Below are 56879 nucleotides of genomic sequence, written 5' to 3'. Positions count from 1 at the left end.
ATCCGACGACCTATATCATGGAAGGGATGCGTAGTGTGTTGACCCGTCCTGAAATCGATTGGTCAGTCTACTGGCAAGGTTTGATCGTCGCTGCTGTTCTTAGCATTGCGATGGTGATTTTTGCTGCGTTGAACGCACGTGGGGCATTGAAAAAATAGGATAGTCTTATCCAATTTAAGGGTATACAGTTGAGGATTCGACGATTGAAGAGGAGGGGTTCAATGAGGCGATATGCGCTGTCACTTCTATTATTAGTAGGTCTCTTGGCTACTGTTCTTGTCTTGTATCAAATGACGTTTGACATCACAACATCGATCCTTCATTTCTTATTGGTTCCCGTATTGATCATCATGACGCTCTTGAATGGAAGAAAAAATTTCTTGATATTGATCAGCTATGTTCTTATGATGGGTTTTCTCTATCTCATTTTATCGTGGTATAACGAAGCATCAAACGAGCAACAGTTGTCCTACATCGGACAACACCTCTTATCCTCAGTCGGTGTCTTTTTATACTGGTTGTTTTTACGGCAGTTACGGAGTGTGTTCGAAGAGAATGTATCGCTTCAAAAGCGGGTTGCTTTACTTGAAGGGTTCTCCGCGTCACCTCAATTGCTCTCTTACAGTGAATTTTTAGACCGAACGGATTTCTTGATTGCGGGAGCGAATCGTCGTCAAGAACAAAATATGTTGCTTCATCTTCAGATTCCATACGCTAGTTTAAACAAGAAAACAATCATGCAACAGTTAACTAATGCTGGACTAAAGGTATTTCGTGCTCATTATGACGTCATGTCGCAACGAAACCGTCAGGAATTCATCATCTTTCTACAAAATACCGATCATAGTGGTGCGGAGATTGCATGGCAACGTTATGAGGATGAACTCCGTCAACGCTTTACGGTACTTGATTTTCCGTTTCAGGTCGAAGTTCTTCCTGTACGTTCATCTGTGGAGGAGACGTTGAAGCAACGGAAGGTGGTGGATCAATGAATCTCGTTTTGAACATCATCATGGCGATTTTTTGGTTACTATTACTGTATTATTCTTATCTGACGATTGCCGGCATTCTCGATCGCTATGGAAAAAAACAGCCGGTCACTTTAACAGAGTATCCATCTGTCGCTATTCTGATCCCCGCACATAATGAAGGCATCGTCATGCGTCAAACACTCGAGGCGATGATGGGGATCGAATATCCAGGAAAACTCGATGTATTTTTACTCGATGATCAGTCGCAGGATGAGACGCAGGAGATTGCTCTGGAATTTACGACGATGTTCAGTCGAGTCCATTACATCCATGTTCCAAAAGGTGAACCAATCGGAAAATCACGTGTCCTGAACTATGGGCTATCGATCACGGATTCCGAGTACTTCTTAATTTTTGACGCGGACAATCAACCGAAAGCGGACACTGTGACACGACTTGTCGAACAAGCAGTGACCCAAAAGAATGCGTGTGGAGCGGTTGGAATCGTCAAGACGATCAATGCAACGACGAACCTGCTGACGCGGATGATTGCGATCGAATTTCAAGTGTTTCAGCTGATCATGCAAAGTGGTCGCTGGAAAGCATTCAAGACGGGATCGTTAGCAGGGACGAACATGTTGTTGAAACGGGATGTCATCGAAGAGTTAGGTGGATATGATCCGTATGCACTGGCAGAGGATGCGGAATTGACGATGCGGATCACGGCACTCGGTTACACACTTCCTGTCGTCTACGAGGCGGAGACATGGGAACAAGAGCCGGAAACGATGAAAGTATACATGAAGCAACGGACGCGTTGGATGCTCGGAAACATTTATCTATTAGAAAAATCACTTCGGACACGAGATTTTTGGAAAGGAAGCACGCTCGTTCATTCCTTGCAGCATATCATGACGTACCTCCTCTTCATCTTCTTGTTGTTAATCTCTGATATCGTCTTGATTCTCGGACTATTTGGTTATGCTTTCGATGAGGCGACGACGCCACTCATCATGTTTTGGTTCATGACGTATCTTGTCTATACGATCCAAATTTTAGCGGCGCAAGAACTCGAAGGAACTGCCACTCCGAAGAATGTCCTCGTTGGGTTGATCATGTATTTTACCTACGCCCAATTATTCGTCATTCTTTTATTCCGTGGAATGTATGCATATCTCAAAAGTAAGGTACGCAAAGAGGTCATCGTCTGGGATAAGACGAAGCGCGTCAAGATTGAGTCATGAAAAAAGGACTAGGGATTGGTCTACTCATCATTTTGTTAGCGGGGGAAGTTTGGTATTTCGTGCAAAAACAAGAGGATGATATCGTTCAACAAGTAGAAGGGGACTATATGCAAGACGGTATCATTCGTGCTTATGATCGTTCAGATGCCCAACGTCTGTCGGAGAGTCTGGGTCAGTATATGCAATATGTATTATTGATCGATGATGAAGAGCGATTCCAAGAACAAGTACAGATACTAAACAATCATTTTTTAGTTGAACGCGGATCAGATGTATACATCAAATGGGAGTTGGGTGAGAATACGGCAACGAATGCATGGATTGACGACATTCGTATATCGGAAACATTAATGAAAGCTGGCAAACAATTCAATGAACCGACCTATTCAAAGCTTGCGAGCCGAATCGAGACAACCTTACTCAAGCGGCAACGAATAAACGGTAAAATCGTTGACTTTTACGATTGGGATTTACAACAGGCGACGGATGTACTCCATTTGAATTATTTAGAACCACCAGCGCTGAAACGATTGAAATTACTCGATTTCGCAAAAGAAAGAGTGGCTCAAGCGAAACGAGAGGGACCGTTCACGGCAGAACTATACTATGTGAATCAAGATGAATCAAAGTGGGCAGATGACAAAGTCGTGAATATGATTGATCAAGTCTTGATTGAACGATTACGCGTAGGCGTGACCGGTGAATCAGACGCGTCTTTTCGATCGTTCATCTCTAAAGAATTGAAGAACAGGAAAATATACGCGCGTTACGACCGTTTAACAGCAACACCGACGATGAAAGACGAATCAAGCTCCGTCTATGCTTTACTCGTACCTCTTTTGAACGGCGAAGAGCGTTCTTTCATACTTAAGCGACTGCGTGAGATTGAGACGAAGAATGCTAAAGAGACGCACGTGTTTGACGTTCTGAATAAAGCAGTCATTTTAAAAGAATTTGAATAAAAAAAAAGCTGGAACGGAATTTTCCGTTTCCAGCTTTTAGTTTACTTGTGATTACTTGATGTCGCGTTTTTCTTCCTCTTCTTTCGACGATTTACTTTTTGCGTCGAACTCAGAACGTGTCATGACATCTTCGACATGCATATTGATTTCGACGACATCGAGTCCTGTCATATCATGGACTGATTTTTTGATTTTCGTTAAAGCATCTTGGAAGATCGACGGGATGTTTTTGCCGTACTCGACGATGACTTTTAAGCCGAGTGCGACTTGTCGTTCGCCGACTTCCGCGTCAATGCCTTTTGTGATATCTTCCGAGCTCCGGAAACGATCTGTCAATCCACTCATGAAGCCACCGCTCATTGAGAGGATACCTTTGACATCATTTGATGCGATACCGGCGATTTTTTTAATGACTTGATCTTCGAATGTGAGTTTGTTTTCGCGTACTACTTCGTTTTCGTTTTGTTTAGTGTTGATTTCGTTAGCCATGAGAAATCTCTCCTTTTAGTGTGAGTTAAGTGATTTTTATTTTCTGTATGCTATGCTCAATCCCGTTGAAAGAATCGAATCCAGCCCTCGACATCAAGCGCATTATCCCGCCACTGACCGATCAAGTAACCGATTGTTGCGAATACGATGATCAACAACGTCGGTCCAAAACCGATCGTCAAGAACAAGGTGGCGAGGATCAGTCCGACTAGCCCGCCGAGTAGACGGTAGCGATACGGACGAAGTGATTCGCTCGTTTTCATGATCTTGCTCCTCTCGTATCTTAGACGACGCGTTCAGACGTTTTTGTCTTCGTGTCACTGATCCGGACGCGTGTTTTTGTGACAGGTAGTTCGAGCAATGATTCGACCGCGTTCTTGGCGCGTTCTTGAATGTCTTTGCCGATTGTCGGCAAGCCTTCTTGACCAAAGACGGAACAGTCGACTTCTAACGCGACGGTTTCTTTTTTCGAGTGAATGTCTGCGTTGACGCGTGGCGAACGTACGCCGTTGATACCGCGAATCGACTCGAGTGCCGTTCGTTCGATCGTTTGCTTAGAGATCGTGATATTCCCGTCACCCGTTTGAATCAGGAGACGTTGTCCTTTTGAACGACTGAGTAGTCCAGTGAATAATAGAATGACAAATACGAATGCTAGGAAGCCACCAAGTGATAAAATCGTGTAGCTATACCATTGTTGATCTTGCCACTGTTCAATCAAAGGACTGAGTCGTGGAACATCATAGACGCCGAGTTCAAGAAGACCGACGCTGACTAAACCGAGAATGCCGATCAGGACGAGTAGGAAACGATTGAATCCGTTCAAGTTACACCTCTCCTTTCTGTCGTTAAATTGTTTTAACGTGATTGTTCTACACATGAAATATTATGTTTATGGTAAGAATATTCCCGCTCAAACGAACTCGAAACATGAAAATGCACTTAGAATGAAAAGACTATTTATTCTGAAAATTTATCTATTTATTAGAAAAATAGTAGATGAAATACAGCTTTATGCATTGAAATCAAGAATGTTACGACGTCTTAAGGGTTTAAGCGTTCGCGAAAAATATCTATCATGAATATTATTCAATGTCAATATAGAAAATCATCTCCATCAAAAAACTCCTCTCATGCGGTCATGAGAGGAGAGACAGACGTTTATTTTTCGATTTTCGGTACTTTTACGATGTAATAGACCGTACTTAAGATCAAGAAAGCGACTCCGATTAAGATCGAGACGCGTGTCTCATCGTTGAACAACATCCCGATGAGCACTGTCACCAGCGCGACGATTGATAGATAGTTCGTCACTGGCGCACCGGGCATCTTGAACGGATGTGAGGCTGTCCGTTCACTTTCGAGTTTACGATACCGGATATGACTGATTAAAATCGCGAACCACGGTACCATCCCTGGTAGTACCGAAGCACTGTAGACATACACGAAGATGTTCGTATCCTTCCCGAGAACGAGTGGCAAGGTGATATCAAGAATGACACCGAAGAAAATCCCAATTGAAATCGCGAAGACCGTGTAGAATGGAATGCCGCGTTTGTTGACCTTTAAGAAGAAGGACGGCACTTGTCCTTTTTCAGCCAATGCATAGATCATCCGGCTTGCGCTGAAGATCCCGGAGTTACAACCGGATAAAGCGGCCGTGATGACGACGAAGTTGATGATACCGGCAGCAATCGTGACACCGACCTTGGCGAATGTCGCAACGAACGGACTACCGAGATCCGACAACTCATTCCACGGATACACCGTGACGATGATGAAGATGGATCCGACGTAGAAAATCAAGATTCGCCAGACGACACCATTGATCGCCTTCGTGATGTTCTTCTCTGGATCTTTCGTTTCTCCAGCTGTCACGCCGATCAACTCAACACCGATATAAGAGGCGAAGACGATCGAGAGCGCAAAGAAGAAGCCGGTGAAACCATTTGTGAAGAATCCACCGTTCGCCCAAAGGTTCGAGAAGCCGACCGGGTTTCCGTCATTCCCTAAACCAAAGAAGATGATGCCAAGTCCGGCGACGATCATTAGAAGAATCGTTATGACCTTGATTGAGGCGAACCAAAATTCAAGCTCACCGAACATCTTGACGGAAGCAAGGTTCGCGAGCGTCAAGAGAATGATGACGACGACGCCTGGAATCCAAGTCGGTAGTTCCGGCCACCAGAAGCGTAAATATGTCCCGACAGCGATGACTTCACTCATCCCGACGACGACCCAGTTGAAGATATTACTGCTTGCTGTCAAGAAACCAGCTGCTGGATGGATATAGTCGTTTGCGAACTTTGCGTACGAACCACTGTGAGGATGGGTGTAGACCATCTCACCAAGTGCCCGCATGATGAAAAAGATAAAGACTCCTGCTAGCATGTACGCGAGTAAGACGGATGGTCCCGTCCAAGCAATTGTACTCGATGCTCCAAGGAAAAGACCGACCCCGATCGTTCCTCCGAGTGCAATCATTTGTACCTGTCGTGCTGTTAAATCTCGTTTCAAATTCGAACTCATCATTTCCCCCAAAAAAATTCTGTGACGTCATAATGTTCAGACAATTCGTCCGAATAACTATAACGCTGAGTATACTATCCTCAGATAGAACTCGCTAGTCTTTTTGAAAATTTGTGTTAGAGGTTTTCAAAAGTAAAAAGATTATGAAACAACTGTGTAATGGCTTTCATTTGCCTGCTAAGAGAGAGACAAGTCGCTGACCGAGTCTCCCGAAATATAGGTGTTCCGAGGTCGCTATTACGATCAAGTCATTACGCATTGTAAGGTCACCTGACAGGGTATTTCCCTGTTCTGTCATGAATCGAATCGAACGAACACTTTCAAAGAGCGTACCTTTCCGTTCGAGTAAATGTGCTTCATCAGAATTTGCGGCAAGCAGAAAATCGTCGTACCGAGCGAACTGAGAAAAGGCGATCGTAGGTGCCTCACAGACGAGATCTTCCTCTTGATCGATACGAATGAAACGGTAATCAGAGTAGTAGAAGAACCAGATTTCTTTTGATGAACAGACGTTTAAGGCGTAACAATCATCAATCGGGTATTGACGGTTTTTATATTTTACTTCGCCCGTATCGTCAAAAGCGACGAGACCAAAGGCACCATTTGAACTGGTTACGGCGTCAGCATAGACACCTTCGTCAAAATAACTGACCCAAATCCACCCTCGTTCATCGATTTGCATGTTTTGAATCCCATCATCTAAACAAAATTGATTGACTAGATTTCCCTGAACATCATAAATAAAGGCATTCGGCAACCACGTTCCGTCTACGTCATCATCGCAACGGGAAGCGACGAGTAACAAACGTCCATCCGGAAATCGATCGACGAGCGAAAAATCAATTTCGCTTTTTTTAACGATCGTCGTCTTACGCCAATCATCCTTCAATTGATGAATGGAAAGGACGTGTTCATTGCGTGCTTCGTCGAGGGTTTCTTCGACGATTAAAATATGTCCGTCGACGGTGATTCCGGTCGCGACAGGATGACCCGCCCGATAGGATGCAGTCAAACGACGTAACGGAAAATGAGCAAGTGGGGATGTGAGCATGGCAGGACCTCCTGTTTGTTTAAAAAAACAGTCCGTCGTCAGACAGACTGCTAGTTGTTCAAACTGTTCGTTGACGGCGTTTGTAGATGACATAGAAGATGATCAAGACGACGGCAGCGATTAGGACACCGTTCGTGTACGGTGCAGCCACTTCCTTGATCGAGCGCCAGTTCGTTCCGAGCGTTTCACCAAGATACAGGAACAAGATCGACCACGGAATGATCGCAAGCACCGTATAAAGAGAAAACTTCGTTTGATCCATCTTGGCAAGACCTGCCGGAATCGAGATGGCATGACGGACGACCGGGATGAAACGGGCTCCAAAGATGACGCCTTGTCCGTACTTTAAGAACCAACGCTCGGCTAGATCGAGATGATGTTCTGAAATCAAAACATACTTCCCGTATTTCAGGATAAGGGGACGACCGCCGTAGCGAGCGAACCAATATAAGAATAATTGCGAGAATAATCCACCGATGACGGCAGCGACGATAGCAAGCGGCCAGCCGATCGTTCCTTGGGAAATCATGAATCCACCGTAAGAGAGGACGATTTCACTCGGTATGATTTCAATCATCAACCCGAGGGCGATGCCGAAATATCCGAGATCGGCAAGCGAAAGTAAAATCTGGTTGACGACTTGAGATAACACGTTAGACAACTCCTTTGTATCAGTTCATTCCTTTATTTTAGAGAACCGAGGACGAAATGAAAAGGAAAAAAACGGAGACAATTTAAAAGACGGATCCGCGATGACAGCGAATCCGTCTTGTTTTTATAATACGACCGCAGCGATCGTACCGAAGATGAGTAATGGAATATTGTAGTGCAGGAACGTCGGAATGACCGTTTCTCGCATGTGATCATGCTGACCATCAGCATTCAAACCACTCGTTGGTCCGAGTGTCGAGTCAGACGCCGGGCTACCCGCGTCACCGAGCGCACCTGCTGTACCGATGATTGCAATCGTCGCTTCTAAGCTGAATCCGTACTGGATACAAAGTGGAACGAAGATGGCAGCAATGATTGGAACGGTTGAGAAACTTGAACCGATACCCATTGTAACGAGAAGACCAATCAAGAGCATGACGAAGGCAGCAACGAGTTGTGAATCGCCCATCAACGCTTTCGAGTTTTCGACGAGGGGCTCGATATCGCCCGTTTTACGTAAGACGTTCGAGAAGCCATTCGCTGAAATCATGACGAAACCGATGAATGACATCATGCGCATACCGCGTGTAATGACGTCATCTGCTTCACTGAAACGAACAAGACGAAGCAGCAAGAAGAGGATCAAACCAGTTGTTGCAGCGAGAATCATCGACTCCGTTTGCAGTTGGACGATCAATGTCGCGATGACGACGATACCACTTAAGACAAGCTTCGTTTTCGTGATGACTGGGATTTCATAATCGTCCGGTGCGATGTCACGCATCTCATATGTCCGTTCTTTACGATATGAGTATAGACCGATCAAGAGACCGACGACCATCCCGAGTGCTGGAATCGCCATCGCTTCGATGACGGAAGCTCCAGCAGTATCGAGACCATTTGCCTTCAAGTTCTTTAGTAGAATCTGATTGAGGTAAATATCTCCGAATCCGACTGGTAAGAACATGTATGGTGTCACAAGACCGAATGTCATGATGATCGCTATCCGACGTCGATCGATCTTCAACTGAGAGAAGAGACCAAGGAGCGGCGGAATGATGATCGGAATGAACGCGATGTGGATCGGCAACACGTTTTGTGAACTGATCGCAAGTAACAGAATCGCGAACAAAATGAATCCTTTTAATTTTTTGACGGAAGCGGCACTTGCGTTACCACGCGAACGCGCAATCAAAGAGTGAGCGAGTGCATCCGGTAAGCCTGTTTTCGAAAGAGCAACGGCAAATGCACCGAGCATCGCGTAGCTCAGGGCGATTTCTGCTCCGTCACCAAGACCACCGGAGAATGCTTTTGTCGTCGCAGTCAGGTCAAGACCACCGACGAGACCACCAGCAAACGAACTGATGACCATCGCGAGCACGATGTGGACGCGGAAGATCGCTAAAATAAATAGTAAAAAGACGGCAAACAATACGGCGTTTATCATTCAATAAAACCACACTTTCTTTTGTTATCACTGCACTATACTAAAGTATCTTACAGCCATGTTGGAATGCTGTCAAGAGTAAAAGTCTGACCTCGTAATCGAAAGATGAATGATACGCTTTTTTAGCTCTCCACAAGAAGTTACATTCTGTTATACCCCGAAGCATGAAGTGAGAAGCGTTTTGAACACTGAAAATGACTCATACGAAAAACGTGCCATCCTTCTCCGTTACGAGAAAATATGGCACGTTATTTTTAAATTAAGACGGAGTAGAATATCCGAATCTATTTGCGTTTCTTCTATAGAGAGTGATCAGCAATCGACGACGTCGAGCTTACCAGTACCCGGATCGATGACGAGTCCGTGGACGTTCGTCCCAGGTGGTAGTAATGGATGGTTCTTCACGAGGCTGACCGAGTGAGCGACGCTCTCTTGAACTGACGTGAAGCCACGCAACCATTGATTCAAATCAACACCTGATACTTCAAGCGTGTGAAGAATCTGTTGGTCGATTCCCCGATCCTTCATCTCGTTGATCATGTGGTTAGGATCAATCGTGCTCATGCCACAGTCGTGGTGACCGATGACGACGACTTCTTCAGCGCCAAGGGCATACAATGCGACGAGAATCGAGCGCATGACGGAACCGAATGGGTGCGAGAGGATAGCACCGGCATTTTTGATGATCTTCGCATCCCCGTTCTTAAGACCAAGTGCGTGTGGGAGGAGCTCCGTCAAGCGGGCATCCATACACGTCAGGATGACGACCTTTTTGTCTGGGAACTTATCCGAGACGAACTGCTCATACTGTTTTTCGGCGACGAATCGCTCGTTGAAGGCTAGCATTTCCTGTACAACTGACATTCAAGTGTCCTCCTTTAGTGGTAGCTCTTAATATGTACCCCATATCAGAATACAAGATGATGAAATGGCTATCAAGTCACGAAAATGCGAGTGTGACAAATCGCACACGTCTTCGTACATAGAGCAAAACGATGAAAAAGGAGAATCCGCAATAGATGTAAACGTTACCAAGGATGTGAGGGAATTCACAGGATGGTCATGCACAAAACAGGAAAAAGGGGTTATGATTGATTTGTGAAGGAAAGCACAAACTATTGAAAAACAGCTTGGCATTCCTGACATAATGGTTGGCAAATCAAACTCAGATTCGTTCCAAGACAGGGAGGAAACCACTCATGGCTGTGAAAGAAAAAACAAAATCGACGGTAACGCCGGTCGAACAAGCAATTGGACAAATTGTTGAAAAAGGACAACGTGCATTACAGGAGTTATTGACATTCGATCAAGAAAAAATTGATACGATCGTCCGTGATATGGCACTTGCCGGACTTGAACGGCACGTCGAACTCGCTCGTCTCGCAACAGAAGAGACAGGGCGCGGTGTCTTTGAAGATAAGATGATTAAAAATATATTTGCGACAGAATACATCTACAACAGTCTACGTCATGAAAAAACGGTCGGGATTCTGGAAGAAGATGTCCAAAACGGCATCACCTATATCGCTGAACCGGTCGGTGTCGTCTGTGGTGTCACACCAGTCACCAACCCAACGTCAACGACGATGTTCAAAGCATTGATTGCGATTAAGACACGTAACCCGATCATCTTCGCGTTCCACCCGTCGGCACAACGGTGTTCCGTCGAAGCGGCGAAAACACTTCGCGATGCAGCCATCAAAGCTGGGGCGCCGAAAGACTGCATTCAATGGGTCGAAGAACCATCACTTGAAGCAACGAAAGTCTTGATGAACCATGAAAACATCGCCATGGTCCTGGCAACAGGTGGTGCAGGAATGGTCAAATCAGCGTATTCAACAGGTAAACCGGCACTCGGTGTTGGACCAGGGAACGTTCCTTGTTACATTGAACAATCAGCAAAAGTCAAACGGGCAGTCAGCGATCTCGTTCTCTCAAAAACGTTTGATAACGGGATGATTTGTGCGTCTGAGCAAGCCGTCATCGTTGACCAAGAAATATATGCAACGGTCCGTGCAGAAATGGAAGCACTCGGTTGTTACTTCTGTACACCGGAAGAAAAACAACGCCTCGAATCACTCGTCATCAAAACCGATACATGTGCCGTCAACGCGGACATCGTCGGGAAACCTGCGACATGGATCGCAGAAAAAGCCGGCATCGACGTTCCGGAAACAACGGTCATGCTCGTCGCGGAACTCGAGCACGTCGGAGCAGCAGAACCACTGTCTCATGAAAAACTCAGTCCCGTCCTCGGTGCGTACCGCGTCGCTTCGACCGAAGAAGCGTTCACGATTGCCGAACAGATGCTTGAAATCGGCGGTCTCGGTCATACAGCCGTCATTCATACGACGAACGATGACTTGATGACAGCGTTCGGACTCCGCATGAAAGCCTGCCGGATCCTTGTCAACAGCCCATCTGCTCATGGCGGAATCGGTGATCTGTACAACGAGTTGACACCATCACTGACACTCGGTTGCGGATCATACGGGAAAAACTCTGTTTCTGAAAACGTGACAGCGAAGCACTTACTCAACGTCAAAAAGGTGGCGAGACGACGCGTGAACATGCAATGGTTCAAGGTCCCTGAAAAAATCTACTTCGAAAAGAACTCTGTTCAGTATTTGCGGTCGATGACTGACGTCTCACGTGTCATGATTGTCACTGATCCAACGATGATACAGTTCGGGTATGCCGATAAAGTAATTCAAAACTTACCACAGTCCGTCAGTTACCGGATCTTCGACCAAGTCGAACCAGATCCATCGGTGACGACTGTTCAGACAGGTGCTCAAGCGATGCGTGATTTCAAGCCTGACTTGATTATCGCCCTCGGTGGTGGTTCAGCGATGGATGCTGCAAAAGGAATGTGGCTCTTCTATGAACAACCGAACGAAACGTTCTCAAACTTACGTCAAAAATTCCTCGATATCCGCAAACGGGCATATCAATTCCCGACACTCGGTCGTCAAGCGAAGTTCGTCGCGATTCCAACGACTTCTGGTACGGGTTCAGAAGTAACACCGTTCACCGTCATCACGGATAAAGAAAAAAACGTCAAATACCCGATTGCTGACTATGCGTTGACACCAGACGTCGCAATCGTTGATCCAGAATTCGTCATGACCGTCCCAGCTTCAATCACTGCTGATACCGGAATGGATGTCTTGACGCATGCGACAGAAGCATACGTCTCGGTGCTTGCGAACGACTACACGGATGGACTGGCACTCAAAGCAATCAAGATGATCTTCGACTACTTGCCACGAGCATATGCTAACGGATCAGACGCCGAAGCACGCGAAAAAGTGCATAATGCATCAACGATGGCAGGGATGGCATTCGCGAACGCCTTCCTCGGCATCAACCACTCGATCGCACACAAAATCGGTGGCGAGTTCCACACGCCACACGGACGGACGAATGCGATCCTGATGCCACACGTCATTCGCTATAACGCGTCACGTCCAACAAAACTAGCAGCATTCCCGAAATATGAATCATTCGTTGCGGATGAGCGGTATGCCGACATCGCACGCTACCTCGGTCTTCCGGCAGCAACGACGGAACAAGGGGTCGAATCCCTCATCCAAGCCGTTGCCGATCTTGGACAACGTCTCAACATCAAGATGTCATTCAAGGCGCAAGGCATTCAAAAAGCAGACTTCGAGGCAAAACTCGATAAGATGGCAGTCGATGCCTTCGAGGATCAATGTACGACAGCGAATCCGAAGATGCCGCTTGTCGCTGAATTACGGACGATCATGGAACAAGCATACGAAGGCATCTAAATAGAGAAAAATACCATGGCACCTGATCGTTCAACCGGCTTCTCACTGTGAGAAGCCGGTTTTTGTTTTGGGAATCAGTGGAGACAGTCAGAGAAAAAGTGGGATATAATGGCTGTTGAATGAATTTGATGTTTTTGGTTTCGCTGTAGCAGGAATATTCAAACATCAGACATAAAAAGGAGGAAATGGGATGGAGTCAAGGCAAGAAAGGAAACAACGACGGTTTTCCGTCTGGGATGTCCTGTTTGGCGTCCTCATCGGTCTCATCTTTTTCGGTGTCATCTATGGTGTGATGGCATTTTTGACTTCACAAATCACCTCATCCTCAGACTATCAGGATCTCGTGACGCAGATGCAACAGGCGGACGTCTCCTGGAAAGATGCAGACATCACGGTGTCATTGATGCTTCTGTTCGTCGGTGGGCTATCGATCACGATGCCGAGCGCGGTCCGAGAAGGAATCATCAATCAGGTGCTCGATGCGAGTTCTGCCGGCGACGTCTTATCGTTGTTTGGGATTGACTTAAAGCAAGTTCTTGCACCACTTACGTTTGATGTCTCTTACGGCACGTTACTCTATTCCGTTTTTGGCATCGGTTTGATTGTCCTGTTATTTTTGGTGTTACGGATTAAGGCAAGTCGGCTCGGTTGGACGATTCGATCGATCAGTTTCTTCTTAACGGTCGGAATCATCTGGTTCGTCCTTGCCGGACGCGGAAACGACGTGCCATTCCTCTCGTTACAAGACGGCTATGCGATGAGTGGGATCCTACCGCTTCTCGTCGTCAGTTTGCTTGGTTGGATGGCGTTCTTCCCGCAAAAGTTATCCGGTTTGACAGCTGCCGGTCGTGCCAGCTTGCTGATTTTAATGCTCGCAAGTACACTTCAACTCGTCTTTACGGTACAGGACGAAGCGGAATATGACGGCGATTCCTCACTACGGACGGCACTCACCGTCGCGAGTCTGAACGCCGGAAGTGGCGGGATGTACGACTGGATCCACGGCGGTCAGGTCGTGTATCAAGCAGATGTCCTTGGAGCGAATGCGGAAATCCCGGTCTCGATGTTGAACGGGGAGACCTCAACGGATCAGCTCAATGACTCAATCCAAAAAGTCGTTGATGGAATCGACACAGACCGGGTGACAGAACAATTGTTGACATTACTCGGTGGAGAACGTCCGGATTTGTCAGCAACACAATTGAAGCTCGACCCTGTTGATTACGGCGTCGCGCGGCAGACGATCCAAGTAATTGATGCGGAATCGGCAGGAGCGACGCCACCGAATGTCTCGAGTGAGAGTGCGTACTGGGTGCTGTTGCTCGTAACGTTCGCGATCTACTTTGTCTGTAGTATCCGAAGCTTCAAGTCGATCATCGACCCATTCATTTTTGCGATCGCGATCGGTGTCATCAGCTTCATCGTCAGTCAAGCTTCATACGTTCAGTTCGCGATGAAATGGCGCAGTGACGTCTTATTCGAGTTCGCTCAACAGACGGCAGGTTGGACGGTACTCTACGCTGCAGGTCTTGCGTTACTTGCCGGAATTCTTGGTTATGTCGTCCGACGGAAACCAGAGAAAACGGTTTAAGGGACGTGGAGTGATGAAGCTCATGCACCATGAATCCAGACGACGAACGTTGCTGTAACTCATTCTTGCTTTCTACAGTCGAGAGATAAGCCATGGAATCTTAAGCTTCATTTCACGGGCCGAACCTGACCCTGACGAAAGCGAAGCGCGTGCTTTCTTTTACTATAGGAGTCGAGAATGAACAGATACGTTTTACATTAATTGAAACGATACTTTTTCAGGACTAAATCTTGATAAAGTATCGTTTTTTTTATATGAATCATACAACGATGTAAAACACCTTTTTTTTACCATTTAAACTTGATTTGTAAAGGGAAAATCAACAATGTTAAGCCAGTATTTGGAATTGGTTAAGTAGGTTAAATAAGACGGATGTCCGACCTATTTGAAAGGACTATTAGCTATAATCGAACCATGATAAATTAATGAAGCAGTCAAAACATCCTGGGGGGAAATCCATATGAAAAAAGCAACGAAACTCGTCATCGCGTCGACACTGATCGCACCGATGCTCGTACCAGTCGTTCAAGTCAAGACACTTGCTGCCGACAACAGTGTCGTCAAGTTACGCTTCTTAGAAACAACGGATTTACATACGAACTCAATGAACTACGATTACTTCAAGGATGCGCAGGACGAAACGATTGGTCTCGTCAAAGCGGCTACAGTCATCAAAAAGCAACAAGCTGAAGTGGGCGTTACGAATAGCTTCTTGTTCGATAACGGAGATACACTTCAAGGAACGCCATTCGGTGATTACGTCAAGAATCAGTATGACAAAGGAAACAAAGGCAAACATCCGATGTATGAATTGATGGAATACCTCGGTTATGATGCGGTCACGCTCGGAAACCATGAATTCAACTTCGGTCTTGATTTCCTCAAGTCAGCGATGAGTGCTTCGAGCGGTTCAATCAAGTTCGTCAACTCGAACGTATTGGATGCAGTCACGAAAAAGCCGATCGTCGCGGACTACAACAAAGATGGAAAAGACTATCAAATCATCGAACGTCAAGTCAAGGACCAGAACGGTGACATGAAAACAGTCAAGGTGGGTGTGTTCGGAGTCGTCACGCCACAAATCATGGCATGGGATGCGGGGAACTTGACGGGGAAAGTCACGGCTGAAGATATCATCCCGACTGCTAAAGCAACAGCGAAAAAATTAAAAGATGCTGGCGCAGACGTCGTCGTTGCACTCGCACACACAGGTATCGGGGATACGACGGATCAAAAAGATGGCGATGAGAACGTCGGCTACGCGTTGACGAAAGTCGCAGACATCGATGTCTTGATGACAGGTCATCAGCACGGGAAGTTCCCAGCAGCCGATTCAGCGTTCAACAAGCTGCCGAACGTTGACGCGACGAACGGTCTAATCAATGGCAAACCGGTCGTCATGGCAAACACACAAGGGAAAAACGTCGGAGTCATCGATCTTCAGTTGAAGCAAGTCGACGGGAAATGGGTCGTTGATACGTCTGGTGCGAAACTAGCGGACGTGACGAAAGACACGACAGCAGATGCCGGTGCTGTCAAGTTGATCGAAAAAGCACATGAAGGAACGCTCGCTTACATTCGTCAAGAAGTCGGGACGATCAATGATGATATCCAGAGCTTCTTCGCTCTCGCGCAAGACGATGATTCAGTTCAGTTCGTAACGAATGCTCAGAAATGGTATGTCGAGAAACAACTCAAAGAAAATGCCGATCTTGCGAAATATAAAGATCTCCCGTTGTTGTCTGCTGGTGCACCATTCAAGACAGGTGGTCGTAACCAGGTCAACGCATCCGATTACACCTTGATCAAAAAAGGACCAATCGCACTCAAGAACGTCGCCGATCTCTATGTTTATCCGAATACACTCGAAGTCGTCAAAGTAACAGGGGCTGACGTCAAAGACTGGCTCGAAATGTCAGCTGGTCAGTTCAACCAAGTCGGCGGTGAGCAAACGAACTTGTTGAACAAAGAATTCCGCAGCTATAACTTTGATATCCTCGATGGATTGACGTATGAAATCGACATCACGAAACCAGCGAAGTTTGACTATAATGGTGTCGTTGTCAATAAAGACGCAAATCGCGTCCAAAATATCAAGTATCAAGGTAAAGCGATCGCAGACGATCAAGAATTCCTTGTTGCGACGAACAACTACCGCGCAGGCAGTGCGACGTTCCCAGGTCTTGGTGGCGGAAAGAATATCGTCTACAAATCAGCCTACGAAACACGTAATGTCATCTCGGACTTCATCAAAGCGAAACAACCGGTTGACTATAAAGCCGATGACAACTGGTCACTCGTCGCAAGTAAGCCGACGACGGTCAGCTTTGATTCAGCGGCTGCAGCTGCACCGTACGTCAAGCGGTATGAAGGCATCACGAACACAGGTGAAACACGTCCAGGTGAGACAGGTACGTTCCTTAAATTCAATATGAACGTTCCGATGAAAGACTTCACGGTCTCGGCAAAAGCAGTTAAACCGGGTGCAAAAGTCGTTACTGGTCAAGCCGTTCCAGGTGCGAAAGTCACAGTTAAACTTGGCGATAAAGTCCTTGGAACAGCAACAGCAAACGTAGCGGGTCAATACGAAGTCGGAACACGACCGCTCAAATTGCGTGACAAGTTGACGATCGTCTCTGAACTCAGCTTCATGAAGACAGAAACGAACGTCACAGTCGGAACAGGTGTCGTTGCGACACCAGCGATCGATAAAAAGTCAGCAGTCTACGGTTCAACGGTCCTCCGCGGTAAAGCAACGGAAGGTCTTGACGTGACGCTCTATAAAGGATCAACGAAGATCGCGAAAGCGAAAACGACGGCAAGTGGTTTCAAGATTGCGGTCAAGAACGGTCTAACGACAGGTACGTACACGGTCAAGTCGACAGACATCTCGAATAAGATCACGAAAAAAGCGTCGTTCACGATCAAGAACACGTATCCAGTCAAAAAATGGTCAGGCAAAAAGACGTTGACAGGTAAAGTCGAAAAACGACAAATCGTCCGCCTCTACCAAAAAACAGAAGCTGGTTATCAATTGATCGCTCAAGACGTGGCGGATCAGCACGGGAACTATGTCTTGAAGATGCGTAAGGCATTGACGAACGGCTCGTACAAACTCAACATCTATACAGCGAAAGATCATCTCGATCAGTCACGCTACTTCATCACGAAGTAATATCTCACACGGATGTCTGCATATGCAGGCATCCGTTTCTATTTGGCTAGATATGTGCGTTGTGAGAGTAGAAATCGTTTAATACGTTCGTAGATGGTTGCTTGCTCGACCGTCAATTGATCCGTCGCGTGCGACATATAGAGGCGTGACGTAATGGTAAACACATCGTCTGTGATGAAGGGAAGTCCCATCTCGCGACAGACGGAGACGGGAACGAAGCTGAAATACCGTTGCTGGCGTAAGGCGAGTTGCAGCGAGACGTCATCAATATAGTGCGTGGTATCGACATAAATGTTCAGTTCCGCCATCTTCAATTGGATGAAGCGGTTGTAATCCTTATTGTGAGAGGGAAACAAAAAGGCAGTCTCCGTTGCGTCCGCATAGAGCGCCGTAATCGCTTCTTTCTCTGAATAGGAAGCAGGATAGGTGATGACGATATCTTCCTCCACGATCGGTTCGCTCGTAATGAGCGGGTGCTTGAGTTCCATAAAGCTAATCGAGAAATGGAATTCTTGATGAAGCAGACCGCTTAAAATGTCGCGATTTGAGAGGATGTCCGAGTTGAACAAAGGTGCCGTCTGCGGTAGGAGAAATTCCCGTAGAATCAATTGGATGAAGCGACCATGCGAACTGGCAAGACTGAGTGTCGTTTCAGAAGAGGCATCATTTCGTATCATTCTTTCCTGGACCCGTGTCAGCTCGTGTTCGATTTTTTCGACTGATTGCAACAGAAGTCGTCCATTGTCGGTCAAGCTGATTGTTCTGCCTTTTCGATGAAACAACGTCGTGTTCAATTCACGTTCTAGTTTTTTGATCGTTGCACTGAGGGCGGGTTGGCTGATGAATAATCGTTCGGCAGCACGCGTCACGTTCAATTCCTCCGCGACGTGACGAAAATAATTCAAATGTAAGAGTTCCATGATATCCTCCTAACATAACCTATAGGTTATTAAAATATATAAATATATATATTTCTGTTTATGATGAAACCAGTATATCGTAAATACCAGAGGTGATAGATATGAAAATCGGAATTTACGGAGCAGGATCACTAGGAACCATCATGGGAGCTTATTTGAGTCAACAGTATGCGGGTGTCGATCTGATCGATACGAATCGCGCACATATCGAAGCGCTAAACACAACAGGCGCGCATGTCATTGGACCAGATTTGACGCAAGCCGTCCATGCGATGCATCCGGATGACATCACGGAGATGTACGATATCGTATTGTTGCTGACGAAACAGGTCTACAATGAACCGGTTCTGGCGAAAGTCCGGACGATCTTGAAGGAAGACGGTATTCTCGTCTCCTTGCAGAACGGTGTACCAGAAGAATTCATTCAACAACAGATTCCGCGCGAACGCATCATCGCGGGATCCGTCGAGTTCGGAGCGACGTACGTCGGACCAGGTGAGTCACGTCTGACATCGGATTACGAGCACTTCAAGACATATGCGATGCAAATCGGTGAACTGGACGGTAAGAAGACGGACCGGATCATTCACTTGAAGGAAATCCTTGATCACATCGGTGGGACGGAGATCTCTGATAATCTACCGGGAACGAAATGGTCAAAACTCGTCATCAATAGTACGTTCAGTGGGTTATCCGCTGCGTGTAACGGTACGTATGGCGACGTTCTCGATCATCCGGTCTTGCTACGGGCAGCGATCCATACGATGCAGGAAGTCGTTGAAGTCGGTCACGCCCACGGCATCACATTCGCGCCGATGAGTACGTTTGAGCCGGCAGCCTACGCAACACTAGACGATATCGATGAAAACCTGATCACCGTGCCACAATTGATGCACGGGTCGCGTGACTTAGAAGCGAGCATGTTGCAGGACCTACAAAAAGGGCAACCGACCGAAATTCGTTTCATTAATGGGATCGTCACGATGTACGGCAACACGTACGATATCAAAACGCCGTTCAACTCACTCATTCAAGAAATCGTCGAAGAAGCGCAAGCAGCGAAGACGGTTCCAGATTTTGAAACAAGTGTCGCACGCTTTGCCGCATTGTTAAACGCATAAAGGAGGGATTCAGATGAGACAGGAAGATGTAAAAAATATCGTCGCGACACCGATCAATGCACCGGTCTTTCCGGCAGTCGATATCTTCTTTCGGAATCGGGAATACTTGAACATCATCTATGAGACGGACATCGAAGCGTTACAAGCAGTCGTTCCGGAACCGCTCGATGTGCTGAGTAATCAGATCAAGTTTGAGATCATCAATATGCCGGATAGCACAGGTCTTGGGAGTTATCTCGAGTGCGGGCAAGTCATTCCGGTTCGGTATCAAGGAGAGGTCGGTGAGTTTTACCTCTCGATGTATGTCAACAATCAGCCGGCGATCGCCTCTGGTCGTGAAGTGGCTGCGTTTCCGAAGAAGTATGGTTCACCCCGGCTTTATCTCGACAATGATGTACTCGTTGGAACGCTTGACTACCATTCACTCCGTGTCGCCCAAGCGACGATGGGATACAAGTATGTTCCGATGGCGGTCGAAGAGGCACAATCGATTATCAGTGCGCCGCAGTTCATGCTCAAACAGCATCGCGGTTATCAAGGCGAGTTGATCATCTCCGAGCTGACGCGGAGTCAAATCACGGATCTTGAGATTAAAGAAGCATACCGTGGACCGGCGCGACTTCAGTTATTCGAACATGTCATGGCACCACTCGCTGACTTCCCTGTTCGGAAGATCGTCGATGCCCAGCATATCATCGCTGATCTTCGACTTGGTGGACCTGCGAAACTGTATGATTATTTAACGGATTAACGACTCTCTAACATTAACGACCTCCAAAATGGATGGTCGTTTTGTTTTACCCCAAAAACTGGCATACTGAATTGAGAGGGGGAAACGACCATGCGACAAGTCATTGTGTTACCGTATCAATCAGAATGGGCGAGTGAATATACGCGAGAAGCGGACCACTTACGGGAGGTGTTCGGAGCACGCCTTAAGCAGATCCATCATATGGGGAGTACATCAGTTCCGGGACTCGCAGCAAAGCCGATCATCGATATCTTACCCGTCGTCGATACGCTCGAGGGAATCGAGCAGTTCGACGCACAGATGGAAGCGCTCGGTTACGAAGCGAAGGGTGAGTTCGGGATGCCGGGACGCCGCTATTATCGAAAAGGCGGCGACGAACGGACGCATCACATCCATCTCTATGCGGCGGGAAATCCAGAAATCAAGCGTCATCTCGTCTTTCGGGATTATTTGCGTGCGCATCCAGAAGAAGCCACTGCTTACGGGGCATTAAAGGAACAATTAGCAACGACATATCCGCTTGATATCGAAGCCTATATCGCCGGCAAGGATGCGTTCGTCAAGGAACTCGAACACCGCGCAATCGCTTGGAAGAATGCACATGACTGACTGGGAACATGCCCTCATCCGCCATGTCGGCGTTGGTGTGAAGACATCGAAAGCGTTGTTTGAGAAGATCGAGGCGCAGGATTGGGACGCGCGACCAATCCCCGGGAAACGGACCGTCGGTGAAGTCGCTGTCCATCTCGCTGTGTTACTTGAAGCCGATTTGATGATCGCAGAAGGGGCGACGGCTGAAGCGATGCAGGCGTTTTATGCGGAACCGGTCCCGCGCGATCAGTTAAATGATCGAATCAATCGTGCGTTTTCTATCTATCAGAAGAAAGTCACGACCGGATTTACGACGCGTCCGACGTACTGGGGCGTTACCGACTCGATGAACGGCTGGGCAATCGAAGCAGCCGTGCATCTCTATCATCATCGATCCCAGTTATTTGATTACTTGAACATCCTTGGGTACGAGCTAGAGATCTCGTTATTTGAATGAATGGAAGTAGGGGTAGTGTATGGAATATATCGTTGAAACATCAGCCGGTCGTTTTGATACCCGGCTGACAGGAAATGGGAACGTCACATTCGTCCTTGATCACGGGATGATGTCGAATCGACACCAATGGGGCTGGCTACGAACTGAATTATTGAAGCGGGGGCGGGTCTTTGAATATTCACGTCTCGGGTATGGTCGATCGAGTCGTGGTAAAAACAAACGACTCTTTACGCATCAAGCGGATGAGCTCGCGGACGTCTTACGGATGCTTCGTATCGAAGGACCGTATGTCTTCATCGGGCACTCGCTCGGCGCCTATATCTCGCTCGCAAGTGGACGACTTTTTGCAGACGAGACACGCGGCATCGTCTTGCTTGATCCGTCGCATCCGGATGTCGACGCAGCATTACCGAACTGGTACGAACGAACACAAGAGGAGTGGAATCGATTCCTCTATTTCCTTAGTCACGTCCGACCGATCGCCTGGATGATTCCTGACCATCTGGGCAAAAAGATGTTCAGTGTCTTACCGGAAGCTGATCAATTACCGATATGGCGGCATTTTGCAGCACCCGGGCATTGGCGGGGGACGCTCGATGAATGGCAATCGGTCGAAGAGAACAATCAGATGATTCTTTCGTTGCTTGAAGACGTGACACAGCCGGTCCTCGTCCTGTCCGCTTCGAACTGGGCGGGAGGTATGCCAGAAAGTTGGTTGAACCCGGCATTGACCGAACAAATCAATGCGGCTCACGCTGCGTTCGCCGACAGTTTACCGAACGGGATGTATCATGTGATTGCGGATACGAATCATTACACGATTGCCGGGTTTTCGCACGAGGCAGCGGAGCGGATCACGGATTTGATCGGGACAACATGGGATTTACCGATTCAAAGTCAGTAGTAAGGTTACGCTTTTTCGTTTCGCTCGAATTATTTTCCTGGGACGAGCATCGCGCCGCTTCACTTCGTTGCAGGGTCGCTCCTGCTTGTATTTCACTAGGAAGCGATTCCGAGCGAAAAAATGTTATTTTCTTAACTGACGGAGCTGACTTTAAAGTCAGTATCTACAAAGAATGACGCGTCACACGCCACTCCTACAGGAAAAAGCGCATTATGCGCTGTCAGAAGACAAACAAGACTCGCTTTCCTGCTTGAAGGAAGAAGGAAAACTGGCTTGTGTCTCGCCTGAGGAAAGGGCGTGAGAAGATGCGTCATTTTTTTGGAGTCAGCCCGGTCTACTCCTTGAGTCGATGCTTATCGGCTTTTTTAGGGAATAAAATAAATCGAAATCATTACGATTGACGTCAGGTGAAAAGTCGGTTACTCTATAAAACGTAACAATTACGTTTTAGGGGATGAATGATGATGCAACCGATATCGATCACCGTTTTATCTGGATATCTTGGATCCGGTAAAACGACACTATTGAACCATTTACTACATAATCGCGAAGGGCGCCGCCTCGCGATCATCGTCAACGACATGAGTGAGGTCAACATTGACGCGGCATTGATTGAGCAAGGTGGATTCTCGCGGACGGAAGAGTCGTTCGTCACGCTCTCGAACGGCTGCATTTGCTGCACGTTACGTGATGATCTTTTGCTTGAAGTCAAACGCCTCGTCGACCAAGGCGATATTGACGGTATTGTCATCGAATCGAGTGGTATCTCGGAACCGATTCCAGTCGCACAGACTTTTACGTACGAGGATCCGGACAGTGCCATCGACTTATCACAAGTCACGAAAATCAACGCGATGGTCACGGTCATCGATGGTTACCGTTTCCTGAAGGACTTCGAATCCGGTGAATCGTTGATTGAGCGGAAACAGGCAGTCGATGAGACAGACGTGCGCGAAGTCGTCGATCTACTCGTCGATCAAGTCGAGTTCGCGGACATCATCGTCTTGAATAAAGTCGATTGTCTGACAGCGGAAGAACGCCATACCGTCATCGGCTATCTAAAGGCATTAAATCCAGTTGCCCGCTTGATCGAGACGACATATGGTCAAGTCGATCCGGCAGACATCTTAGACGTTGATCTATTTGATTTTGAACAAGCGGCAGCGAGTGCTGGCTGGATCCGCGAGTTGAATGCGGAAGAACATATTCCGGAAACGGAAGAGTATGGGATCAGTTCGTTCGTCTACAAGCGCGACGTGCCGTTCCACCCGGAGCGCTTGCTAGCCTTGATCGAAGACTGGCCGCAAGAAGTCGTCCGGGCAAAAGGCTTCTTGTTCCTTGCGACACGTCCTGAGATGGCATTGCTGTTCCATCAGGCAGGATATGCGTCGAACATGGAATACGCTGGTCGTTTTGCATCAGATGAGGATCGACGGACCGAACTCGTCTTGATCGGCATCGGACTGGAACAAGAGAAGCTCGAAGCGCTATTTGATGCGTGTCTCGTCCAGGAACACGAAACGGACTGGGCGTCATTGAATGATCCAATTCCTGGTCGCGAGATGTACGAAGAAACATTTTTATAAGAGGTCAATCTTTCGAGAAATCGTATCTGCGGTTTCTCTTTTTTGTTATATTTTCATAGTGAATGGGGAAAGAATACTAGTGAAGGTATGTTAATTGAAGGAGGAAAATCTGTGCGCAACCGGATTTTACAATTCGCACTCGTATTTTTAGTCGCCGGCGGCATCATTTGGGGACTATATCAACTCGGCTATTTATTTTATGTCTTAACGATTTCAGCGACGGTCGTGCCGCTTGCTGTCATCATGATCATCTTTATCGAGAACCGGACCGCAGAATCGACGATTGCTTGGTTCCTCGTCCTGATCTTCTTACCGATTCTCGGAGTCATCATCTGGTTGATGTTCGGTCGGAATCCACGGCGTCGCCGTCGGAATCGTCGTTCGCATGACGAACGGAAATTGCTCAAACAAGCGATTCGTCCAGTCCGGTCGCTTGCCGTCAGTGAGTTGCCACCGAACCATTTGAAGCTCGCGAATACGATTCGTAACTTCGGTGGTGGCGGGGTGGACGTTCATACAGCAAGTGACATCCTGACGAACGGGGAAGAGACGTTCCCGGCGATTCTTGACGCGATTCGTCAAGCACAGCATCATGTCCACATCCAGTACTACATTTATCGGAACGATGAGACAGGCAAGGCAATCCGTGAAGCGTTGATGGAACGACTCGAAGCCGGAGTAACGGTGCGGTTCATGTATGACGGACTCGGAAGCTATATGCTCGGTGAGAACTTCCTGCGTCCGCTACGCGACGCTGGAGCGCATATCGCAGCCTATGATCCAATCTCGAGTCCCTTGTTCATCTTCACGGCAAACTTCCGCAATCACCGAAAAATCGTCGTCGTTGATGGAAAAGTTGGCTTCACCGGCGGATTGAACGTAGGGGATGAGTACGACGGCAAGAGTAAGAAGTTCGGGTTTTGGCGTGATACGCATTTGCGGCTCGAAGGACGTGCCGTCAAAGAATTACAAGCGACGTTCCTCGACGACTGGATCTATGCCCAAATCGAATCGGATGACACATGGGAGACGTTTGCGGGGGATGAGTCAATCCACCAGTACTTCCCGAAACATGATGTGGCGTCAGACGGGGCGATTCAAATCGTCACGAGCGGACCGACCTCAAAGGACCCCGCGATTCGCAATGCGTTGATTGCCGCGATCATCGCAGCGCAACGTTCGATCTGGATTGCGACACCGTACTTGATTCCGGACAATGAGACGATGACGCTACTCCGACTCGCGGCACGTGCCGGACTCGACGTCCGCATCCTGACGCCGGGGAAAGGCGACAGTTTTACGTCTTATTACGGGACCCGGTCCTACTTCGGACCACTTCTGAAGGACGGCGTCAAGATTTACACGTACAACCGTCACTTCATCCATGCCAAACTGTTTCTCGTCGACGGGAAAATCGGTGCCGTCGGGACGGCAAACATGGACATTCGCAGTTTTGTCCTCAATTATGAACTAATGGCGTTCCTGTATGACACAGAAAGTACGGAACAGCTCGAGCGTGACTTCATCGCTGATTTCGATGTCTCGATTCAGTTATCATCGAACGATTACGTCAAACGTCCGCTCCGCTTCCGCATTTTTGAGTCGCTCTCGCGCTTGATTTCACCCTTATTATGACGCAACGTTCCGCATCGATTTTCAGGTGCGGGACGTTTTTTTGGTTCATTCTTCCTTGAAGTGGGAACATGAACTCTTATACACTAGATGTGTAATCGGTTGCACACTACTTAGCCTGGAAGGAAGTGAAAGGGGCGTAAGTCCCGAACCCGTATGCGAACAATTGATGAATCCCATTTCTACACGCGCGACATGAAACCACAAGCACGACCAGACGCCATCATCCAAGGAGATGTCTACCGTTTCACGGTCTTGACGAGTCGCATGATTCGACTCGAGTACGCGGCGGATGGACAGTTCGAGGATCGACCGACCCAAACGGTCTTCAATCGTGATTTCCCGGTACCTGCTTACCGCATCGTCGAAAACGAGGAAGAATTGCAAATCATCACCGAGCACGTCCATCTGCATTATACGAAGGGACCGTTCGCTGCGAACACACTTTATATCGATGTCTTAGGGAACTTCAGTACCTACTACAGCCGCTATACGTTCGGCGGACCGCTCCGGACGTTAAAAGGAACGGCACGGACGCTTGACCATGCGGACGGTGTCATCCCACTCGAAGAAGGAATTGTCTCCCGGCAAGGTTACGCGGCGATCGACGACTCGAACGCGTTCGTCCTGACGGAAGACCACTTCGTCGAACCGCGACGCTCCGGGACGCATGACATCTATTACTTCGGATACGGTCACGACTACAAACAGGCACTGCGTGACTTCTACCACCTGACAGGACCGACGCCGATGTTACCACGTCAGGTACTCGGCAACTGGTGGAGTCGCTACTGGCGTTATAGTGAGAAGGAATACAAGGATTTGATGACGCGCTTCAAGACAGAAGACATTCCGTTCTCGGTCAGTGTCATCGATATGGACTGGCATGTCACCGATATCCCGGAACGGTACGGAAGTGGCTGGACGGGCTACACGTGGAACCGTGATCTATTCCCGGATCCACGCGGATTCTTACAATGGTTGAAGGACGACGACCGGATGGTCACGCTCAACTTGCATCCGGCGGACGGTGTGCGTGGGTTTGAGGAAGCCTACGAGGCGATGGCAGTCGCGATGGGCGTCGATCCCGAATCGGATGTCCGAATCCCGTTTGATTTCTCGGACCGGACGTTCATCGAGAACTACTTCACGAAGCTTCATCACCCGCACGAGGCAGATGGCGTCGACTTCTGGTGGATCGACTGGCAGCAGGGCGCGAACTCGAAGATGAAAGGGCTTGATCCGCTCTGGATGCTCAATCATTATCACGCGCTCGATATCGCCCGCGATGGCAATCGACCGTTGATCTTCTCACGTTACGCGGGACCCGGAAGTCACCGCTATCCGGTTGGTTTCTCAGGCGATACGATCATCTCGTGGGCATCACTCCAATTCCAGCCGTACTTCACGGCGACAGCGTCGAACATCGGTTATGGATGGTGGAGCCATGATATCGGGGGACATCAACGGGGAGAGAAAGATGACGAGTTATCGACACGTTGGCTCCAATACGGTGTCTTCAGTCCGATCATGCGCCTGCACAGTACGATGAGCATCTTCAACGGGAAAGAACCGTGGCGTTATTCGACCGATGCGGCGAACGTCATGAAGAAATATTTACGACTTCGGCACCAGCTCGTGCCGTACATCTACACGATGAATGCCCGTAATCACTTTGACGGCTTGCCACTCGTCTCACCGATGTATTATGAGCATCCGGAAGACGATCAAGCATACAACGTTCCGAATCAGTTCTACTTCGGAACGGAATTGATCGTCGCGCCGATGGTCACACCAATGCACCGGAAGCTGCACATGACGGCGACGACAGCGTGGTTGCCGGAAGGGGAATGGTTCGATTTCTTCAATGGGCACCGATACCGCGGCGGCAAGCAGATCCGTCTGTTCCGTTATCTCGAAGACCAAGGCGTACTCGCAAAAGCCGGTGCGATCGTTCCACTCGGTCGTCATCTCGAACAGTCGAATGCCCTGCATAATCCGGACGATCTCGAAGTCGTCGTCTTCCCGGGAGCATCGAACCGGTTTACGTTGTTCGAAGACGATAGCACAGGTGTCGCGCACCGCGACGGTGTCAACGTCGAGACGACGTTTGCGCTCGACTGGGAAGCACGTGAGTTGACGATCGCGGCACCAACCGGACACCGTGACTTGCTACCCGAAAACCGCTCGATTACGTTGATCTTACGTGGAGTCCGTGAAGGATACGTTCAGCGCGACGGAGAGAGTGTCACCGGCGTCTATGATCATGCGACGCAGTCCCTTCGCGTTGAACTGGGTGAAGTGACCGATACGATCACGTTGTCGCTCCAAGTTGAGATCTCGACGAACGAGAATAAGATGGACCGGTTGTATGCATTCCTCGACCAAGCGGAAATCAGCTATGATTTGAAGGATCGTTTGTACCGTCTGCTGTCACAAAAGCTCGACCCGGTCAATATGATGCACCAGTTGCAAGCACTCGAACTCGAGAAGGATCTCGTCGACTGTCTGCTTGAGTTGATGTTGTCTTAAACGATTGGATAGGCATGCGAAAAAGCCAGTATTCGTCATCCATATGGACGAGGAATACTGGCTTTCTGGTTGAGGTCAGAACTCTTCGTCTATCTCTTCATCCATCCAAGATAGCAAGTCTTCTGCATCGAGATCGTCACCTTTACTGAGGATCAAGGTCGTGACGTCATCTCGTTTCTGTTCTAACAACTCCGGGTTGTTCGTCAAGACTTCCATGAGGTAATACGCATAAGAGTCGAGGAAATCAGGCTGGTCGTTTCGTTCGATCAGTGTCATGAACGCTTCGATGAGTTCTTCCTGTTCTTCATCGAGAATCATCCAGTGGGAGTATGCGAGAAGTTTTTCGTTTTCGTCATCTTTACGGAGAATGTCCTTGATTTCAGGTAACGTCAGAAATACAACATCCGGCATGACGACTTCCGGAACATCGGTACTCAGCTTCGTTAACCACTCGTCATAGGTCGCCGCGACAAAATAGGTCGTTTCATCCGAAATATCGAGGCACCAGACAGTCGGCTCAGCAGCCTCCGTGAAGTGGAAGTACCAAAAATAGCTCCCTTCTCCTTCCGCGAACATCATGACGTTTCCTTCGACATCCCATTCCCGGAGGATCGACAATTCGTCTAGATATCGTTCGAATGTCAATGACGTCATGGAGCGGAGTGGGAGGTGCAACCCGCTTTCTTCGTCCGACCATGTATTCTTGAACTCGACCATTACGGCCATGGCTTCTGGGGCACCACCGTTTTGTTCTCGGATTTGTTCGAGGTAACGGACGGGGAGTGAACCGTTGACGGCTTGCTCGATTCGTTGAATGTCTGTTTCTTTGACTGAAATCATCGTTTCTTCTCGTAACTCTTTATCCCAAAATGGCATCGTATGACCTTCTTTACTATGTAGTATGTAGACTTTGATTATACGCGAAGTTGATGGAAAATGTTTCAAAAAAAGGACCCTTGCCGTTATGGAAGGGTCCATTGCGTCATTTACGACGCAACTTTTTCGCTTTTTGTTTCATATCGTTATACGTGATCATCGGGCTATCGTCCATCGTCAAGCGTAGATGGTTCGGTTCGCCTTTGTTCGTGATGCCGGAGCAGTACAAGATGTCGGCATATTCATTGAATAGATCCTCGTAAGCTGGCAGGTGGTGCATCAGGCGACCAGGCGATCCCCAGCCACAGAGGACGACGCCATTTTTTGCTTTGACTTCAGCAAGTGTCTTCGCGACGAACGCATAGTTCGTCTCATCGAAGCTCGCTTGAGCGAATGGCAGATCCTCGCTGACGAGCAGGTCCGGCATCAAACTGATGATGTCATATTGTTTGACGGGGTCATTGACATACTTCTTCATCAAATTGTACGCACGTTGTGTCGTCGTTCCAGAGAGAAAGGCGTCCGTCGTCCGTGGTGTGTAGATTAAAGCGGCGACGTGCGTCCCTTCTGCGATGTCGTCAAAGATGTAGCTGCGTAAATAGCGTTTCGTCTTGTCTCGATCAAACGTCGTCTGGACGCGGATCGACGATTCCTCAATCAAGAGTTCGGAAGAATCGGCTGGTGTCATGGGTGGTGCCTCCTTTTAATTGGTCAAACGTGAGCTGATGCGAAGGAAGAACGCGAGTGTCTTCTTCTTGAGGTCGAGGTCGTTCGCATCGATCGCCTCGACGTGTTGCTGGTAACGATCGTATTGGGCGAGCACGTCAGAAACATATTGTTCACTGCGATTGTATTCAAACAGTGCTGTTGCGAGCGTGTCTCGGTCGGATGTCTTCGTGACATCGTGTTGTTTCAGATATTTCGCTGCCGTGTGGGCGCTGTCGACGAGACTCGTCGGGTCAGCTTTCCCGTCGCCGTCCGCGTCCACTCCGAGACCACCATATTTCTCGATGGCTTCCGGATCCGTCACGTCGATGCCGTCATGCTCGATGTCACCGAGCGACGTGCCACCTTCGTATCCCCAACCGACCCATGTTTTCGGCATGAATTGGAATGGACCGATAGCGCCGACGGACGATTGCATCGCTGACGAGTTGGAGAAGATTGTCTCGACGCGATGAATGGAGGCGAGCAGCTTCCAGTCGATGCCGTAACGTGCCGCGGCTTGTTCGTAGATGTCGATGTTCTCGGCAGGTACGCCATGCTGTCCATAATACGTACGATACATTTCATTTTGAACACGTTCCCGATTTTGCCAGTAGATGAAGCTGCTGACGATGAGAGCGAACAGTACGAACAAGATGCTGATTCGAAAAACTTTTCGCATATTGTTCTCTCCTCTGTTTAGGATTCCACTGAATGGTATCATATTTTAGTAGGGTCTAATAGCACTTTCTGTGACGGGAGTGTGGAATCAAAAAAGGAGTCGAAGTCATGTATCTCTTCGTAAATGGGTTTTTACTCGGATTACTCGTCGTCCTTTCGATCATCGCAGCGGTCCGACCGGTCGATTTGACGATCGTCCCACGCAAGGAATTTTATCCCTCGATGGTCCAGTCGAGTGGTATCTTATGTCTGTTGCTCGTCGGCGGAACGCTGATCAGCGGCACACGGTTGCCGGAAATCGGCTTGACGTTTTTTGTCCCAAGTGGTCCGGTCTGGTACGCGACGATCGGACTGATCGTCCTTCTCTGCTTCGTCTTACTTTTGACGGCGACTGTTCCAGCGTTTCGCAAACGATTGTTGCCGCTTTATCAAAGTGAGGCGGAGCGACTGATTCTGCCGCGAACGAAAGAGGAACGGACCGGGTTTCAGATGGTCGCGCTGATGGCAGGAGTGACGGAAGAGTTGATTTATCGCGGGTTTCTCTTCCATACGCTCGGATTATTTTTACCGTTCTCAGAAGTCAGCTTCGTCTGGATCGGTGCCATCCTGTTCGGGATTGCCCATCGTTATCAAGGGTGGTTCGCGATTCTCGTGACAGGACTGATCGGAGCGGGATTCGGCTACTTGTATCTAGCGCTCGAGACGCTATGGCCGCTGATCATCATCCATGTCTTGATCGATCTCGTTGCTGTCTACATTTACAAGGACGATGTTAATTCCTGACATCGTCAAAGAGCGTTGAATTTGGTAGACTGAATGTCAAGCGAAGTCATCGTTTAAAATGGTCAAGTTGACGGTTGCAGAACAGGTCAAATGACAGGTAAAATGAGAAGGTAAACGCTTACACATCAAAAGGAGATGGATGAAACCATGCGAACGATCACTTCCACTGGCGAGCGAAAGAAGACGAGTTGGACATTGAATATCGGCAATCAGCCACATTTGATGATGGATGGTGTGACAGAACAAACGCTTGATGCCGAACAACGTGTCGTCTATAACGAATTTTTAATTCCGACGACGGACACTTTGATTCATCGGTTCAAAGCCCGCTTCCCGAACCATCTCTGCGAGAACGGGTATGATGTGTATGGCGCTGCCGCTTTTGACGAACAGGTCGTCGAACTGATCTCGAATTGGTTCATCGAGCTGGTCACCGTCTTAACAGCGATGCAGCGGACGAAAGGCATTCAGCATGTCCAGATTGAAGGCGGTGTCGCAAAACGGACCGACTTCTTACCGACCGTGCGTCGGACATGCCGGGCACTGGAGTCAACGATTGATATTTATTGAAGCACCAGTCACGTTTTCAGAGGGGGCGTCCGTTAGGATGTCCTCTCTTTTTTTAATCAACGAATCGAGAGAATTCGACGTCGTGAAAACAGCGTGCACTTTTTTGTTCATCTCGAATCGTTTTCCTGGGACAAGCATCGCGCCGCTTCACTTCGTTGCAAGGTCGCTCCTGCTTGTTTTTCCTTAGGAAGCGATTTCGAGTGAACAAAACGTCTCTCTTCTTTCATAAATTAAAAAGCAAAAACGAAGTCGAATACTCGCGGAGTCGGACAGGATTGTCCGGCTCTTTTTCATTTTCTGGATGATGGCAGGAAAAAAACAAGTTGACGCTAGACTGTATGGCATGTACCATACAGTTAACGGATGTACTATTGTCTTAATACAATGGTGATAATCAAGGAGGGTGAATCCGATGCTTGAGGTAAAAGGGTTACAGAAGCGATACGGACGAAAAAAGCACGTCTTACTTGACGTGACGTTCTCCGTCGGTCTAAACGAAGTGACATGTTTGATCGGCTTGAACGGGGAAGGGAAGTCGACGATCCTAAAAGCAATTCTCGGTCTGATTCCGGTGGATGCCGGTACGGTGACGGTCGACGGTAAAACATCGCGCGACAAAATTGCGTTCGTGCCTGATCTTCAGACGATGCCGAGCTACATGACGATCGGACAAGCGCTCGCATATATGGCAGATCATTATCCAGACTGGAATCAAGAGACAGCGGAACGGTTACTGCAGACGTTCCAGCTGTTTACGACGGATAAAATGGCGAACTTATCAAAAGGGAACAAAGCGAAGTTCAATCTCGTCTTAGGATTCGCCCTCGATCGTCCATACATATTACTCGACGAACCGCTCGCGGGAATCGATTTGTTCATGAAGGAACAGATTGCCTGGATTTTCTCAAGTGAGTTCATGGAAGGACGGAGTATCCTGATGACGACTCACGAAATCGCTGAAGTCGAGCAGGTGATCGACCGAGTGTTGTTCTTACGGGACGGAAAGATCGTTGAAGTCAAAGAGACGGATGAGCTGCGCGGCAGTCATCATCAATCGGTCCAGGACCGGATGCGGGAGGTATATCAAGGATGAAACGTTGGTTGTTATTAACGAATGAAGAACTGAAACGAAGTACGAAATTACAGGTGTTGTTGATTTCAGGCTTGATCGTCGCGGAAATCGCGTCTCTGCTCTATCAAATTTACGATTATCAAAGCACGATCGAGAAAACGATGCGGATTGAACAGATATCAGAAATGGACGCAATTGCGCGAGCAGGTGGTGCGTTGACATTCGCACAGGCAACGGATTTTTACGATTCCATCATTGTATTAGCAATGGGGATGATCATCCTGTTTGCATTCTGGATTTGGTACCGCGACTGGATAGGTGAGACGAAGTACATCTACAGATTGCTATTGTTACCGGGATCACGACGGGCGATTTTTGGGTCGAAAATGACGGCACTCTTACTTGTCGTGACTAGTTTGATCGGAATTCAGTGGGGGCTGTTGTTGCTTAGTCGTAATCTCTACTTATGGTTGTTACCAGATGCTCAACAGGTCACAGCCAGCATCAATGAATACTCCATCTATATGAAGTTGTTCTATACGATGTATCCGAGTGATATTTTATTCATCTTACTGATGACATTCATCGTCATCTCGTTCGTCTTCATGACAGTATTACTTGAACGATCGTTCCGAAAGGGAAAAGCGTTCTTGCTCGTCGGATTACATGGGATTGCGTTGATTGGCGGTTATATCATCTTGGGCTTAGCATTGTCAGCTATTTCGAACGATTTGAGTCAACTGCACATGCAATTTTATCTCGGGTACATCGTGCTCTTAACGTTATATGTGTCGTACAAAAATCTGCGGTTAGTCCAGACGCGTCTATCCGTCTAAAGGAGAAATCTCATGAAACGATATCGTCAACTTCTGATCTATGGAGTGATCATTCTCATAACAATCGGAAGCTACATCGGCTACACGCTGTCGATCAAAGGAGCAGACTTTTCGCTCGAGACCGTCAGTGGAAAACCTTCGCAAATCGAAAATTTTAATTTACGTCTTCAGACGAAAGGCATGCGTTCGACGATTTATGATGTCAACGCTAAGGGAGACATCAAAAAACAGTCAAATTCTTACGTCGGACAACTATTCCGTGAAGATAGCACGACGGATTTGCCAGATAAATATTACGAATTCACGACGCATATGGAAACGAATGTAAGTGGAGATGGACAATCAGAGTATGCGATTCAGATCAAACACAATAAACTGCAATTTAAGATGTTTACGTTTAAGACGGAGGAGATGTTCGAGAAAACATTTCAGTATGATACAAAACTTGAGACGGGGATGGACATACAAGCCAGTGTCGTCGATAAACAGGCGATGAAGGTCTACATTCAACTCGATCGAGTCGATCAGCCAAGGGAAACGAAACTGCTTGTGCTCGATTTAACAAGCGACCGGGTTGAAGAGATCGTTCTTCAAAAGCCAGTAGCGCCTAAACACGCTCGTCAATTTTTAGCGATTCATCAAAATGAGGTCGTCTACACGGAACAACCGTCTGACAGCGATGAGGAGAACACTAAACTATCTTATTTCCTCGATGACGGGAAGAGCGTTCGTTCCATCAAGGAGTTGAATCAGCAGCAAATCGGTTATACGCCCTATGCGAACGGTCGTTATCTCATCGGCTTCCGCCTGCCGGAAGGGGAGACGAAACGAATCGAATGGTCGATGTTCGACTTGGAAACGAAACGATTATCCGAGCATAGCGTAAGCAGTCCGCTCGTTTTGAAAAAGATTGATTGGTTGGATTCGAAGGACGAGATGCAACTTTATCTCTCTTCCGAGACAAACGATGGATTCCAAGTGTCCGTGATCGATCTGAAGAATGAGCAACTGATGTATCAAGGAGAAATCAAAGATGCGAATCGTAAAAAAGGAACGCGTATCTATGATTTTGCGGTTCAATGATCCACGAAAAAACGCTTCGTCCCGGAAAAACTTATCCGGGACGAAGCGTTTTTTTCGTTTTGACTAGGAATCGATACGTTCTAGGGCGAAAGCATCAAGACGTGAAGTTTTTCTCTGCTGCTTTACAGGCACGCAATAAGGCGTCCTTGAAGAAACGATCTTCCTGCGAAGCAAGTTGTTGTGTCGCTTCTTCGTCCCCGCGTAGGGAGCGGGCGAGCATCTGGATGACCTTGACCCAGCGCCGGACGTGATCAAGTTGCGGACGACCCATCGCGACGTACACCGTGAACCAATCATTCTGATCGCGACGAATCATCCGTTGGAACAGTGATTTCGCGAGATCGACTTCTTCGGTCGTCGGGAGCTCGTTCGTCTCGAAATAACGACGTAACGCGGCAACAGCAGTTGCGTACGCTGCCTTGACGTCGTCTGACGGCTGATGCTTACCGTAGTCGGATGTCGACAGATGAAGTAAGGCAGGTTTTTTCTCGACACCCGTGATCCAGGCAGAGATCGTCTTATTGCCTTTATAGGCTTGACGGTTCGCGACCGGGAGCTTCGCCGTGACGTTTCCGACTTTCCCGATCAAGGTCACTTTGTTGTTGCGATCCTGGATTTCGGTCACTTTCATCTCGACCGTATCCCCCATTTCATGAGGAATGGCTTTCGGCTGGAGCTTTTCTCCTGCCGAGAGCGGCGAACGCTTGCGGATCATCCGCAAAGCTTCTTGTTCAATCCGGTCGTCAAGCGACCACAGATGTTCCGGTGGGACGTTGCGGAACCGGCGACGTCGGACCTTGATGTATTGGTCAAGCGCGTCAGCAGCTTGCTCCCGCGTCGATTCACCACGTGCGACGGGGCCGATGATGTCTCGGAGCGTAATGGATTCGAGACGTTCCATGATGCCTTCGAACGGGATGAGTTCCATTACGTAGAGACTACAGACGACGAGTTCGCATTCGCGAGGAGTGAGTGGGCGTTTGGCCATAAATTGACTTCCTTTCAGCTGGTTGATGTTTCTAGTATACCAAAAAAAAGCCATCGTCACGTAATCCCGTGACGATGGACTGAAAAAGCTTACAAGACGAATGCCGATTCCGAACTATTTTGCAATTCGGCGGACGCGAGACGTGTGACACCGTTCATGAACGGATCATGGGCGACGAACAAGTCACCGATTGCTTTGATCTCAGCCACGGTCGCATTCTCCTTCGCACCAGCGATCCGTAAGCGATACGGTTTTTTCGTCACCGTATCGAACGTCAGGACGATCGTATGTTCCATCAATGGTCACTCCTTTCATGAAATGTAGAGGATGGGTCATGCCTTCAGTAAAGCGTAGTCACGGCTGATTTCCGTCAGCGCGTAGCGTCCGTCGAGTAAGCTACCGATCGATTGCCCGATCGAAGCGACGACGTCTGCTGGAAGATTCGAACGTAAGCCGTTGTAGCGGCGGCGAGCGACGACGGCATCACCGTTCGCTGTCACCTTGTCCTTACGCTCGAAGACGATGACGAGACTCGTCTTGATCTCTTCTGCTTGTGTCATGTGTATCACCTCCTTCGCCCTTATTGACAGGGGAAGAGACCAGATTGTTCGAAAGGAATGAAAAAAACATGGTCTGGTTACGTTTTTTACGAAGAGTCTCGTTTCTACGGATGCGGACGCTCGGGTATGCGTCCTTAATTTTCGTCTTCGGTGTCGCGGGCATCATGTATGCGCTTGAGCCGGAGACGTTCGGGTCCTACTTCCGCGCCGTCTACTGGACGATGACGACCGTCGTTACGGTCGGATACGGTGACTTCTTCCCGAACTCGGATACCGGTCGGATTCTGACGATCTTCGTGTTCATCTTCGGAATTGGGATCGTCGGGGGATTGATCTCAAAACTGGTCGACGGTGTCCAGTTGATTCGTAATCAAAAGGAAAGAGGGTTGTTACAAGTGAAGGAAACAGGGCATACGGTCGTCTTCGGTTACAGTCGGCGTTCGAAGCACGTCATCGAGTCATTGCTCGAACATACGGATGTCGTCCTCGTCGACGACCTAGAGCGAGAGCCATTCAGTCACCCCCGGTTCCATTACGTCTGTGGTGATCCGGCGCTGACGTCGACGCTCGAGCGAGCACACATCGAAAAGGCGGTCCGTGCGATCGTCCTCGCTGATCATTCGATTCCACCGGTCCATGCGGACGGAAGGACACTGTTGATCGCTTCAAGCATCGAACGGGCGAATCCGAACATTTACACGATCGTCGAGATGATGCTCGAAGAACACCTCGACAGCTTTGAACAGGTCAAGGTCGATGAGGTGTTGTTCGGTGACGAGACGATTGCCCGGATGGCGATCCTCGCGTCCCATCATCCTGGCGTAACGAAAGTCGTGACGAACTTATTGACGAAGGATGGTGAAGGGATGTTCTCGATTCCGACACGACCGGAATGGGCGACATACCGCGATGCGTTTCACGCCTTGCTAGAAGAAGGGGTGACGATTCTATCCGACGGGAAACGGCTTGATTTGAATCGGCGACTTGATGAAACGATTCCGAAAAACGGGACATTGATCGTCCTTTGCTCAGAAGAGACGGCGAATCGAATTGGAGCGATTTAGGGAAGAAAGGATTTAACTAATCTTTTTTCGGGTATAGTAAACAAATTTACTAGACGGAGGAAAAGGATTATGACACAACCACAACCAGAATGGATTCAAGAATTATTCGAGACGGTCGATCAAGGCGAAATTAAAAACGCACCAAAATTACTCTATATGGCATTAACGCTTGAACCAAATTATTTTACAAAAGCAGTTAGCCGTTTTAATCAGCGATTGGAAGTCGAACCATTAACGGACGTTTCGGAATTGCTGACGGTCTATCGTCAATTCTTCCTTTCAGCTAATCCATCGGAAGAATACTGGTCGCTTGCCTGGAACGAACTCATCCAGACCCTACAACATATGATTGATCGTCCAGAAGCACAGCAATTACTTAAAGAACATGTTGATTTACTCGACTGGTGGTCAAGTGAATCGTTGCTGTCGCTCCCGAGTTGGTTGACGATTCTCGACGTTGCAGAACGCATCGACGCCCTCGATCAATTTAGCAGTTATCTTCCAGATATCTTCGAGAGCTACGCGCTCGAGACAGCAAAAGATGAGCCGTTCGCTCGACTTGCCTGGTACGCGCTCGCAAGCAATCAACAAGCGTTGCTTGCCCCGTACAGAGATCGGATTGAAGCCGGTTCGTCGAAGGAAATTCAGTCTCTTCGTCAAGCGGATCTCCTCGATCAAATTGAAACGACACGGGTCGTTATGTTAAAGTCGAAAGATAACGAGCCGATTGAATTAACATTTGATCGAAAATGGACATTATAAATTATCGAAGAAAAAATGACACCTAGAAGCCGCACGAATCCAATCCAAGGGGTGTAGGGATGATTCACGTCAATTTACCGAGTGGTGACTATGTCGTGTTAGTAGAAATAAATCGTGAAGTGCTGCTGTGTCATTCGATTGAAGAAGCGGAACAAGCACAACGCGACCGGTATGAACTGGTCGGACGGATGAGCGAACGCTTGCCGGCAGAAGTGATTGGACCCTCGATTGCGGACTTCGTCCGCTTTTCGACTGGGTTCATCGGCGAAGAAGTAACGTGGCATGAAGAAGAGGAAGCGTTCTTTTGCCAACAGTTCGAGACGTTCGACGGGTCCCCGTTAGGTGAAGATCTGACAGGCATCGATGCAACGCGTTGGCGTGCGGTCCTTGCACGCTATTATGCTTACGTGACGATCGGAAAAATCATTCCTTTTGAAGTCAGCGAAGAACCGGACGGTACGGTTCCGCTTTAGTCCAGACGATTCTTCGGTCGGCGCGTAAACAGAGAAGGGCAGGGTTCCCATGAAAAAGCAACTTGCACTACTCATACTAGCGACAATCGTCGCCATGCCAACGTCTGCCTTTGCGCAGTCTCAATACGTACAATACGACCCAACTTTTACAGAACAACAAAAACAAAACTGGTTGGCGCATCAGGGGCTGAGCGAGATTCGTGCCTTGAAACAAAAAGGATTCTCTCTCGTCGAGCCACTTGCACATCTCGAAGAAGAGGATATCGATGCCGACTTGATTCCGATCACGGACGTCAAGAAAGCGACGGATTCTGCCCAGTTCCAGCAAACGTATCTCGATCAGTCACGGATCCCTACTTACTGGAAGTACAGCCGTGGTAAATCGGATATTCGCGTTGCAATCATTGATGACGCGATCGATACGAAACACCGCGAGTTCAAGGACGTCATTTATAAAACGACGACGATCTCGGGCATCCGTAAACCGGACGATCACGGAACGCACGTCGCTGGGATCGTCGGGGCACGGGAAGACGGGAAAGGGATCATTGGTGTCGCATCCGGTGTTAAATTGATCGGAGCCGACGTATTCGATGGTGACTTTGCTGCGTCGATTGATATCGGTGACGGTATTTTGTATGCGATCGAGCAGGGAGCAGACGTCATCAACCTGTCGCTTGGACAATATGAATTCGATCCCTACATGGAAGAAGCAATCAAAAAAGCAGAAGCGAAGAACATCCTTGTCGTTGGAGCAGCGGGGAATGATGGACGCAATAAAGTGCTCTTCCCAGGTTCGATGAGTCAAGTCGTCGCCGTTGGGGCTGTAGGCACACTCGGTCGAGCGTCGACGTTCTCGAATTACGGCAAAGGACTTAACATCATGGCACCGGGTGAAGGGATTTATTCAACGATCGTTGGGAATAAGTATGGTTACTTAGACGGGACATCGATGGCAACACCGGTCGTCAGCGGGGTATTGGCGCTTGCGAAATCAAAGAATCCATTCGTCACGAATGAAGCGATGCGCAGTAAACTGTATGCTGCTGCGACCAAAAAAACAGGAGATACAAGTTCACATTACGGAGTCGGTCGCTTGAATGCCGGAATGTTAGCGGCGCTTCCAGCGCCAATTTCTAAAGTGTCGCTCCCTTCAACAGTCAAACCGAATCAACTATTCGCGTTTTACTTTGACGAATATTCGAATGCGAAAACGACGACCCGTCTTTATAAAGATGGGAAAGTCATTAAAACGTTCACCCAGTCGAAATTAAAAAATGGGACGCACAAGTTCACGTATCAATTGAAACAAAAAGGGTCCTATAAACTCGTATTCAAGACGAGTGGTGGACGCCATACGCGAACGGTCGAACGACTCCTGACCGTCAAATAAAAAAAGCGCCTCCCACCGAGTGGGAAACGCTGTACGAGACCTGAAGGTTACTTCGGGTCTTTTCCTTTTTTATAGACGGGCGTCGGAGGTGTTAATGCCTCTCCAGTCCACGTGATCATCGCTTCCATTTTGTATCCTGTGTCATCCTCATGGACGAACGACAAGCGACTGGAATCGATCAATTGGTATAAACCATAAGCGACCTGGTCGGCCCAAGAGCGTAACGTCATTGCTTCATCATACAACGGGATTTGCTCAGGGAAACGTTCATTCATAAGCAAGATATCGTGTTGATCGAAATGATAGCTACGTTTTGAGAGTGCATCGGGCGCCTTGACGTTGAACGGCTCGAACGCGTGGATGAGCTCTCCTTGACGATAGAAGGCGAAGATGCCGTTTCGCAGATGAAGTGCCTTGATCTCATCGATCTCGATCAGGAACGTCAACTTGCGAACCGTTCGCCGGTTCGTACCAGAGCGTCGTTTTTTCATACTGCATGCCCCCTTCTGAACTCTTGTACTATACCGTGAAATGAGGCAGGGACGCAACTTTTTCGTTTATAAAACGAGAATTGCCTCTTGCAGGAAAGCGGCATCTACGCTACACTCATAAGCAGTGACTATGTTGGTTCGGACAATCGCGGGGCATTTCGGTGCTTTGAGGAAAGTCCATGCTCGCACAGCCTGCGATGGCTGTAGTGATCGTGCTACACAAAAAGATAAGTGTAGGCAGCGTCAAGCTGACGGCAGAAGGAACGCCTAAGTCTTCGGATAGGGCCGAAACTTCTTGAAGGTGCCACAGTGACGGAGCTTCATGGGAAACCATGAAGGTGGAACGAGGTAAACCCCACGAGCGAGAAACCCAAATTTGGTAGGGGAATTTCCGGAGCGGAACTGAACGCGAAGGAGAGCGTATGCAAATACGGAGATAGATGATTGTCGCCTGCGTGTGAGGGTCAAACCGTTTGAAACACTAAGGAACAGAACATGGCTTACAGGACCACATAGGCTGTTATTTTTAAGTTGAACGAGAGTCCAGGTCCACCCTGGGCTCTTTTTTTATTGCAATGAAACGATTCAGTGGAAGAAACAATAAAGGAGTGAACGCGATATGGCAAAACGCTTAGTCATCGCGACAGCGGCGATGGGAATCGAAGCGCTCGTCGCAAAAGAAGTCCGTGCGTTAGGATACGAATGTACGGTCGAGGACGGAAAGGTCTACATCGATTGTGAGATGGAGGACATTCCCCGTTTGAACATGTGGCTTCGGACAGCGGACCGGATCAAACTCGTCGTTGCTGAGTTCCGCGCGACGACATTCGAAAAATTGTTCGATCAAGTCAAGGCACTGCCGTGGCACGAGTTGATGCCGTGGGATGCGAACTTCATCGTCAACGGTCGTTCGGTCAAGTCGAAGCTGTTCTCGATCCGTGACTGTCAGAAGATCACCGAGAAAGCAATCGTCTCGCACATGCAAGAACAGTACAACAAAGGAACGGAATGGTTGCCAAAAACCGGCGCAAGTTATCCAATTGAAGTTGCTTTGTTAAAAGATATCGCAACATTAACGATCGATACGTCAGGCGACGCATTACACAAACGCGGCTACCGTGAATTCCACTCAGCAGCCCCACTCAAAGAAACGATGGCAGCAGCGATGCTGATGCTGACGAACTGGAAGCCGGATATGCCGCTCTACGACGTCTTCACCGGTTCAGGTACACTGGCGATCGAAGCGGCAATGATCGGGCGTAATATCGCACCAGGCATCAACCGCGAGTTCGTCTCACAGGAATGGAAATGCATTCCGAAGAAGGCGTGGTTCGATGCGATCAACGAAGCGAACGAAAAAGCCGAGTGGGACAAACCATTGAAGATTTACGCTAGCGATGTCGATCCAGAGATGGTCAAACTCGCGAAAACAAACGCAGAACTCGCAGACGTCCGCGATGCGATCAACGTCATGCAACGCGACGCTGCAGACTTCAAACCAAAGGAAGACTTCGGTGTCATCATCGGGAACCCGCCGTATGGGGAGCGTTTGGAGGACGCACGTGAAGTCCATCAGTTGTACCGTAAGATTGGAACGGCGTACAAAGAATTCCCATACTACAGTGTTTACATGATCACGTCGTATGTTGAGTTCGAAAAAGCGTACGGTCGTCCAGCGACGAAGCGCCGGAAGCTCTATAACGGGAACATCGAAGTTCAGTTCTATCAATATTATGGTTTGCGTCGGAAAAGACCGCAGTCTTAAGCGATTTGTGGGAGGTGAGTGGGGGTCAGTTCCCACTTACTTCCCACTTTTTTATTTTTTTCGCCATAATGTCACGAGCTGCTCGGTTGAGCGGTTTTTTTAAATTGCTAGTTTTACTATGAATAAGGCATAAAGTTCCTGAAAAAATAATTTATATGACCTCCCTAATTAGTTCTTTAAAACTATTTCGATAAATAAGTAGGGAAATTAGACTAGTTTATCGAAAGTTATCTTTAGAAAAAATCTAAGAGGATTAACTTCTCTAATAAAGACTTTGAAGTGGAGGGAACATGTTGGATAATTTTTTAATGATATCGTCAACGATTTCAGCTCCAGTCGAGACCGTATGGCGTCTGTGGACAGAACCGCAGCACATGATGCAATGGTATCGATCGTCGAATGGCTGGTACACGACACATGTCGAGAACGAATTAATGGAACAGGGACATTTTAAAAGTCGAATGCAACGCGAAGGAAGTCCGACATATGTCGAATATTTGGGTACGTATCAGGAGGTCTCACCCTTAGAGCATTTGCGCTATCAATTAGAAGATGGACGACTTGTCGAAGTCATGTTCATTCCGTTACGCCATCGAACGAAAGTGATTGAAATTTTTGAAGACGATCAAGTGAATGATCCGGATGCACAACGTGCTTCATGGCAAAGTATTCTGGATCGTTTTACGACTTATGTCGAAGCAGGTAACTATACTCTTGTTGATCAGTTAAATCCATAACACTCTAAAAAAGAGAAATGTATCGTTTTGCATATTAAATCCCTTCTTACATGGACTTTAGTCTAAGAAGGGGTTTTTTGTGAGTAAGGTATAGAGAGTAATGCTGTTTAGTTTGTAAAAAGATAAAAAATAAAAATATAAAAATTTTGACAATTGTTAAATAATGTTATTTAAAGTATAATATAAACATTTTATTTAGAGAGAATGATATGATGGAAAAAAGGAGGTCAAATTATGCTTAGAAAAGTATTGCTCGTGTTTTTAACAATGTGCTCCGCAGTGGCATTATTATTCATCGCATCGAAAAATGCAGTAGGAGATCACATCATTTCGTTAGAGGAGCCGGTAGCCTTTCGTATTTCGTTAATCATGACCATCGTATTGTTCTTACCACCGCTCATTTTATCGTTCTTTAACCATCCACTAATCAATATCATCAATGTAGTCTATCAATCCTTTATTGTTCTAACATTTATCGGATTGATGCCAATTGGCTTCATGATTCCAAATGGGATGACAACCACATTATTTTCGTTCATTGGAACGATTTTAAGTGTTTTCAGCATCTGGAGTATTTATAAATACCGCTCAACACACGCTTGAATAACGCGTCTTATTAAAGTAAATGAATGATACCAAAGTTTTATGAGTGAAGTAGCATGATGCACACATAGTCTTGAAAAGCGTTCAAAACGAACGGTATTACACAACGAATTATCTTTGGAGGAAATGAAAGATGTGGATCATACTGGGTTTACTGGCGATTGGATTTACGGCACTGAATATCATCTTTTATTTGGTCGGTAAGGACTATCGTTTCCTGATGGTGCTCGGACTGAGTTTTACGGCACTGACTATGTGCGCTGAATACCGACTCGTCGCGGAATTCGTGGCGCGGGAGGATTGGGCAGCGTTACAGGACGTCGTACCGGGCATGGAGCGGGCACTGTGGGTATTGACGTTCATCTCGATCGGATTAAATGTATTGCCGCTACTGTTAGACTACCGAAAGAATCGATCTCGTTGAGGAATCCAAGAGGAGCTGAATCCCGATGAGCTATACATTTTCACCGCTGACGCAACGACAGGCGGAACAGATTGCCTACGAGTGGCAATATGACGGGGCGTTTGCATTTTATGATATGCCGAATGACGAAGAAGATTTAGCAGAATTTCTCGATCCAGCAAAGCGGACGGAACATTATTTTGCTGTGTTGGATCGGGAAGAATTGATTGGTTATTATGTATTTGAACCAAACGCAGACGTCGTTGACGTCGGGCTTGGCATGCGACCAGACTTGACGGGCCGAGGAAATGGAGTGGCATTTTTAGAAGCCGGTCTTGCGTTCATCATCGACCGATATGCACCTAAACAAATTGAATTAGCTGTCGCGACATTCAACGAGCGGGCGATTCGCTTGTATACGAAAAGTGGCTTCCTTCCCGTCGAACGGTTCCAACAGGCGACGAATGGTGGAAGCTATGAATTTTTGAAGATGCGTTTACAACCCATCCACTCGACGGAACCTTTTCCAAACTCTATAAGTAGATAACAGAAAAGGAGATGATGTCATGGCACGCTGTACGAATTGTCAGTATAAGTTCAGCACAAAAGAAGTGCTCGCTGTCAGTGTTGCGATACATGGGAAAGGCAAGACGTGTCCGAACTGTGGCGTGAAACAATACATGTCGCGGAAGTCGCAATTTTATCTTTCACTCGGGAATATCAGTCTCTTGTTCGTCCTGTTCTTGCCATTTCTAATCCGGTTGAGCGATCGGGAAGAATCGATGAGGTAAGATGTCGGTTACTTTTATTTTCATGAAACTTTTTCCTGAATCCACCAGTAGATAAGGAAGAAGGAGATGGTCAGATGGTACATTGTACGAATTGCCAATATACGTTCAAAACGAAAGAAGTGCTCGCTGTCGGATTTTCGAAACATGGGAAAGCATGTCCGAACTGCGGCGTGAAGCAATACATTTCAAAAGACTCGCAACATTACTTATCGCTCGGATATATCAGTCTCTTGTTCGTTTTGATCCTACCGTTCGTCATCAAACTGAGCGACAAAGAAGAGACGGTCTGGTAAAGCATTACGCGCATGCCTGAAAACGACAGGGTGCGCGTTTTGTCTTATACTCGGGGCAAAGGAGATGGGAAACATGCAAACCGTATACGATGCAACCGTACAAAACGCAGCGGGCGAGACTGTTTCATTAGGTGACTATGCGGGGCGTGTCCTCGTGATCGTCAACACGGCAAGCAAATGTGGGCTCGTCAAACAACTTGGCGAACTACAGGCATTATACGATAAATATGAGGAGCAAGGAGTCACGGTGCTTGGCTTTCCGTGCGATCAATTCAATCAGCAGGAGTTCGCGAGTCAGGAAGAGACGATGCAGTTCTGTCAGCTGAACTATGGCGTGACGTTTCCGATGTTTCAGAAGATCGACGTCAATGGACCAAATGAACATCCGCTTTATACATTCCTAAAACGCGAACGCTCCGGTCTGCTGTCGTCGAAGATTAAATGGAACTATACGAAGTTTTTAATCGATCGCCAAGGTCGTGTCGTACAGCGGTTCAGTCCGGTCGATTCCGTCCAGTCGGTTGAAAGAACGCTATCTTTGTATCTATAATCCAAGTAATCGTCCGGCGCGAGCCGTTGGGCGGGACGAACGAATACCCTACCTTTGGCGAGGTAGGGCTTTTTTGTGTCATTCAACGCTAAACGAATCAAAGGAATGCTTGACAATCGCATCACTGCGCTTATGTCCGAGGTCGGTCAGAACCGGTGGACGGGGAGACAAGACATGAAAATCCTGTTCAAATGCTCGGAGCCAGTAGTGGACCCAGTCTTTTGTAGGATCGAGATTCATCATTTCACGTGCGAATGTCAGCAGCTTTGAATCGGTCAGCGTCAGAAGTGGAATCGAGTTGATCTCGACATCTTCTTTTAGTTCATAGAGGTCCGGTGAACGAAGCAGAATCGCATCCGCCTCGAAGGTCAATCGGAAGTAATTACAGCTGTAGTCGCCGACGATGACCATCGTCTCCTCCGTATGCCCACGAAAATGAAAGATCAATCGGTTACCGTTTGCGACATCCATCAAGAACTGATTGAGTCCGATGTGATAATCTTCGCGAAATTGTAGTTTCTCAAGCGTGATTTCTTGCATGATTTAGCCTCCAGTCCGAGTTTGTCGTTCTTCTGTCAAAACGGTTTGGCGCGCTGCTAGGCGAGACGAACCAATCAATAAGGCGATTCCGAGTAATAATAACGAGATTCCGAACCAAGCCGTACCACTTAATTCTTCACCAAGGACGAACACACCAAGCAAGGCGGCAGTCAGCGGCTCACCGAGCGAGAGCGTGACGGCAGTCGACGATGGTACGTTCGATAGTCCTTTCGCGAAAAACCAGTAAGCGATTCCGGTCGCAACGACGCCGAGATGGAGGCTGATTCCGGCACCACGTGACGTGAACAACCACGAGAGGTCGAATAAAAACAACAGAGGTGATAACAGTAAGGCGCTCGTCGTGAAAATGACGGCAACGACTGACAGCGGCGAGTACGTCTTGACGAGGTCTCGACTGACGAACGTGTACCCGGCAAACGATAGTCCGGCACCGAGTGCAAGGATGATTCCGCTTGGATCAATCGCAACTGTTCCTTGATTGTTCAAAAGCAACAGACAACCGGTGATCGATAGTCCGGTCGATGCCCACCACAGCAACGCTGGACGTTTCTTTAGGAACAGCCACTCGATACATCCAGAAAAGATCGGCGCGCTACCGATTGCGACGACGGTACCGACGGCGACACCGGTCATCAAAACAGCCGAGAAGAACAGCGGCTGGTAAGCCGCCATGCTGACGGCAGCGAGTAAAATCGTCCGCAACGGCCAGTCGCGTAACGTCAGCTTTCCTTTGAAGAGAACGAGACAGAGTAAGAACAGTCCACCGACAGCCAGACGAACGGCACCAATTGCAATCGGATGTGCATCATTCGGCGCAAAGGCTTGTGAGGTCCCAGTCGTGCCCCAAAAGATCGCAGCGAGTAATATGAGTAACATCGATGATGATTTAGACATGGGTCACCTCTTCGAATGCAATTTTTTAAAATGATATTAGAACGAGAATACCACAGAACGCATAGGATGGAACACACCAAATAATTGAAAAAATGGTATGGTGTATAGGATGAAGTCGTATCATTCATGAATACGAAAATGAAAAGGATGGGACCCATGAAAGAAATGAACCAAATCGAAGCGGTACTTGACGTCTTATCACAAAAAATCAATCACGGGTCGACCTTCATTCAGCGACGATACGACACTGGAGTCGCTCAGTTCAATTTGAATGACCCGGTGACGGAACAGGCGATTCAGTCATTTGAAACACAGTTCAACCTAACGTTACCAAGTGAATATAAGACATTCCTCCGTTTACATGACGGAGCGGAGTTGTTCATGATTCAAGGTCTCGGCATCGAGCTCTATCCGCTTGAAAAAGTCATTGAAATGACAATCCAAGCTAAAGAGGACGACCTGATCCATGAAGACTATGATCACTTCTTGATGATTGGCGAAATGAACGAAGGATATGTCTTGATTCAGACGGAAGATGCGAAGACGGATGAGACACCCTATATGCACTGGATGTTTCATGAGTTGTCGACAGAGGAGACAGACCCGATCGGACAGAACTTCGGCACGTTTCTCGAGTATGCAATCATTGCGCAAGGCGATATGTTCTGGGAGTTCAAGGACTTCTCGATTGCAACAGATGCTTATTATGTAGAGAATCACAATTCTGAAGAGGAAGTGAACAAACCACGACCGATTCGCTTCGTCGACTCGGTTCGCGTTGAAATCGAGTATCCGATGGCGAAGCGGGATGCGTATTTCTCGGTTAAGATTTTCGAAGGGAAACAAGAAAAAGAACGTCTTGGCAGTAGCTACGACTCGGATTCGCGCTTTGATAAAGTGATGCAATCGGTTCGAGAATATCTAATGGCAGAGCGATTCCAGTATTCGTCAATCATGGTCTTTCAAACGGAGCATCGGTTTTGGCAGAACGAGGACGAGACAGGTGATCCGTTGATTCGTAATCATAATCCGCAACGTCAAGGACTGAGCTTCAATGGATATCGTGCCTTCGTCGAGGAGCCACCACGCCCACTCCCAGGGTGGGAATGATTTAGAAATTCTTCACACAGCACGGAGTTTTACAAATGAAAAATGGTTGTTGATCCTCATGATTCTTTGTTTAAGCGGTTGTATGATCCAACCGCAAAGTGGAAGTGAGACGAATGAGACGTCCTTCACAGGGACTACGAAAGAAGGATTCGTCTTTGAATACAAATTGACGAACACAGGAGACCATGCATTTGATGTCGTTGCGCGTTCTGGACATTTGTTGAATGTCGTCGTTCGTTAGAGCAAGTCGAGGAATGTCGTCTTCGATTCAAGAAAACAACAGATTAAAACAAGACAACAAAAGAAACGTGTCAAAGCATCAGAAACCGTCGTTCTCAAACAAACGGTACAAAGCGAGACGATCGAGCCGGGTACATACGATATCGAATATCTCGTTGAGGAGAAAGAACAGTACAGCGACAGTTCTAGTTCAGTAGAGAGTATGGAAGAGAAATTAAAATGATTTACGCCTCTAGTGAACGACTTCTTTAATAAATTTCTTAGAGCCTCATACAAGTTTCAGTACGAATGATGTTATGAGTAACATGAGGCGTACAAAAGTGGTCCATGTAAAGCTGGTTTTTGTCAGTTAGGCATCTAACGGGTGAAAATCAGCTTTTTATTTACTAATGATACTATGCGACGATTGGACGTGAGCGAATGTCTGCGTTACTGGATTTTTCGAATGAGGAAATTAAAGCAAGCAGGAAATCAAGGGACTTAGCCTGAAAAAGAAGGACAAAACCTTATTTTTATATACCGAAATTTAATTTCAAAAGTAAATAAATAATATTGAATTAAAATTTCTTAATTGTATAATAAAGGGAGGGAAGAGAAAGGGTGAAGCAGATGTTAGATCAATTAGCAACGGAACGTCGGAATGAACGGACGATGCAACTCGATGAGATGACAGTCGAGGATGTCTTACGGGTGATGAACGCTGAGGATCAAACGGTCGCGACGGTCATTCGGGAACAAATTCCTGTCATCGCGGAAGTCGTCAAACATGTCATTGCATCATTCAAAAACGGAGGACGCTTGATTTACATCGGTGCTGGTACGAGCGGACGACTCGGTATTCTCGATGCGGCGGAGTGTGTACCGACGTTCGGGGTCTCACCAGACATGGTCGTTGGTTTGATTGCAGGCGGCGAACGCGCGTTAATCAAGGCGGTCGAGGGAGCAGAGGATAGTCGGACTCTTGCCGTCGACGATTTAGAAGGGCTCCAGCTAGGAGCTAGTGATACGGTCATCGGGATCGCAGCAAGCGGTCGGACGCCGTATGTCATCGGCGGGCTTGATTACGCGAAGGAAGTCGGAGCGGTGACGGCAGCGATTTCTTGTAACACGGATGCGATCATCAGTGGGCACGCGCGTTATGCGATCGAAGTCGAAACAGGTCCGGAAGTCTTGACGGGGTCAACAAGACTAAAGGCTGGAACGGCACAAAAGCTCGTCTTGAACATGATTTCGACAGCAGCGATGATCGGTGTCGGTAAGGTCTATCAAAACCTGATGGTCGACGTCCAGTCAACGAACGAAAAACTGGAGATCCGGGCGAAGCGGATGATTTGTGAGGCAACAGGAGTCGATGCCGTAACGGCGGAGTGTATCTTTAGTGAAGCGCACGGGCACGTCAAGACGGCGATCGTCATGATTCTCGCGAATGTTTCGTATACGGAAGCCGTCGAACGATTACAACAAGCAAACGGATTCGTCCGAGACGCACTCTAAGGGGGAAACACGATGAAGAAGGAAGAAGTGCTGGCACACGCGATTCTTGAGCATGTCGGTGGAAAAGATAATCTCCGGCAGCTTGCGCACTGTATGACGCGGGTTCGTTTATCGTTAAAGGATCCGACACAAGCAGATATCGATGCGTTAAAGCGGATTGATGGGGTCATGGGGGTCATCGATGACGAGACGTTACAAATCGTCGTCGGTCCGGGAACGGTCAATCGGGTAGCCGACCACTTAAGTCGCGAGACGGGACTCGCAATCGGGGAAGAGTCCGTTGATCCGAACTTGACGCCAGAAGAACGAACTGCCGTCGAACGGCAAAAAGTAAAAGCAAAACAACAATCTCCGTTCAAACGCTTCTTGCGCCGAATCGGGAACATCTTCATTCCGCTCATTCCGGGTCTTGTTGCTTCCGGTATCATCAACGGTGGTGCGAACTTCGCGAAAAATGCGGGTGTCGATGCAACACAGACATGGATGCAGATTTTACTCTTGATCGGTGGGACGGTCTTTGCATATCTCGCAATCCTTGTCGGTTGGAATACGGCGAAGGAGTTCGGCGGAACACCGGTGCTCGGGGCGATTGCCGGTGGGATTCTATTCAACCCCGTGCTTGCGGACATCACGATTTACGGGGAACCGCTCGTTCCAGGCAGGGGCGGCTTGTTTGGTGTCATCTTCGCTGCGTGGTTGATGACGTATCTTGAGAAACACATTCGTCGCTTCATGTTCGCATCGATCGATATCATCTTTACGCCACTGTTTACGGTGCTGATTGTCGGATTTGCCTCGCTCTATGCGATCATGCCGGTTGCTGGACTCTTGTCAGACGGTATCATGAAAGCAATCAATGCCGTGCTTGAGGTCGGTGGACCACTCGCCGGAGCCGTGCTGGCTGGCTTCTTCCTACCACTCGTCATGGTCGGTCTCCACCATGGATTGACACCAATCCATCTCGAGTTTTTGAACACGATTGGCAACACGCCACTCTTACCGATTCTTGCGATGGCAGGAGCGGGTCAAGTCGGGGCGGCAATGGCGATTTTCGTCAAGACGCGCAATCCGCGCCTGCGTAACATCATTAAAGGTGCGATTCCGGTCGGATTCCTCGGAATCGGTGAACCGTTGTTATACGGTGTTACGTTACCACTCGGTCGCCCGTTCGTAACGGCATGTCTCGGCGCAGCAGTCGGTGGTGCCTTCCAAGCAACGATGAAGACGACGGCGCTTGGTGTCGGTGTATCCGGGTTATCATTGACACCGTTGATCGACAACGGTATGTACTTGACGTACATCGGTGGTCTCGTCATCTCGTACGCGGCAGGATTCCTGTTTACGTACTGGTTCGGTTTCAAAGAAGAGATGGCAGACGGTATTTAAGGTGTGAACCAGCAGTTGAATCCTTCCAAAAAGAAGGAATCAGCTGCTTTTTCTCTAAGTAGAGAAGTGAAGGAGTGAGTCGATGAAAGGATTATCAATCTATTTAAGTGAACCGATCACATACGAGACGAGCGAGTGGCTACAGCGGATGCGTGTTGTTGGCTTTACGTCGCTCTTTACATCGCTGCATATTCCCGAAGACGATTCTTCACTGTACGTCGAACGCTTGCAAGCGCTCGGTCGTTTAGCATGTGAGCTCGGTTTCGAACTCGTGGCGGACATCGCACCAGCGTCGCTCGCGACGCTTGGCAAAACATGGGAGACGGCAGCGACGTTAACGGACTGGGGTGTGACGGGACTCCGTCTTGATTACGGCATCAGTCCGCAGCAAATCGCGACGTTATCGAACCAAATGATGGTTGCGCTGAACGCCAGTACGTTAACAGCAGATGAATTAACCGAGATGAAGGCACAGGGTCTGCGAATCGATCACACGGAAGCGTGGCATAATTTTTATCCGCGACCGGAAACGGGACTCGACCGGACGTGGTTTGACGAAAAGAATACCTGGTTGCAGGCGCAAGGATTGCGCGTCCAAGCGTTCATACCGGGTGATGAGACACTCCGAGGACCGTTGTTTGAGACGTTACCGACACTTGAAGAACACCGGCATGCGTCACCATTCGCCAGTTACATCGACTTACAATCGACCGTTGATCGAATTCTTGTTGGGGATCCACGATTGACGGAGGCGACGATCCGGCAATTCGAAGCAGAGCAAGACGGAATCATCGTACTGCGGGCAGTAGCGAACGGACAGCAGACACAACGAGAGACAGAAACGAATCGGTTTGATCCAGCGCGGGATGTCATTCGGTCCGTCGAGTCGCGGATGAATCCGTCGACGATCGATTTAACACCGCAAGACCCGTCTGTCCGCCCGCTTGGAACGATCACGATCGATAATGAAAAATACGGGCGATACGCGGGCGAGGTTCAAATCACGAAACATAATCTACCTGCTGATGAGCGAGTTAACGTCCTTGGACGCGTGATCGAGGCAGATCAACCATTGATCGCACAGATTGGTCCAGGAAGTAAGTTCCGCATCGAATGGGTGACGCCATGAAGCGGCTCGTTGCGGAACGACTCGCCTATCTGTACCGGGGAGAATTGTTCACAGTAATTACGATTTTACCGCTGAGTTGGTTTGGTAATCGTGTCTTTCCTCGACTGCAGTTATTTGAACTCAGTGCCTTTTGGATGTCACTTTTTTTGTTTGAGCTGTTGTTGATTCAAGGAGCTTGGTATTGGTACAGCAAGTCAAGGCGTCTGAAGAAGGAAGGAACGTCGATCACCCCGAAACCCGTCGTCCGACGATTACGTCACTGTCGTGTCTTCAATCTGGCTTTGATTGTCCTGACAGCATGTGCATTCGGACTCGATTGGATTCGCTTTCAATCCGATTTTCCAGTGTACGGGTTACGAATCACGTTGTTTTTGTATGTCTTTGCGATTCTTGAATACATTAATTATTTCCATATCCAACTGATGTACGATAACCGGTCGGATGTGCAATACTTAATACAGAATAGACGTTTGAAGCGATCAGCTTTATATAAGGATATGCAACGACTTCGTCCAGTCGTCTAAGGGTTCATCGAAAATAGGAGGGATTGTATGCTCGATATGCTCATTCGTGGCTATCGAAAGTTACGGAAGTTAAGAGGGCGATAAAAAGGAGGGTGTTATGAATGAAATGGCTCAATCGACCGACACGGATCAAGGAGGAAACACCATTACGTTTTATCACGGATCCGGATACGGATTTTTGGCGCAATACCCATTATCAGTTTAACCGTCTGACAGGTCATGCGTTGTTACAGGATGCTCCGGACGGGGAATTCAAGTGCCGAATCGAAGTAAAATTAAACCCGAATGCGACATATGACCAAGCGGGGATTTTGCTTTATGTGAACGACGATCACTGGGTGAAAGTGTCGGCTGAATTCATTCCGGATGGTCCGTCACATCTCGGTGCCGTCGTGACGAGCTTCGGGTACTCGGATTGGTCGTGTCGGGACGTCGATAATACGCTGTTTGGCGCACCGCTGGTCTTTGAACTCCATTACCTCAATCAAGACGTCACATTGTATCACGTGACAGGAGAGCACAAAGAGCAACTCCGGATCGCACACTTACATGCCGTGACGGATTTGAAGATTGGACCGTATGCGTGTAGTCCGGATGTAGAAGCGGCAGGGTGTGAAGTGGAAGTACTAGATTTCTCATTAGAGACAATCGTTAAATAAAACGCCATAGCAAATGGACCGATGTCAGGCATCGGTCCATTTTTTGATCGTATCTAGAGACTGATCAAAACTTAGCTGCTTGTTCCGGCATCTGTCCTGTATAGGACGATTGTGGTCTGAAGATCCGGTTATCTTGCGATTGTTCGAGGATGTGTGCCGTCCAGCCAATGATACGGCTAGAGGTAAACGTCGGTGTGAACAGTTCTTTCGGAATGTCGAGTCCTTTTAAGACGGCTGCCGCGAAGAATTCAACATTCGTATACAGTTTTCTACCCGGTTTGTATTCCTCGAGTAAATCGATTGCTGTTTGCTCCATTTGTGTAATCAGGTTGAACCAATCGCTCTCTTGCGCGAGATCTTTTGAGACGACTTTTAAGGCTTCTGAACGCGGATCGCGTGTTTTGTAGACGCGGTGACCAAAGCCCATCAGTTTTTCGCCTTTTTCTAACTTGTTTCGGATCCACGGTTCGATGTTGTCGATTGTTCCGATCTCATCAATCATCTCAATGACTTCTGACGGAGCTCCACCATGAAGCGGTCCTTTCATGGAACCAATCGCGGCACAGACGCCAGAAATCATTTCCGATTCCGTCGAGACGACGACACGGGAAGCGAATGTCGAAGCATTCATACCGTGTTCAATCGTTAGGATCAGATACGCCGTCAGCGCTTTGATCTCAACTTCACTCGGCAATTGTCCTTTAATCATATAGATGTAATTCGCGACGTGATCAAGTTGTGGATTCGGTTCGATGAAGTCAGCACCTTGATTTTTTTGATATTTATAGGCGATGATCGATGGTAAGAGTGCTGTTACGTGCATCGCTTGATCAATTGTCGGTGGCCAAGCGAAAGCGGGTGTACCGAGTGCCGAGATCGCTGTTCGCATCGTACTCATGACATCCATCTCGTTCGGTAATGTATCGAGAATCGTCTTAATATAAGAAGGAAGTTCACGGTAGCTCGTCATCTGCTTTTTGAACGTGACCAATTCCGCTTCAGTCGGGAATTCACCATTCCAGATGAAATACGCGACTTCTTCAAACGAATAAGATAATGCGAGTTCCTTTGCCCAGTGTCCGCGATAAATAAGGTGACCTAACGTTCCATCGACTAAACCGATTTGTGTTTCAGCGGCAATGACGCCTTCGAGTCCTTTTTTGTATTCCATCTTCAACACTCCTTTTCTATTACCTACAGTCAGTATGACGTACGTTACCACTAAATCACCAGTAATTTGAATGCGTTTACAAAATTATTCTGAGGAGTGGTATAAACTAAGGTATGTGGGAGTCATCAGTTTATGCCGAATGTTCCATCTTTTTTCAATAAATCTAATGTTTCTTGAGACACTTGGATTTTCTATAGTTTCTCATACCTTAACGTAACTATATGTGTACATACTATCTTTTATCAAAATGCATATTACAATCCAAGGTATGTTTTAGATGTACTCATAAAAAAAGACTAGGACATCTACACAGTCCCAGTCTTTTTTTATTTAATGTAAAGAGATCATCCTCCTAATTCATTGTGCATGATCTCTTCGTTTAAATAGATAGATCAGTTGTAATCCATCGCTTGGAAATCCACTAAATAAACGAAGTGGTAATAGATTGAAAATGACGAATATAGCGGACATACGTACGAAAGCTTGTAGCATGTAATGCATTGTTTCATTATGCAATAGAAAAAGGATCAGACTCCCGATCACAACACAAATGAAGTTAAACAATACACCACCTAGATAATAAAAAGATTTTTGCGTGCGATTTAACGTACTGATAGGGCCGCCCGGAGTATATAGCCCTTCCCAAATGTACTTTCTAGAAATAAAGAAATGTCCCAGTTGAAAAAATGGTTTTCCTTTTCCTAATGCAATGGATTTAATCGGAATACCATAACATCGTGCAGCGAACGCATGACCATACTCATGAATAATCAAACAAGGAAAATAGAAGAGAAACATGATGAAGTTGTAGAGTAAAACATCCATATTCAGTCACCCTTTCATAAACTCATGTTACAAAATATGGATGACGGTTTCAAGAGGAGAGTATACACGAAAATGAGCAAACAACATCACTGTGTGACGTTTGCTCATTGATTTAAAAAGATATTAGGTACTCGCTATCAGCATCAATAGACGGCAATCGGACCGTATGGACCTTCGATGATCTCAAGATGAGTCTCAAAGATCTCGGATAATAGCGCTTCATCCATGACTTCGGCGACCGTTCCGAAGGCGGCGATTTGTCCTTCCTTCATCGCACAGATGTGATCGGCATATTTCGCGGCAAAATTGATATCGTGTAAGACGGTGATGATCGTCCGTCCGAACGTATCAGCGACGTGTCGCAGGTACTCCATCATCTGGACCGAGCGGGCGATATCGAGGTTATTGAGGGGTTCGTCGAGTAAAATGTATTCCGTTTCCTGACAGAGTACCATCGCGACATATGCCCGTTGCCGCTGTCCGCCCGATAATTCGTCGAGGTAGCGGTTCTCAAGCGACGTCAACTCGAGAAAATCGATGTATTTCGAAATAATCGTCTCATCGTCAGCCGTCAAGCGACCTTTCGAGTAGGGGAAACGTCCGAAGCCGACGAGCTGGCGGACAGTCAATCGGGTCACGAAATGATTTTCCTGTCGCAAAATCGTGATGATCTTCGCCAAGTCTTTCGATTTGCTACCCGTCACATCCATACCAGCGACTTCGATCTGTCCGGCATCGAGATCAAGCAAACGACCGATCATCATCAACGTCGTCGACTTACCGGCACCGTTTGGACCGATCAACGCCGTGAATCCGCCTTTAGGAATCGTTAAGTCGATTGGACCGATTCGGACCTCATCCGTATACGATTTTTTAACTTGTTCAAGTGATATCATAGGGACCTCTTTCTAAGCAACACGATAAGGAAAATCAGTCCGCCGAACAGTTCGATGATGACGGAGACGACGCTTGGCGTGTTGAAAATGTGATACATGAAGAAATAGGCAGT

61 protein-coding genes and 1 other RNA gene (2 of these 62 only partly in view) are annotated in these 56879 nt (G+C 47.8%); 40 read left to right on the top strand and 22 right to left on the bottom strand.

Features of this window, described 5'->3' with window-relative positions:
• The 4 genes from KNQ14_RS08420 to KNQ14_RS08405 all read left to right on the top strand — a co-directional run.
• A protein-coding gene (locus KNQ14_RS08420) for an ABC transporter permease (protein ID WP_251138345.1) crosses the window boundary here: on the top strand, positions 1-158 show its end. It extends 445 nt beyond the left edge of the window; the window shows 158 of its 603 coding nt (coding positions 446-603); the start codon falls outside the window, past its left edge; it ends in the stop codon at positions 156-158.
• Positions 159-221: 63 nt separating this feature from the next.
• Entirely contained in the window at positions 222-992 is a 771-nt protein-coding gene (locus KNQ14_RS08415; protein WP_214860640.1) for a hypothetical protein, read from the top strand.
• Positions 989-2215: a glycosyltransferase family 2 protein gene (locus tag KNQ14_RS08410; RefSeq protein ID WP_214860639.1), complete on the top strand. Its 1227-nt coding sequence runs from the start codon at positions 989-991 to the stop codon at positions 2213-2215. The genes KNQ14_RS08415 and KNQ14_RS08410 overlap by 4 nt, the downstream gene beginning before the upstream one ends.
• A complete protein-coding gene (locus KNQ14_RS08405) occupies positions 2212-3177 on the top strand; it encodes a hypothetical protein (protein WP_214860638.1) in 966 nt (321 codons plus the stop codon). The genes KNQ14_RS08410 and KNQ14_RS08405 overlap by 4 nt, the downstream gene beginning before the upstream one ends.
• A 51-nt stretch (positions 3178-3228) precedes the next feature.
• Here KNQ14_RS08405 and KNQ14_RS08400 read toward each other — a convergent pair whose 3' ends face one another.
• The 8 genes from KNQ14_RS08400 to KNQ14_RS08365 form a co-directional block, all read right to left on the bottom strand.
• Positions 3229-3666, bottom strand: coding sequence for an Asp23/Gls24 family envelope stress response protein (locus KNQ14_RS08400; RefSeq protein ID WP_214860636.1), 438 nt, complete (start codon positions 3664-3666; stop codon positions 3229-3231).
• Between the two features lie 56 nt (positions 3667-3722).
• The gene (locus KNQ14_RS08395) at positions 3723-3929 is read right to left on the bottom strand and encodes a DUF2273 domain-containing protein (protein WP_214860634.1); all 207 of its coding nucleotides are present in this window, start codon (positions 3927-3929) and stop codon (positions 3723-3725) included.
• 20 nt (positions 3930-3949) lie between these two features.
• The gene (gene amaP / locus KNQ14_RS08390; protein WP_214860632.1) at positions 3950-4492 is read right to left on the bottom strand and encodes an alkaline shock response membrane anchor protein AmaP; all 543 of its coding nucleotides are present in this window, start codon (positions 4490-4492) and stop codon (positions 3950-3952) included.
• A gap of 335 nt (positions 4493-4827) precedes the next feature.
• Positions 4828-6198, bottom strand: coding sequence for an amino acid permease (locus KNQ14_RS08385; RefSeq protein ID WP_214860630.1), 1371 nt, complete (start codon positions 6196-6198; stop codon positions 4828-4830).
• Between the two features lie 163 nt (positions 6199-6361).
• Positions 6362-7246 (bottom strand): hypothetical protein, encoded by an 885-nt coding sequence (locus tag KNQ14_RS08380; RefSeq protein WP_214860628.1) that lies wholly within the window; start codon positions 7244-7246, stop codon positions 6362-6364.
• Positions 7247-7304: 58 nt separating this feature from the next.
• On the bottom strand, positions 7305-7898 hold the full coding sequence (gene uptA / locus KNQ14_RS08375; protein ID WP_023467894.1) for an undecaprenyl phosphate transporter UptA: 594 nt from the start codon (positions 7896-7898) through the stop codon (positions 7305-7307).
• 123 nt (positions 7899-8021) lie between these two features.
• Positions 8022-9341 carry a Na+/H+ antiporter family protein gene (locus KNQ14_RS08370; RefSeq protein ID WP_214860862.1) on the bottom strand — a complete coding sequence of 440 codons (1320 nt, stop codon included), beginning with the start codon at positions 9339-9341 and terminating at the stop codon, positions 8022-8024.
• 315 nt (positions 9342-9656) lie between these two features.
• On the bottom strand, positions 9657-10208 hold the full coding sequence (locus KNQ14_RS08365; protein WP_035397969.1) for a beta-class carbonic anhydrase: 552 nt from the start codon (positions 10206-10208) through the stop codon (positions 9657-9659).
• Positions 10209-10543: 335 nt separating this feature from the next.
• Here KNQ14_RS08365 and adhE point away from each other — a divergent pair, with 335 nt between their 5' ends.
• The 3 genes from adhE to KNQ14_RS08350 all read left to right on the top strand — a co-directional run bounded on the left by adhE (position 10544) and on the right by KNQ14_RS08350 (position 17904).
• Entirely contained in the window at positions 10544-13138 is a 2595-nt protein-coding gene (gene adhE, locus KNQ14_RS08360; protein WP_214860627.1) for a bifunctional acetaldehyde-CoA/alcohol dehydrogenase, read from the top strand.
• 190 nt (positions 13139-13328) lie between these two features.
• A complete protein-coding gene (locus KNQ14_RS08355) occupies positions 13329-14729 on the top strand; it encodes a hypothetical protein (RefSeq protein ID WP_214860625.1) in 1401 nt (466 codons plus the stop codon).
• A gap of 460 nt (positions 14730-15189) precedes the next feature.
• Positions 15190-17904: a bifunctional 2',3'-cyclic-nucleotide 2'-phosphodiesterase/3'-nucleotidase gene (locus KNQ14_RS08350; RefSeq protein ID WP_214860623.1), complete on the top strand. Its 2715-nt coding sequence runs from the start codon at positions 15190-15192 to the stop codon at positions 17902-17904.
• Between the two features lie 38 nt (positions 17905-17942).
• Here KNQ14_RS08350 and KNQ14_RS08345 read toward each other — a convergent pair whose 3' ends face one another.
• Positions 17943-18824 (bottom strand): LysR family transcriptional regulator, encoded by an 882-nt coding sequence (locus KNQ14_RS08345; protein WP_214860622.1) that lies wholly within the window; start codon positions 18822-18824, stop codon positions 17943-17945.
• A 101-nt stretch (positions 18825-18925) separates the two neighbouring features.
• Here KNQ14_RS08345 and KNQ14_RS08340 point away from each other — a divergent pair, with 101 nt between their 5' ends.
• The 8 genes from KNQ14_RS08340 (at position 18926) to KNQ14_RS08305 (ending at position 28398) form a co-directional block, all read left to right on the top strand.
• Positions 18926-19945, top strand: coding sequence for a ketopantoate reductase family protein (locus KNQ14_RS08340; protein ID WP_214860621.1), 1020 nt, complete (start codon positions 18926-18928; stop codon positions 19943-19945).
• A gap of 13 nt (positions 19946-19958) precedes the next feature.
• On the top strand, positions 19959-20696 hold the full coding sequence (locus tag KNQ14_RS08335; protein WP_214748017.1) for an acetoacetate decarboxylase: 738 nt from the start codon (positions 19959-19961) through the stop codon (positions 20694-20696).
• A 90-nt stretch (positions 20697-20786) separates the two neighbouring features.
• The gene (locus KNQ14_RS08330) at positions 20787-21305 is read left to right on the top strand and encodes a GrpB family protein (protein WP_214748020.1); all 519 of its coding nucleotides are present in this window, start codon (positions 20787-20789) and stop codon (positions 21303-21305) included.
• Positions 21298-21744, top strand: coding sequence for a DinB family protein (locus tag KNQ14_RS08325; protein ID WP_214748023.1), 447 nt, complete (start codon positions 21298-21300; stop codon positions 21742-21744). The genes KNQ14_RS08330 and KNQ14_RS08325 overlap by 8 nt, the downstream gene beginning before the upstream one ends.
• A 19-nt stretch (positions 21745-21763) precedes the next feature.
• Positions 21764-22648, top strand: a complete 885-nt coding sequence (locus KNQ14_RS08320) for an alpha/beta fold hydrolase (RefSeq protein WP_214860620.1) — start codon at positions 21764-21766, stop codon at positions 22646-22648.
• A 464-nt stretch (positions 22649-23112) separates the two neighbouring features.
• Complete coding sequence (locus KNQ14_RS08315) at positions 23113-24234, top strand: GTP-binding protein (RefSeq protein WP_214860861.1); 1122 nt, start codon at positions 23113-23115, stop codon at positions 24232-24234.
• Positions 24235-24345: 111 nt separating this feature from the next.
• On the top strand, positions 24346-25869 hold the full coding sequence (locus KNQ14_RS08310) for a cardiolipin synthase (protein WP_214860619.1): 1524 nt from the start codon (positions 24346-24348) through the stop codon (positions 25867-25869).
• A 153-nt stretch (positions 25870-26022) separates the two neighbouring features.
• Positions 26023-28398 carry a glycoside hydrolase family 31 protein gene (locus tag KNQ14_RS08305; RefSeq protein WP_214860618.1) on the top strand — a complete coding sequence of 792 codons (2376 nt, stop codon included), beginning with the start codon at positions 26023-26025 and terminating at the stop codon, positions 28396-28398.
• A 75-nt stretch (positions 28399-28473) separates the two neighbouring features.
• On the opposite strand, the gene KNQ14_RS08300 is transcribed toward KNQ14_RS08305, so the two are convergent.
• The 3 genes from KNQ14_RS08300 to KNQ14_RS08290 form a co-directional block, all read right to left on the bottom strand.
• Complete coding sequence (locus KNQ14_RS08300; protein ID WP_214860616.1) at positions 28474-29274, bottom strand: SMI1/KNR4 family protein; 801 nt, start codon at positions 29272-29274, stop codon at positions 28474-28476.
• 106 nt (positions 29275-29380) lie between these two features.
• Positions 29381-29962, bottom strand: coding sequence for a DUF1643 domain-containing protein (locus KNQ14_RS08295; protein WP_214860614.1), 582 nt, complete (start codon positions 29960-29962; stop codon positions 29381-29383).
• A 15-nt stretch (positions 29963-29977) separates the two neighbouring features.
• Complete coding sequence (locus KNQ14_RS08290; protein WP_058704753.1) at positions 29978-30661, bottom strand: lytic transglycosylase domain-containing protein; 684 nt, start codon at positions 30659-30661, stop codon at positions 29978-29980.
• Positions 30662-30768: 107 nt separating this feature from the next.
• On the opposite strand from KNQ14_RS08290, the gene KNQ14_RS08285 reads away from it, so the two are divergent.
• The 5 genes from KNQ14_RS08285 (at position 30769) to KNQ14_RS08265 (ending at position 35004) form a co-directional block, all read left to right on the top strand.
• Positions 30769-31443 carry a CPBP family intramembrane glutamic endopeptidase gene (locus tag KNQ14_RS08285; protein WP_214748041.1) on the top strand — a complete coding sequence of 225 codons (675 nt, stop codon included), beginning with the start codon at positions 30769-30771 and terminating at the stop codon, positions 31441-31443.
• A gap of 135 nt (positions 31444-31578) precedes the next feature.
• On the top strand, positions 31579-32013 hold the full coding sequence (locus tag KNQ14_RS08280) for a hypothetical protein (protein ID WP_251138342.1): 435 nt from the start codon (positions 31579-31581) through the stop codon (positions 32011-32013).
• A 412-nt stretch (positions 32014-32425) separates the two neighbouring features.
• Positions 32426-33106 (top strand): ATP-binding cassette domain-containing protein, encoded by a 681-nt coding sequence (locus KNQ14_RS08275; protein ID WP_214860612.1) that lies wholly within the window; start codon positions 32426-32428, stop codon positions 33104-33106.
• Positions 33103-33921, top strand: coding sequence for a hypothetical protein (locus KNQ14_RS08270; RefSeq protein ID WP_214860610.1), 819 nt, complete (start codon positions 33103-33105; stop codon positions 33919-33921). Before KNQ14_RS08275 ends, KNQ14_RS08270 begins: the two co-directional genes overlap by 4 nt.
• A gap of 12 nt (positions 33922-33933) precedes the next feature.
• Positions 33934-35004: a hypothetical protein gene (locus tag KNQ14_RS08265; RefSeq protein ID WP_214748049.1), complete on the top strand. Its 1071-nt coding sequence runs from the start codon at positions 33934-33936 to the stop codon at positions 35002-35004.
• A 94-nt stretch (positions 35005-35098) separates the two neighbouring features.
• On the opposite strand, the gene KNQ14_RS08260 is transcribed toward KNQ14_RS08265, so the two are convergent.
• The 3 genes from KNQ14_RS08260 to KNQ14_RS08250 all read right to left on the bottom strand — a co-directional run bounded on the left by KNQ14_RS08260 (position 35099) and on the right by KNQ14_RS08250 (position 36552).
• A complete protein-coding gene (locus tag KNQ14_RS08260; RefSeq protein WP_214860609.1) occupies positions 35099-35992 on the bottom strand; it encodes a hypothetical protein in 894 nt (297 codons plus the stop codon).
• 89 nt (positions 35993-36081) lie between these two features.
• Positions 36082-36288, bottom strand: coding sequence for a DUF2922 family protein (locus tag KNQ14_RS08255; RefSeq protein WP_029341392.1), 207 nt, complete (start codon positions 36286-36288; stop codon positions 36082-36084).
• A 36-nt stretch (positions 36289-36324) separates the two neighbouring features.
• Entirely contained in the window at positions 36325-36552 is a 228-nt protein-coding gene (locus KNQ14_RS08250) for a DUF1659 domain-containing protein (protein WP_023467919.1), read from the bottom strand.
• Positions 36553-36620: 68 nt separating this feature from the next.
• Between KNQ14_RS08250 and KNQ14_RS08245 the strand changes: the two genes are divergently transcribed.
• The 4 genes from KNQ14_RS08245 to KNQ14_RS08230 all read left to right on the top strand — a co-directional run bounded on the left by KNQ14_RS08245 (position 36621) and on the right by KNQ14_RS08230 (position 40244).
• On the top strand, positions 36621-37616 hold the full coding sequence (locus KNQ14_RS08245) for a potassium channel family protein (protein WP_251138341.1): 996 nt from the start codon (positions 36621-36623) through the stop codon (positions 37614-37616).
• Positions 37617-37685: 69 nt separating this feature from the next.
• Positions 37686-38378 carry a hypothetical protein gene (locus KNQ14_RS08240; RefSeq protein ID WP_023467921.1) on the top strand — a complete coding sequence of 231 codons (693 nt, stop codon included), beginning with the start codon at positions 37686-37688 and terminating at the stop codon, positions 38376-38378.
• 59 nt (positions 38379-38437) lie between these two features.
• Entirely contained in the window at positions 38438-38851 is a 414-nt protein-coding gene (locus tag KNQ14_RS08235) for a hypothetical protein (RefSeq protein WP_023467922.1), read from the top strand.
• A gap of 49 nt (positions 38852-38900) precedes the next feature.
• A complete protein-coding gene (locus KNQ14_RS08230) occupies positions 38901-40244 on the top strand; it encodes a S8 family peptidase (protein WP_214748052.1) in 1344 nt (447 codons plus the stop codon).
• 47 nt (positions 40245-40291) lie between these two features.
• Here KNQ14_RS08230 and KNQ14_RS08225 read toward each other — a convergent pair whose 3' ends face one another.
• The gene (locus KNQ14_RS08225; protein WP_029341396.1) at positions 40292-40735 is read right to left on the bottom strand and encodes a hypothetical protein; all 444 of its coding nucleotides are present in this window, start codon (positions 40733-40735) and stop codon (positions 40292-40294) included.
• A 134-nt stretch (positions 40736-40869) separates the two neighbouring features.
• On the opposite strand from KNQ14_RS08225, the gene rnpB reads away from it, so the two are divergent.
• The 9 genes from rnpB to KNQ14_RS08180 all read left to right on the top strand — a co-directional run bounded on the left by rnpB (position 40870) and on the right by KNQ14_RS08180 (position 45877).
• Positions 40870-41243: RNase P RNA component class B (gene rnpB / locus KNQ14_RS08220), an RNA gene on the top strand.
• Positions 41244-41354: 111 nt separating this feature from the next.
• The gene (locus tag KNQ14_RS08215; RefSeq protein ID WP_023467925.1) at positions 41355-42500 is read left to right on the top strand and encodes a THUMP domain-containing class I SAM-dependent RNA methyltransferase; all 1146 of its coding nucleotides are present in this window, start codon (positions 41355-41357) and stop codon (positions 42498-42500) included.
• Between the two features lie 290 nt (positions 42501-42790).
• The gene (locus tag KNQ14_RS08210) at positions 42791-43237 is read left to right on the top strand and encodes an SRPBCC domain-containing protein (protein WP_214860605.1); all 447 of its coding nucleotides are present in this window, start codon (positions 42791-42793) and stop codon (positions 43235-43237) included.
• Between the two features lie 234 nt (positions 43238-43471).
• Positions 43472-43840 carry a hypothetical protein gene (locus KNQ14_RS08205; RefSeq protein ID WP_214860604.1) on the top strand — a complete coding sequence of 123 codons (369 nt, stop codon included), beginning with the start codon at positions 43472-43474 and terminating at the stop codon, positions 43838-43840.
• Between the two features lie 133 nt (positions 43841-43973).
• Positions 43974-44264, top strand: coding sequence for a hypothetical protein (locus KNQ14_RS08200; RefSeq protein WP_214860602.1), 291 nt, complete (start codon positions 43974-43976; stop codon positions 44262-44264).
• Positions 44265-44289: 25 nt separating this feature from the next.
• Positions 44290-44790, top strand: a complete 501-nt coding sequence (locus KNQ14_RS08195) for a GNAT family N-acetyltransferase (protein WP_214860600.1) — start codon at positions 44290-44292, stop codon at positions 44788-44790.
• A gap of 19 nt (positions 44791-44809) precedes the next feature.
• Positions 44810-45034 (top strand): hypothetical protein, encoded by a 225-nt coding sequence (locus KNQ14_RS08190; protein WP_174316164.1) that lies wholly within the window; start codon positions 44810-44812, stop codon positions 45032-45034.
• 74 nt (positions 45035-45108) lie between these two features.
• Complete coding sequence (locus KNQ14_RS08185; RefSeq protein ID WP_214860598.1) at positions 45109-45327, top strand: hypothetical protein; 219 nt, start codon at positions 45109-45111, stop codon at positions 45325-45327.
• 73 nt (positions 45328-45400) lie between these two features.
• A complete protein-coding gene (locus tag KNQ14_RS08180) occupies positions 45401-45877 on the top strand; it encodes a glutathione peroxidase (RefSeq protein ID WP_214860596.1) in 477 nt (158 codons plus the stop codon).
• Positions 45878-45955: 78 nt separating this feature from the next.
• Here KNQ14_RS08180 and KNQ14_RS08175 read toward each other — a convergent pair whose 3' ends face one another.
• Positions 45956-46417 (bottom strand): hypothetical protein, encoded by a 462-nt coding sequence (locus tag KNQ14_RS08175; RefSeq protein ID WP_214860594.1) that lies wholly within the window; start codon positions 46415-46417, stop codon positions 45956-45958.
• Between the two features lie 3 nt (positions 46418-46420).
• On the bottom strand, positions 46421-47332 hold the full coding sequence (locus tag KNQ14_RS08170; RefSeq protein WP_214860592.1) for an EamA family transporter: 912 nt from the start codon (positions 47330-47332) through the stop codon (positions 46421-46423).
• Positions 47333-47488: 156 nt separating this feature from the next.
• On the opposite strand from KNQ14_RS08170, the gene KNQ14_RS08165 reads away from it, so the two are divergent.
• The 7 genes from KNQ14_RS08165 (at position 47489) to KNQ14_RS08135 (ending at position 53874) form a co-directional block, all read left to right on the top strand.
• Positions 47489-48442, top strand: a complete 954-nt coding sequence (locus KNQ14_RS08165; RefSeq protein WP_251138340.1) for an SMI1/KNR4 family protein — start codon at positions 47489-47491, stop codon at positions 48440-48442.
• Between the two features lie 58 nt (positions 48443-48500).
• A complete protein-coding gene (locus KNQ14_RS08160; RefSeq protein WP_214748080.1) occupies positions 48501-48683 on the top strand; it encodes a hypothetical protein in 183 nt (60 codons plus the stop codon).
• Between the two features lie 608 nt (positions 48684-49291).
• Positions 49292-50176 carry an N-acetylmuramic acid 6-phosphate etherase gene (gene murQ, locus KNQ14_RS08155; RefSeq protein ID WP_214860857.1) on the top strand — a complete coding sequence of 295 codons (885 nt, stop codon included), beginning with the start codon at positions 49292-49294 and terminating at the stop codon, positions 50174-50176.
• Between the two features lie 12 nt (positions 50177-50188).
• Positions 50189-51562, top strand: a complete 1374-nt coding sequence (locus KNQ14_RS08150) for a PTS transporter subunit EIIC (protein WP_214860590.1) — start codon at positions 50189-50191, stop codon at positions 51560-51562.
• A gap of 82 nt (positions 51563-51644) precedes the next feature.
• Positions 51645-52691 carry a DUF871 domain-containing protein gene (locus KNQ14_RS08145; RefSeq protein WP_214860588.1) on the top strand — a complete coding sequence of 349 codons (1047 nt, stop codon included), beginning with the start codon at positions 51645-51647 and terminating at the stop codon, positions 52689-52691.
• On the top strand, positions 52688-53215 hold the full coding sequence (locus KNQ14_RS08140) for a general stress protein (protein ID WP_214748086.1): 528 nt from the start codon (positions 52688-52690) through the stop codon (positions 53213-53215). Before KNQ14_RS08145 ends, KNQ14_RS08140 begins: the two co-directional genes overlap by 4 nt.
• 101 nt (positions 53216-53316) lie before the next feature.
• Entirely contained in the window at positions 53317-53874 is a 558-nt protein-coding gene (locus KNQ14_RS08135) for a DUF1349 domain-containing protein (protein WP_214860586.1), read from the top strand.
• 64 nt (positions 53875-53938) lie between these two features.
• Here KNQ14_RS08135 and KNQ14_RS08130 read toward each other — a convergent pair whose 3' ends face one another.
• The 4 genes from KNQ14_RS08130 to KNQ14_RS08120 all read right to left on the bottom strand — a co-directional run.
• A complete protein-coding gene (locus KNQ14_RS08130; protein WP_214748093.1) occupies positions 53939-55045 on the bottom strand; it encodes a citrate synthase/methylcitrate synthase in 1107 nt (368 codons plus the stop codon).
• A 357-nt stretch (positions 55046-55402) separates the two neighbouring features.
• The gene (locus KNQ14_RS16920) at positions 55403-55843 is read right to left on the bottom strand and encodes a site-2 protease family protein (protein WP_371743345.1); all 441 of its coding nucleotides are present in this window, start codon (positions 55841-55843) and stop codon (positions 55403-55405) included.
• Positions 55844-56013: 170 nt separating this feature from the next.
• On the bottom strand, positions 56014-56766 hold the full coding sequence (locus KNQ14_RS08125; protein ID WP_214860585.1) for an iron ABC transporter ATP-binding protein: 753 nt from the start codon (positions 56764-56766) through the stop codon (positions 56014-56016).
• Positions 56763-56879 carry the 3' portion of an iron chelate uptake ABC transporter family permease subunit gene (locus tag KNQ14_RS08120; RefSeq protein WP_214748099.1) on the bottom strand. The gene runs 948 nt beyond the window's last position, so only the last 117 of its 1065 coding nucleotides appear in the window; its start codon lies beyond the right edge, outside the window; its stop codon occupies positions 56763-56765. Before KNQ14_RS08120 ends, KNQ14_RS08125 begins: the two co-directional genes overlap by 4 nt.

Source organism: Exiguobacterium sp. s161, assembly GCF_018619045.1.
Lineage (GTDB): Bacteria > Bacillota > Bacilli > Exiguobacteriales > Exiguobacteriaceae > Exiguobacterium_A > Exiguobacterium_A indicum.
Note: the sequence above shows the minus strand (reverse complement) of the source record. Positions and strands in the feature narration are given on the sequence as shown.

What these genes read in the sequence shown, in the direction of transcription:
- KNQ14_RS08145 (WP_214860588.1), top strand. Translation starts at nt 51,645, where the DNA reads ATGAAAGGATTATCAATCTATTTAAGTGAACCGATCACATACGAGACG.
- KNQ14_RS08195 (WP_214860600.1), top strand. Translation starts at nt 44,290, where the DNA reads ATGAGCTATACATTTTCACCGCTGACGCAACGACAGGCGGAACAGATT.
- KNQ14_RS08210 (WP_214860605.1), top strand. Translation starts at nt 42,791, where the DNA reads ATGTTGGATAATTTTTTAATGATATCGTCAACGATTTCAGCTCCAGTC.
- KNQ14_RS08260 (WP_214860609.1), bottom strand. Translation starts at nt 35,992, where the DNA reads ATGGCCAAACGCCCACTCACTCCTCGCGAATGCGAACTCGTCGTCTGT.
- KNQ14_RS08255 (WP_029341392.1), bottom strand. Translation starts at nt 36,288, where the DNA reads ATGGAACATACGATCGTCCTGACGTTCGATACGGTGACGAAAAAACCG.
- KNQ14_RS16920 (WP_371743345.1), bottom strand. Translation starts at nt 55,843, where the DNA reads ATGTTTCTCTTCTATTTTCCTTGTTTGATTATTCATGAGTATGGTCAT.
- KNQ14_RS08320 (WP_214860620.1), top strand. Translation starts at nt 21,764, where the DNA reads ATGGAATATATCGTTGAAACATCAGCCGGTCGTTTTGATACCCGGCTG.
- KNQ14_RS08405 (WP_214860638.1), top strand. Translation starts at nt 2,212, where the DNA reads ATGAAAAAAGGACTAGGGATTGGTCTACTCATCATTTTGTTAGCGGGG.
- KNQ14_RS08335 (WP_214748017.1), top strand. Translation starts at nt 19,959, where the DNA reads ATGAGACAGGAAGATGTAAAAAATATCGTCGCGACACCGATCAATGCA.
- KNQ14_RS08270 (WP_214860610.1), top strand. Translation starts at nt 33,103, where the DNA reads ATGAAACGTTGGTTGTTATTAACGAATGAAGAACTGAAACGAAGTACG.
- KNQ14_RS08300 (WP_214860616.1), bottom strand. Translation starts at nt 29,274, where the DNA reads ATGCCATTTTGGGATAAAGAGTTACGAGAAGAAACGATGATTTCAGTC.
- KNQ14_RS08415 (WP_214860640.1), top strand. Translation starts at nt 222, where the DNA reads ATGAGGCGATATGCGCTGTCACTTCTATTATTAGTAGGTCTCTTGGCT.
- KNQ14_RS08140 (WP_214748086.1), top strand. Translation starts at nt 52,688, where the DNA reads ATGAAGCGGCTCGTTGCGGAACGACTCGCCTATCTGTACCGGGGAGAA.
- KNQ14_RS08150 (WP_214860590.1), top strand. Translation starts at nt 50,189, where the DNA reads ATGAAGAAGGAAGAAGTGCTGGCACACGCGATTCTTGAGCATGTCGGT.
- KNQ14_RS08190 (WP_174316164.1), top strand. Translation starts at nt 44,810, where the DNA reads ATGGCACGCTGTACGAATTGTCAGTATAAGTTCAGCACAAAAGAAGTG.
- KNQ14_RS08315 (WP_214860861.1), top strand. Translation starts at nt 23,113, where the DNA reads ATGCAACCGATATCGATCACCGTTTTATCTGGATATCTTGGATCCGGT.
- KNQ14_RS08305 (WP_214860618.1), top strand. Translation starts at nt 26,023, where the DNA reads ATGCGAACAATTGATGAATCCCATTTCTACACGCGCGACATGAAACCA.
- KNQ14_RS08205 (WP_214860604.1), top strand. Translation starts at nt 43,472, where the DNA reads ATGCTTAGAAAAGTATTGCTCGTGTTTTTAACAATGTGCTCCGCAGTG.
- KNQ14_RS08290 (WP_058704753.1), bottom strand. Translation starts at nt 30,661, where the DNA reads ATGCGAAAAGTTTTTCGAATCAGCATCTTGTTCGTACTGTTCGCTCTC.
- KNQ14_RS08280 (WP_251138342.1), top strand. Translation starts at nt 31,579, where the DNA reads ATGGATGAAACCATGCGAACGATCACTTCCACTGGCGAGCGAAAGAAG.
- KNQ14_RS08285 (WP_214748041.1), top strand. Translation starts at nt 30,769, where the DNA reads ATGTATCTCTTCGTAAATGGGTTTTTACTCGGATTACTCGTCGTCCTT.
- KNQ14_RS08355 (WP_214860625.1), top strand. Translation starts at nt 13,329, where the DNA reads ATGGAGTCAAGGCAAGAAAGGAAACAACGACGGTTTTCCGTCTGGGAT.
- KNQ14_RS08275 (WP_214860612.1), top strand. Translation starts at nt 32,426, where the DNA reads ATGCTTGAGGTAAAAGGGTTACAGAAGCGATACGGACGAAAAAAGCAC.
- KNQ14_RS08250 (WP_023467919.1), bottom strand. Translation starts at nt 36,552, where the DNA reads ATGACACAAGCAGAAGAGATCAAGACGAGTCTCGTCATCGTCTTCGAG.
- KNQ14_RS08240 (WP_023467921.1), top strand. Translation starts at nt 37,686, where the DNA reads ATGACACAACCACAACCAGAATGGATTCAAGAATTATTCGAGACGGTC.
- KNQ14_RS08185 (WP_214860598.1), top strand. Translation starts at nt 45,109, where the DNA reads ATGGTACATTGTACGAATTGCCAATATACGTTCAAAACGAAAGAAGTG.
- KNQ14_RS08350 (WP_214860623.1), top strand. Translation starts at nt 15,190, where the DNA reads ATGAAAAAAGCAACGAAACTCGTCATCGCGTCGACACTGATCGCACCG.
- KNQ14_RS08380 (WP_214860628.1), bottom strand. Translation starts at nt 7,246, where the DNA reads ATGCTCACATCCCCACTTGCTCATTTTCCGTTACGTCGTTTGACTGCA.
- adhE (WP_214860627.1), top strand. Translation starts at nt 10,544, where the DNA reads ATGGCTGTGAAAGAAAAAACAAAATCGACGGTAACGCCGGTCGAACAA.
- KNQ14_RS08330 (WP_214748020.1), top strand. Translation starts at nt 20,787, where the DNA reads ATGCGACAAGTCATTGTGTTACCGTATCAATCAGAATGGGCGAGTGAA.
- KNQ14_RS08200 (WP_214860602.1), top strand. Translation starts at nt 43,974, where the DNA reads ATGTGGATCATACTGGGTTTACTGGCGATTGGATTTACGGCACTGAAT.
- KNQ14_RS08410 (WP_214860639.1), top strand. Translation starts at nt 989, where the DNA reads ATGAATCTCGTTTTGAACATCATCATGGCGATTTTTTGGTTACTATTA.
- KNQ14_RS08180 (WP_214860596.1), top strand. Translation starts at nt 45,401, where the DNA reads ATGCAAACCGTATACGATGCAACCGTACAAAACGCAGCGGGCGAGACT.
- KNQ14_RS08245 (WP_251138341.1), top strand. Translation starts at nt 36,621, where the DNA reads ATGGTCTGGTTACGTTTTTTACGAAGAGTCTCGTTTCTACGGATGCGG.
- KNQ14_RS08325 (WP_214748023.1), top strand. Translation starts at nt 21,298, where the DNA reads ATGACTGACTGGGAACATGCCCTCATCCGCCATGTCGGCGTTGGTGTG.
- KNQ14_RS08175 (WP_214860594.1), bottom strand. Translation starts at nt 46,417, where the DNA reads ATGCAAGAAATCACGCTTGAGAAACTACAATTTCGCGAAGATTATCAC.
- KNQ14_RS08130 (WP_214748093.1), bottom strand. Translation starts at nt 55,045, where the DNA reads ATGGAATACAAAAAAGGACTCGAAGGCGTCATTGCCGCTGAAACACAA.
- KNQ14_RS08340 (WP_214860621.1), top strand. Translation starts at nt 18,926, where the DNA reads ATGAAAATCGGAATTTACGGAGCAGGATCACTAGGAACCATCATGGGA.
- KNQ14_RS08365 (WP_035397969.1), bottom strand. Translation starts at nt 10,208, where the DNA reads ATGTCAGTTGTACAGGAAATGCTAGCCTTCAACGAGCGATTCGTCGCC.
- KNQ14_RS08215 (WP_023467925.1), top strand. Translation starts at nt 41,355, where the DNA reads ATGGCAAAACGCTTAGTCATCGCGACAGCGGCGATGGGAATCGAAGCG.
- KNQ14_RS08385 (WP_214860630.1), bottom strand. Translation starts at nt 6,198, where the DNA reads ATGATGAGTTCGAATTTGAAACGAGATTTAACAGCACGACAGGTACAA.
- KNQ14_RS08345 (WP_214860622.1), bottom strand. Translation starts at nt 18,824, where the DNA reads ATGGAACTCTTACATTTGAATTATTTTCGTCACGTCGCGGAGGAATTG.
- KNQ14_RS08295 (WP_214860614.1), bottom strand. Translation starts at nt 29,962, where the DNA reads ATGACACCAGCCGATTCTTCCGAACTCTTGATTGAGGAATCGTCGATC.
- KNQ14_RS08125 (WP_214860585.1), bottom strand. Translation starts at nt 56,766, where the DNA reads ATGATATCACTTGAACAAGTTAAAAAATCGTATACGGATGAGGTCCGA.
- KNQ14_RS08395 (WP_214860634.1), bottom strand. Translation starts at nt 3,929, where the DNA reads ATGAAAACGAGCGAATCACTTCGTCCGTATCGCTACCGTCTACTCGGC.
- KNQ14_RS08170 (WP_214860592.1), bottom strand. Translation starts at nt 47,332, where the DNA reads ATGTCTAAATCATCATCGATGTTACTCATATTACTCGCTGCGATCTTT.
- murQ (WP_214860857.1), top strand. Translation starts at nt 49,292, where the DNA reads ATGTTAGATCAATTAGCAACGGAACGTCGGAATGAACGGACGATGCAA.
- KNQ14_RS08230 (WP_214748052.1), top strand. Translation starts at nt 38,901, where the DNA reads ATGAAAAAGCAACTTGCACTACTCATACTAGCGACAATCGTCGCCATG.
- KNQ14_RS08265 (WP_214748049.1), top strand. Translation starts at nt 33,934, where the DNA reads ATGAAACGATATCGTCAACTTCTGATCTATGGAGTGATCATTCTCATA.
- KNQ14_RS08225 (WP_029341396.1), bottom strand. Translation starts at nt 40,735, where the DNA reads ATGAAAAAACGACGCTCTGGTACGAACCGGCGAACGGTTCGCAAGTTG.
- KNQ14_RS08400 (WP_214860636.1), bottom strand. Translation starts at nt 3,666, where the DNA reads ATGGCTAACGAAATCAACACTAAACAAAACGAAAACGAAGTAGTACGC.
- KNQ14_RS08165 (WP_251138340.1), top strand. Translation starts at nt 47,489, where the DNA reads ATGAAAGAAATGAACCAAATCGAAGCGGTACTTGACGTCTTATCACAA.
- KNQ14_RS08235 (WP_023467922.1), top strand. Translation starts at nt 38,438, where the DNA reads ATGATTCACGTCAATTTACCGAGTGGTGACTATGTCGTGTTAGTAGAA.
- KNQ14_RS08135 (WP_214860586.1), top strand. Translation starts at nt 53,317, where the DNA reads ATGAAATGGCTCAATCGACCGACACGGATCAAGGAGGAAACACCATTA.
- KNQ14_RS08160 (WP_214748080.1), top strand. Translation starts at nt 48,501, where the DNA reads ATGATTCTTTGTTTAAGCGGTTGTATGATCCAACCGCAAAGTGGAAGT.